The 57671-nt window shown below is 33.4% G+C and carries 49 protein-coding genes and 1 pseudogene (2 of these 50 only partly in view); 32 read left to right on the top strand and 18 right to left on the bottom strand.

Annotation, left to right across the window (positions count from 1 at the left end; genetic code table 11):
• The 14 genes in view from nuoF to EF513_RS05460 are tightly spaced (at most 50 nt apart) and all read left to right on the top strand, a layout consistent with a single transcriptional unit that may run on beyond the window.
• Window positions 1–630, top strand: partial view of an NADH-quinone oxidoreductase subunit NuoF gene (gene nuoF / locus EF513_RS05525; protein ID WP_125216410.1) — the final stretch only. It extends 651 nt beyond the left edge of the window; the window shows 630 of its 1281 coding nt (coding positions 652–1281); its start codon lies beyond the left edge, outside the window; its stop codon occupies window positions 628–630.
• The gene (locus EF513_RS05520) at window positions 631–930 is read left to right on the top strand and encodes a GTP cyclohydrolase (RefSeq protein WP_125216409.1); all 300 of its coding nucleotides are present in this window, start codon (window positions 631–633) and stop codon (window positions 928–930) included. It abuts the gene before it with no gap.
• The gene (nuoG, locus tag EF513_RS05515) at window positions 923–2974 is read left to right on the top strand and encodes an NADH-quinone oxidoreductase subunit NuoG (RefSeq protein WP_125216408.1); all 2052 of its coding nucleotides are present in this window, start codon (window positions 923–925) and stop codon (window positions 2972–2974) included. Before EF513_RS05520 ends, nuoG begins: the two co-directional genes overlap by 8 nt.
• Complete coding sequence (gene nuoH / locus EF513_RS05510; RefSeq protein ID WP_125216407.1) at window positions 2975–3985, top strand: NADH-quinone oxidoreductase subunit NuoH; 1011 nt, start codon at window positions 2975–2977, stop codon at window positions 3983–3985.
• 7 nt (window positions 3986–3992) lie between these two features.
• The gene (gene nuoI / locus EF513_RS05505; RefSeq protein ID WP_125216406.1) at window positions 3993–4472 is read left to right on the top strand and encodes an NADH-quinone oxidoreductase subunit NuoI; all 480 of its coding nucleotides are present in this window, start codon (window positions 3993–3995) and stop codon (window positions 4470–4472) included.
• 50 nt (window positions 4473–4522) lie between these two features.
• Entirely contained in the window at window positions 4523–4816 is a 294-nt protein-coding gene (locus tag EF513_RS05500; protein ID WP_125216405.1) for a hypothetical protein, read from the top strand.
• Window positions 4813–5430, top strand: coding sequence for an NADH-quinone oxidoreductase subunit J (locus EF513_RS05495; RefSeq protein ID WP_125216404.1), 618 nt, complete (start codon window positions 4813–4815; stop codon window positions 5428–5430). Before EF513_RS05500 ends, EF513_RS05495 begins: the two co-directional genes overlap by 4 nt.
• Complete coding sequence (gene nuoK, locus EF513_RS05490) at window positions 5420–5749, top strand: NADH-quinone oxidoreductase subunit NuoK (RefSeq protein WP_125216403.1); 330 nt, start codon at window positions 5420–5422, stop codon at window positions 5747–5749. The genes EF513_RS05495 and nuoK overlap by 11 nt, the downstream gene beginning before the upstream one ends.
• A gap of 2 nt (window positions 5750–5751) precedes the next feature.
• Window positions 5752–7686: an NADH-quinone oxidoreductase subunit L gene (gene nuoL, locus EF513_RS05485; protein ID WP_125216402.1), complete on the top strand. Its 1935-nt coding sequence runs from the start codon at window positions 5752–5754 to the stop codon at window positions 7684–7686.
• Window positions 7687–7707: 21 nt separating this feature from the next.
• Entirely contained in the window at window positions 7708–9192 is a 1485-nt protein-coding gene (locus EF513_RS05480; RefSeq protein WP_125216401.1) for an NADH-quinone oxidoreductase subunit M, read from the top strand.
• The gene (locus EF513_RS05475; RefSeq protein ID WP_125216400.1) at window positions 9192–10622 is read left to right on the top strand and encodes an NADH-quinone oxidoreductase subunit N; all 1431 of its coding nucleotides are present in this window, start codon (window positions 9192–9194) and stop codon (window positions 10620–10622) included. The genes EF513_RS05480 and EF513_RS05475 overlap by 1 nt, the downstream gene beginning before the upstream one ends.
• 10 nt (window positions 10623–10632) lie before the next feature.
• Window positions 10633–11385, top strand: a complete 753-nt coding sequence (locus EF513_RS05470; RefSeq protein WP_125216399.1) for a biotin--[acetyl-CoA-carboxylase] ligase — start codon at window positions 10633–10635, stop codon at window positions 11383–11385.
• A gap of 5 nt (window positions 11386–11390) precedes the next feature.
• Window positions 11391–12176, top strand: a complete 786-nt coding sequence (locus EF513_RS05465) for a type III pantothenate kinase (protein WP_125216398.1) — start codon at window positions 11391–11393, stop codon at window positions 12174–12176.
• A 15-nt stretch (window positions 12177–12191) separates the two neighbouring features.
• Window positions 12192–13871 (top strand): ribonuclease J, encoded by a 1680-nt coding sequence (locus EF513_RS05460; protein WP_125216397.1) that lies wholly within the window; start codon window positions 12192–12194, stop codon window positions 13869–13871.
• A 75-nt stretch (window positions 13872–13946) separates the two neighbouring features.
• On the opposite strand, the gene EF513_RS05455 is transcribed toward EF513_RS05460, so the two are convergent.
• From EF513_RS05455 to dapD, 3 genes are all read right to left on the bottom strand, one after another.
• Window positions 13947–17420 (bottom strand): hypothetical protein, encoded by a 3474-nt coding sequence (locus EF513_RS05455; protein WP_125216396.1) that lies wholly within the window; start codon window positions 17418–17420, stop codon window positions 13947–13949.
• A gap of 612 nt (window positions 17421–18032) precedes the next feature.
• Window positions 18033–19190 (bottom strand): succinyl-diaminopimelate desuccinylase, encoded by a 1158-nt coding sequence (gene dapE / locus EF513_RS05450; RefSeq protein ID WP_125216395.1) that lies wholly within the window; start codon window positions 19188–19190, stop codon window positions 18033–18035.
• Entirely contained in the window at window positions 19141–19950 is an 810-nt protein-coding gene (gene dapD / locus EF513_RS05445) for a 2,3,4,5-tetrahydropyridine-2,6-dicarboxylate N-succinyltransferase (protein ID WP_125216394.1), read from the bottom strand. The genes dapE and dapD overlap by 50 nt, the downstream gene beginning before the upstream one ends.
• A gap of 102 nt (window positions 19951–20052) precedes the next feature.
• Here dapD and EF513_RS05440 point away from each other — a divergent pair, with 102 nt between their 5' ends.
• Window positions 20053–20715, top strand: coding sequence for a DUF3426 domain-containing protein (locus EF513_RS05440; protein ID WP_125216393.1), 663 nt, complete (start codon window positions 20053–20055; stop codon window positions 20713–20715).
• Window positions 20716–20728: 13 nt separating this feature from the next.
• Here EF513_RS05440 and EF513_RS05435 read toward each other — a convergent pair whose 3' ends face one another.
• Window positions 20729–21283, bottom strand: a complete 555-nt coding sequence (locus EF513_RS05435) for a hypothetical protein (protein WP_125216392.1) — start codon at window positions 21281–21283, stop codon at window positions 20729–20731.
• A gap of 146 nt (window positions 21284–21429) precedes the next feature.
• On the opposite strand from EF513_RS05435, the gene EF513_RS05430 reads away from it, so the two are divergent.
• From EF513_RS05430 to EF513_RS05420, 3 genes are all read left to right on the top strand, one after another.
• A complete protein-coding gene (locus tag EF513_RS05430) occupies window positions 21430–21873 on the top strand; it encodes a DUF2267 domain-containing protein (protein ID WP_125216391.1) in 444 nt (147 codons plus the stop codon).
• A gap of 129 nt (window positions 21874–22002) precedes the next feature.
• On the top strand, window positions 22003–22419 hold the full coding sequence (locus tag EF513_RS05425; protein ID WP_125216390.1) for a GNAT family N-acetyltransferase: 417 nt from the start codon (window positions 22003–22005) through the stop codon (window positions 22417–22419).
• A gap of 183 nt (window positions 22420–22602) precedes the next feature.
• The gene (locus tag EF513_RS05420; RefSeq protein WP_125216389.1) at window positions 22603–23196 is read left to right on the top strand and encodes a phospholipase D-like domain-containing protein; all 594 of its coding nucleotides are present in this window, start codon (window positions 22603–22605) and stop codon (window positions 23194–23196) included.
• A 746-nt stretch (window positions 23197–23942) separates the two neighbouring features.
• Here EF513_RS05420 and EF513_RS05415 read toward each other — a convergent pair.
• Complete coding sequence (locus EF513_RS05415) at window positions 23943–26216, bottom strand: NADP-dependent malic enzyme (protein WP_410528586.1); 2274 nt, start codon at window positions 26214–26216, stop codon at window positions 23943–23945.
• Window positions 26217–26300: 84 nt separating this feature from the next.
• Window positions 26301–27500: an aspartate kinase gene (locus tag EF513_RS05410; protein WP_125216387.1), complete on the bottom strand. Its 1200-nt coding sequence runs from the start codon at window positions 27498–27500 to the stop codon at window positions 26301–26303.
• Window positions 27501–27685: 185 nt separating this feature from the next.
• On the opposite strand from EF513_RS05410, the gene ubiG reads away from it, so the two are divergent.
• The 6 genes and pseudogenes from ubiG to EF513_RS05375 all read left to right on the top strand — a co-directional run bounded on the left by ubiG (window position 27686) and on the right by EF513_RS05375 (window position 32824).
• Entirely contained in the window at window positions 27686–28423 is a 738-nt protein-coding gene (ubiG, locus tag EF513_RS05405) for a bifunctional 2-polyprenyl-6-hydroxyphenol methylase/3-demethylubiquinol 3-O-methyltransferase UbiG (protein ID WP_125216386.1), read from the top strand.
• A 191-nt stretch (window positions 28424–28614) separates the two neighbouring features.
• Window positions 28615–29427: a hypothetical protein gene (locus tag EF513_RS05400; protein WP_125216385.1), complete on the top strand. Its 813-nt coding sequence runs from the start codon at window positions 28615–28617 to the stop codon at window positions 29425–29427.
• 257 nt (window positions 29428–29684) lie between these two features.
• Window positions 29685–30394: pseudogene (locus tag EF513_RS08170) on the top strand (IS5 family transposase).
• 137 nt (window positions 30395–30531) lie between these two features.
• Window positions 30532–31554: a protein-tyrosine phosphatase family protein gene (locus EF513_RS05380; RefSeq protein WP_125216382.1), complete on the top strand. Its 1023-nt coding sequence runs from the start codon at window positions 30532–30534 to the stop codon at window positions 31552–31554.
• Between the two features lie 206 nt (window positions 31555–31760).
• Complete coding sequence (locus EF513_RS07925) at window positions 31761–31898, top strand: hypothetical protein (protein WP_164503840.1); 138 nt, start codon at window positions 31761–31763, stop codon at window positions 31896–31898.
• A gap of 221 nt (window positions 31899–32119) precedes the next feature.
• Entirely contained in the window at window positions 32120–32824 is a 705-nt protein-coding gene (locus EF513_RS05375) for an ankyrin repeat domain-containing protein (protein WP_125216381.1), read from the top strand.
• Window positions 32825–33480: 656 nt separating this feature from the next.
• On the opposite strand, the gene EF513_RS07920 is transcribed toward EF513_RS05375, so the two are convergent.
• The 8 genes from EF513_RS07920 to EF513_RS05340 all read right to left on the bottom strand — a co-directional run bounded on the left by EF513_RS07920 (window position 33481) and on the right by EF513_RS05340 (window position 40297).
• Window positions 33481–33624 carry a hypothetical protein gene (locus EF513_RS07920; protein WP_164503839.1) on the bottom strand — a complete coding sequence of 48 codons (144 nt, stop codon included), beginning with the start codon at window positions 33622–33624 and terminating at the stop codon, window positions 33481–33483.
• 556 nt (window positions 33625–34180) lie between these two features.
• A complete protein-coding gene (rpsI, locus tag EF513_RS05370) occupies window positions 34181–34642 on the bottom strand; it encodes a 30S ribosomal protein S9 (protein ID WP_125216380.1) in 462 nt (153 codons plus the stop codon).
• 11 nt (window positions 34643–34653) lie between these two features.
• Window positions 34654–35142 (bottom strand): 50S ribosomal protein L13, encoded by a 489-nt coding sequence (gene rplM, locus EF513_RS05365; RefSeq protein ID WP_125216379.1) that lies wholly within the window; start codon window positions 35140–35142, stop codon window positions 34654–34656.
• Between the two features lie 107 nt (window positions 35143–35249).
• Window positions 35250–35633, bottom strand: coding sequence for a 50S ribosomal protein L19 (gene rplS / locus EF513_RS05360; RefSeq protein WP_125216378.1), 384 nt, complete (start codon window positions 35631–35633; stop codon window positions 35250–35252).
• Window positions 35634–35670: 37 nt separating this feature from the next.
• Window positions 35671–36363: a tRNA (guanosine(37)-N1)-methyltransferase TrmD gene (gene trmD, locus EF513_RS05355; RefSeq protein ID WP_125216377.1), complete on the bottom strand. Its 693-nt coding sequence runs from the start codon at window positions 36361–36363 to the stop codon at window positions 35671–35673.
• Window positions 36364–36369: 6 nt separating this feature from the next.
• Window positions 36370–36870: a ribosome maturation factor RimM gene (gene rimM, locus EF513_RS05350; protein WP_125216376.1), complete on the bottom strand. Its 501-nt coding sequence runs from the start codon at window positions 36868–36870 to the stop codon at window positions 36370–36372.
• 9 nt (window positions 36871–36879) lie between these two features.
• Window positions 36880–37209, bottom strand: coding sequence for a 30S ribosomal protein S16 (gene rpsP / locus EF513_RS05345; protein ID WP_125216375.1), 330 nt, complete (start codon window positions 37207–37209; stop codon window positions 36880–36882).
• A 454-nt stretch (window positions 37210–37663) separates the two neighbouring features.
• The gene (locus tag EF513_RS05340) at window positions 37664–40297 is read right to left on the bottom strand and encodes a PD-(D/E)XK nuclease family protein (protein ID WP_164503838.1); all 2634 of its coding nucleotides are present in this window, start codon (window positions 40295–40297) and stop codon (window positions 37664–37666) included.
• A gap of 81 nt (window positions 40298–40378) precedes the next feature.
• Between EF513_RS05340 and EF513_RS05335 the strand changes: the two genes are divergently transcribed.
• From EF513_RS05335 to coaD, 6 genes are all read left to right on the top strand, one after another.
• Window positions 40379–40990: a YdcF family protein gene (locus tag EF513_RS05335; RefSeq protein WP_125216373.1), complete on the top strand. Its 612-nt coding sequence runs from the start codon at window positions 40379–40381 to the stop codon at window positions 40988–40990.
• Between the two features lie 88 nt (window positions 40991–41078).
• A complete protein-coding gene (locus EF513_RS05330; protein ID WP_164503837.1) occupies window positions 41079–41699 on the top strand; it encodes a lysophospholipid acyltransferase family protein in 621 nt (206 codons plus the stop codon).
• Window positions 41700–42530, top strand: a complete 831-nt coding sequence (locus EF513_RS05325; protein ID WP_125216371.1) for a polyprenyl synthetase family protein — start codon at window positions 41700–41702, stop codon at window positions 42528–42530.
• Between the two features lie 153 nt (window positions 42531–42683).
• Window positions 42684–44579, top strand: a complete 1896-nt coding sequence (locus EF513_RS05320) for an ankyrin repeat domain-containing protein (RefSeq protein ID WP_125216370.1) — start codon at window positions 42684–42686, stop codon at window positions 44577–44579.
• A gap of 72 nt (window positions 44580–44651) precedes the next feature.
• Complete coding sequence (gyrA, locus tag EF513_RS05315) at window positions 44652–47378, top strand: DNA topoisomerase (ATP-hydrolyzing) subunit A (RefSeq protein ID WP_410528585.1); 2727 nt, start codon at window positions 44652–44654, stop codon at window positions 47376–47378.
• Window positions 47371–47871 carry a pantetheine-phosphate adenylyltransferase gene (gene coaD / locus EF513_RS05310; RefSeq protein ID WP_125216368.1) on the top strand — a complete coding sequence of 167 codons (501 nt, stop codon included), beginning with the start codon at window positions 47371–47373 and terminating at the stop codon, window positions 47869–47871. Before gyrA ends, coaD begins: the two co-directional genes overlap by 8 nt.
• An 879-nt stretch (window positions 47872–48750) precedes the next feature.
• Here the strand turns inward: coaD and rbfA are convergent.
• The 4 genes from rbfA to EF513_RS05290 form a co-directional block, all read right to left on the bottom strand.
• Entirely contained in the window at window positions 48751–49140 is a 390-nt protein-coding gene (gene rbfA / locus EF513_RS05305; protein WP_125216367.1) for a 30S ribosome-binding factor RbfA, read from the bottom strand.
• 3 nt (window positions 49141–49143) lie between these two features.
• Window positions 49144–51657 carry a translation initiation factor IF-2 gene (gene infB / locus EF513_RS05300; RefSeq protein WP_125216366.1) on the bottom strand — a complete coding sequence of 838 codons (2514 nt, stop codon included), beginning with the start codon at window positions 51655–51657 and terminating at the stop codon, window positions 49144–49146.
• Between the two features lie 237 nt (window positions 51658–51894).
• A complete protein-coding gene (nusA, locus tag EF513_RS05295) occupies window positions 51895–53388 on the bottom strand; it encodes a transcription termination factor NusA (protein WP_125216365.1) in 1494 nt (497 codons plus the stop codon).
• 30 nt (window positions 53389–53418) lie between these two features.
• Window positions 53419–53898, bottom strand: a complete 480-nt coding sequence (locus tag EF513_RS05290) for a ribosome maturation factor RimP (protein WP_125216364.1) — start codon at window positions 53896–53898, stop codon at window positions 53419–53421.
• Between the two features lie 320 nt (window positions 53899–54218).
• Between EF513_RS05290 and EF513_RS05285 the strand changes: the two genes are divergently transcribed.
• Together EF513_RS05285 and EF513_RS05280 are read left to right on the top strand one after the other, a co-directional pair.
• Complete coding sequence (locus tag EF513_RS05285) at window positions 54219–56276, top strand: leucine-rich repeat domain-containing protein (protein ID WP_125216363.1); 2058 nt, start codon at window positions 54219–54221, stop codon at window positions 56274–56276.
• Window positions 56277–56344: 68 nt separating this feature from the next.
• Window positions 56345–57671 carry the 5' portion of a leucine-rich repeat domain-containing protein gene (locus EF513_RS05280; protein WP_125216362.1) on the top strand. It continues 785 nt past the right edge of the window, so 1327 of the gene's 2112 nt are visible here — the first part of the coding sequence; it begins with the start codon at window positions 56345–56347; the stop codon falls past the right edge of the window.

Raw genomic sequence — 57671 nt, 5'->3', positions numbered from 1 at the left:
GTAGTTCCTACTATTCTTAGGCGTGGAGCTAATTGGTTTGCAGCTCTTGGCAAACCAAATAACGCTGGTACTAAATTATTTTGTATTTCCGGCCATGTAAACAATCCTTGCAATGTTGAAGAAGAAATGGGCATCCCATTGCGCGAACTTATTGAAAAACATGCAGGTGGCGTTAGAGGTGGTTGGGACAATTTATTGGCTATTATTCCAGGCGGTTCATCGGTACCATTACTACCAAAATCAATTTGCGATGATATTACTATGGATTTTGATGCACTACGTAGTGTACAAAGTGGTTTAGGCACTGCAGGAGTCATTGTAATGGATAAATCAACCGATATAGTCTATGCAATAGCAAGGCTTAGTAAATTTTATATGCATGAATCATGCGGTCAATGCACTCCATGTCGTGAAGGAACAGGTTGGATGTGGCGAGTGATGATGCGTTTAGTTGAGGGCAACGCTACTAAGCAAGAAATTGATGATTTATTAGATGTGAGCAAACAAATAGAAGGCCATACTATTTGCGCATTAGGTGATGCTGCAGCTTGGCCTATTCAAGGGTTAATCCGCCATTTTAGGCATGAAATTGAACGCCGTATTGATAATTATGTTCAAAGGATTGCATAGGTGTTTTTAATTGATTTAAATTACCTTATTCCCTTAGAAGAAGCTGCAAAATATAGAAATTTTATAGCTATTGCTCTTCAAAAAAATTTATTATTACTTGCCGGAATAAAAAATCTCCGTCATGGTGGAATTTTAATAACTTTGCATGATAATTTACTGAACGCAGAAGATTTTATTAAACAAGGTCCTTTTATAACTAACAATATTGCTGAGTGTAAAATTACTGAATTTATTCCTACTAAATATTCAACAGATATGCAGCATATTTTAGAAAAAATGCAGGAGAACAACAATGCCTAAACTTAAAATTAACGGTAAAGAAATTGAAGTTCCTCAAGGTACTACAGTTCTTCAGGCCTGTGAGCAATTAGGCATTGAAGTACCTAGATTTTGTTATCATGATCGCTTAAGTATTGCTGGCAATTGCCGCATGTGTTTAGTTGAAATGGAAAAATCTCCCAAGCCGATTGCTTCTTGTGCAATGCCTGCAGGCGAAGGTATGGTAATCCATACTAATACTCCTAATGTTGAAAAAGCGCGTAAAGGCGTCATGGAATTCTTACTTATTAATCATCCGCTTGATTGCCCAATTTGTGATCAGGGTGGTGAATGTGATTTACAAGATCAAGCCTATATGTATGGTGGCGGCTCTAACCGTTTTCATGAGAATAAACGGGCAGTAAAAGATAAATATATGGGACCTCTGATAAAAACCCATATGACCCGTTGTATTCACTGCACTCGTTGTATTCGTTTTGCCACTCAAATTGCAGGCGTTCCAGAACTTGGTGCTACTGGCCGCGGTGAGCATATGGAAGTAGGTACTTACGTAGAAAAGACCATTACCTCTGAACTTTCTGGTAATATGATTGATTTATGCCCAGTTGGCGCCCTTACCTCAAAACCTTATGCTTTTAAGGCTAGAAGCTGGGAATTACGCAAAACCGAATCAATTGATATAATGGATGCAGTAGGCAGTAATATCCGCATAGATTATCGCGGTAAAGAAGTAATGCGTATTTTACCTAAACTGAACGAAGCTATCAATGAAGAATGGATATCAGATAAAGCTAGATTTGCTTATGATGGCCTAAAATATCAAAGACTTGACCAACCTTATATTAAATCTACCGAGGGGAAATTTACTAAAACATCTTGGGAAGATGCTTTAGATGAAATTAAAAAATTGATCTCCTCACACAAACCTTCTGAAATTGGCATTATTACCGGCAATTTAGTTGATGTTGAAACCAACTTTTTAGTTAAAAAGCTAGCTGATCATCTTAAAATCACTACTATCTGTGGAATTAATAATCTTAAAATTGATACTAGCAATCCAGCAAGCTACTTATTTAACACTTCAATTCAGCAATTAGAACAAGCTGATTTCTGCCTACTAATAGGTGCAAATCCAAGGTTTGATGCATCATTAGTAGGGGCTCGTCTTAGAAAAAGATATTTAAAAGGTAATTTTCCGGTATTTTCAATTGGTGAGATTAATGATCAAACTTATCCTGTAACTAACCTTGGTAATGATTTATCTGTTATTTCTCAAATTATTGCAGGTAACCATGAAATTGTAAAAATTCTTAAGGAAGCTAAAAAGCCGGTAATTATTATTGGGGAAAATATTTTAGCTCGCGATGATGCGTTAGCTATTCAACATGAGTTATATGATTTATGCAATAAATACAATTTTATCCAAGAAAATTGGAATGGATATAACGTCCTTCATCAAACTCCAGGGCAAATAGGTGCTGCTTTAGTGGGGTTAAGTGGGAATCTAACTATTACTCAAATATTAGAAAAAGCTAAAATGGGTAATATAAAAGTTCTACTTAATGTGGGTGCTGATGAGTTTGATCTCACAGCTACTAATACTCAGTGTAAAACTATTTATATCGGAACACATGGAGATAATGGTGCCCATCAGGCAGATATTATACTACCGGCAGCTAGTTATACCGAAAAAAATGCCACTTACCTTAATTTAGAAGGTAGAATTCAACGCACCCAAATAGCTATTTCTCCACCAAATATGGCAACCAGTGATTGGGTTATCATAAATAATCTTGCTATGCTTTTTGGTTCAGCATTTACTTTTAATACTTTACATGATTTACATCAAGAAATGAATAAGAATTTTGAGTGGTTTGATCAAGTAGGAAAATGTATTCAAACAACTTTAACGGCTTTTGGCATTAAAGGAGAGATCAAATTTAATGCTAACGTTTCAAATGTTTGCAGTAATTATTATCTAACAAATCCTATTGCCAGAGCTTCTAAGATTATGGCAGAATGTGCTAAGCTAATTAAGCAACATAACACTCATGAGGCAGCATAAATGTTTGAAGAATATTTCTGGCCAACTTTAGTAATTATAGCAAAAATTATTGCGGTAATATTGCCGCTGTTGATTTGCGTGGCTTATTTAACTTATGCAGAAAGAAAAGTAATTGCTGCTATACAATTACGCAAAGGTCCCAATGTTACCGGCCCCTTTGGGTTACTTCAGCCATTATGTGATGGAATAAAATTAATGCTTAAGGAAGTTATAATTCCTACCCAATCAAACAAAATTATCTTTATTCTAGCGCCAATGATTACCTTTACCTTGAGCTTGGTAGGCTGGGCGGTTATTCCAATTACTGAAGAATTTGTAATTGCAGATATTAATATCGGAATACTTTATCTACTTGCCATCTCTTCGCTTGGGGTATATGGCATTATCATGGCCGGTTGGGCAAGCAACTCAAAATATGCGTTTTTAGGAGCTATCCGCTCTTCAGCTCAAATGATCTCATATGAAGTATCTATGGGGTTGGTTATCATTACTGTATTACTTACAACCGGATCATTAAATTTAATTGATATTGTATACGAAACTTCTCAGCAACCATTACTTATTGAGCTGTTACTATTACCAATGGCGGTAGTATTTTTTATTTCAATTCTTGCTGAAACCAACAGATTACCATTTGATCTACCTGAAGCAGAAGCAGAGCTAGTAGCTGGATATAACGTTGAATATTCCTCTATGACTTTTGCTATGTTCTTTTTAGGCGAATATGCCAACATGATTCTTACCAGCTCGATGTTTGTGATATTATTTATGGGCGGATGGCTACCTCCTTTTGGATTAATCGCGCTTAAGTTTATCCCAGGATTTATATGGTTTGCTCTCAAAGTATCTTTTGTTTTATTCTGCTTTTTATGGGTACGAGCCACCCTGCCAAGATATCGTTATGATCAATTAATGCGGCTTGGTTGGAAAGTTTTCTTGCCTCTTACATTATTTTGGGTAGTATTAATTGCAGGAATTCTTTTATATACCAACAACTTACCGGTAGTTTAGGTGATTTATGACTAACAGCTTAGGCTCATTTCTACTTTCAGAAATCTTTTCAGGTATGATGCTAACTTTAAAGTATTTCTTTAAAAAATCTGTAACCATTGATTATCCTTATCAAAAAACCTCCCTAAGCCCAAGGTTTCGTGGAGAACATGCCTTAAGAAGATATCCAAATGGCGAAGAACGCTGCATTGCATGCAAACTATGTGAAGCAATATGTCCTGCTCAAGCAATCACGATTGAAGCCGAAGTAAGAGATGATGGCAGTAGGCGCACTACTAAATATGATATAGATATGACTAAATGTATTTATTGTGGCTTTTGCCAAGAGGCTTGCCCGGTAGATGCAATTGTTGAAGGACCAAATTTTGAATTTTCTACTGAAACACGAGAAGAATTATATTACAACAAAGACCGATTATTAAAGAATGGAGCAATCTGGGAACAGCAATTAGCATTTAACATTGAAAAAGATAAAGAGTATAGATAATGTACTATAACAACAGCTTAATAATTGGACGATAGGAAACACAATTATATATGTGGGTAAATTTTTTTCATTTATTTAGAAATTTTTTTGAAAAATCTAGTAATTATGGGATTATTGTACAGATAATGCAACAATATACACCACATTATTATGATACTTTTCAGGATTGTATAAATACCGTTCAGAATAATAAAAGTGTAGAAAAAATTTTAGAATTTGATAGATTAGATCAATATTTTACTCCCAATATATCCACTTATTACCAATCCTCATTAAGAAGCTATACAGACCAAATTCAATCCTTACAAAATTGTTCACCCATTAACAGAGAAAAATCCGCATGATAATTGCTAGTATCTTTTATTTTTTTGCATTTTTAACAATTTTGTTTGCCGGACTAACTATCAGTTTTAAAAATCCTGTCCATTCCGTACTATCACTAGTCATGGTGTTTTTTAATACTGCAGCTCTATTTATCTTAATAGGAGCTGAATTTATTGCGGCCACCCTTATCATTGTCTATGTAGGTGCAGTAGCTGTATTGTTTTTATTTGTAATAATGATGTTTGACATTAAAGTTGAACAAGTCAGAACAGCTTTTAATAAAAATATCCCTTTTGCTTTAATAATATGTTTTATATTGGTAATAGATTTATTGGTAATTAATTATAACTCTTTTGCTACAGCTCAAGAATCGAATTTATACCACCTTCCTAACTTACCAGAAACCATGTCTAACACTCATTACATTGGCTCAGTTTTATATACTGATTACGTACTAGCCTTTCAAATTGCTGGTATAATTTTATTAGTGGCGATGATTGGATCCATTCTACTTACCTTACGGGCACGAGAAAACGTAAAGAAACAAAATATTACTGCACAAAATAACCGCACCCGGGATACAGGGGTAAAACTAATAAAAATTAAGGTAGGAGACGGGGTAGATGTTAAGTAATATTTTCACTTCTCAGATTGATTTAGTCCATTATTTTTTCTTATCTTCTATCATATTCAGTATAGGGATATGTGGCATATTTCTTAATCGCAGGAATATTATCATGATACTTATGTCGATTGAACTGATGCTTTTATCAGTAAACATCAATTTTGTAGCCGCTTCAATGAAACTATCTCAAATCACTGGACAGATTTTTGCCATTTTTATTTTAACTGTTGCCGCGGCCGAAACTGCAATTGGCCTTGCAATTTTGGTTATCTACTTTAGAAACAAAAATTCTGTTGCTATTGATGAAGCAAATCAAATGAAAGGTTAATTATGCATCCACTTTGGTTATTCACCCCACTTATAGCTTCTATAATTGTTGGTTGCTTTAGCAATCGTCTTACAAAATCATTAGCCCAAATCATTACCATTTTAGGGGTGTCGGTTGCATTTATTGCCTCTTTATATTTTGCCAAAGAAATTTTATTAGATGGAGCGCCAGCTACTCTCTATCGCCTTACCAACTGGTTTAATTTAGTAGATTTCAGTGTAAAATGGACTATTAACGTAGATAGCCTTTCGGTAATTATGCTAGTAGTAGTAACATCGGTATCTTTAATGGTCCATATTTACTCTGTGGGTTATATGCAGGATGATCCTCATGTAGCACGATTCATGGCTTATCTATCATTGTTTACCTTTGCTATGACCGTTCTTGTTACTGCTAGTAATTTAATTCAGCTCTTTTTGGGTTGGGAAGGAGTCGGAGCTTGCTCATACTTGTTAATAGGCTTTTGGTATAAGAAGCGCTCTGCTTATCAGGCTGCTATGAAAGCTTTTATTGTAAATCGCGTAGGCGATTTTTGCTTTATTATTGGTATTGCAGCCATTTATTTAATTTTTGACAGTGTTAAATTTAGCACTATTTTTAATTCACTTAATGATATTCAGTTCAACCCTATAAGCTTCTTTGGATATCAAATAAATGCCATTGACTTTGCCTGTATTGCATTGTTTTTAGGATGCATGGGTAAATCAGCTCAGATAGGATTGCACGTTTGGTTACCTGATGCTATGGAAGGACCAACTCCAGTATCGGCTTTAATTCACGCAGCAACTATGGTTACAGCCGGAGTATTTTTAGTTATACGCTTTTCTCCACTATTTGAATTATCCCAAATTGCCAGAGACTTCATGCTAATCATTGGCTCAATAACTGCTGTTTTTGCTGCATCAATTGCTTTAGTCCAAAATGATATTAAAAAAATTATTGCCTATTCAACATGTAGCCAGCTCGGTTATATGTTTATAGCTTGCGGCCTTTCCGTTTATAATGTCGCCTTATTTCATCTTGCAACTCATGCATTTTTTAAAGCTTTATTATTTTTATCAGCAGGTAATATTATTCACTCAGTTAATAATGAGCAAGATATTAACAAAATGGGTAACTTATGGCGTAAAATACCCGTAACTTACAGCATGTTTTGGATTGGCTCTCTTGCCATTGCTGGCTTCCCGCCATTTGCTGGATTTTACAGCAAAGAGGCTATTTTAGAATCGGCCTATATGAGCCACTCTTCTTATGGGCATTTTGCATACTTACTAGGTATCATTGCTGCGACCTTTACTGCATTCTATTCATGGAGATTGATTTTCAAAGTATTTCATGGTCGAGCAAATTACGATCATAAAATATCTGAGTTAATTCATGAATCACCATTAATTATGTTATTACCGTTAGGTGTATTGGCGATAGGTGCTATTTTTTCCGGCTATTATGGTGCTAATATCTTAAATATGATTGATTACAGTTTAAGCCTTTGGAAGGATGCTATTGTAATTTTACCTGAGCATAACATTCTTGACGAATTGCATCACACTCCAACATTATATAAATATTTGCCTATGGTCTTAAGCATTGGCGGCATATTAGTCGCTTATAAGCTTTATTTAACCAGATCAATTTTAGGTGAGTATCTATTTACAAAGCTTCAAAAAATCCATCATATTTTATATAATAAATATTTTTTTGATGAATTATATCACCGACTTTTCACACATAACTGGTTTAATCTTTCCCATTTTGCTTGGAAACATATTGATATAGCAATTATTGATCAATATGGACCCAGTAGTTTGGTAAAGATTTCAAAATTCCTTTCTGAAAAATTTAGTAAATTTCAAAATGGTTATATATTTCATTACGCTTTAGTTATGCTATTTAGCGCAGTGGCAATTATTAGCTGGTATGTTATTAAATTAGTTTAAGTAAAAATTGAGTAGAATTAAATGAATATAAATTTACTTAGCTTAGTCCTCCTAACTCCTCTTTTCGGAGCATTATTTACAGTACTGTTTGGACGAGATCATAATGAAATTTCTGCCCGCAATTTAAAGACGCTTGGATTTATAATTTGCTTAGGAAATTCTATAGTATCTGGAATACTAGCTTATAATTATAACATTGCTGATACAAGTTATCAGTTTGTTATTACCGGTAACAATGGGGAAAATTTATTTGGTATTGATGGAATATCCTTATCGTTAATTTTGCTCACTACTATTCTAACGCCCATTTGCTTCATAGCTAGCAAATCAATTACTCAGAATGTCAAATTCTATGTTACTTCATTCTTATTATTAGAATTTATTGTAATTGGCGTGTTTTCCAGCCTTAACTTACTGTTGTTTTATATCTTTTTTGAAATGTCACTCATTCCTATGTTTTTTATCATCGGTTTATGGGGTGGAGAAAACAAGATATATGCTTCGTTTAAGTTTTTCTTATATACTTTGGCAGGTTCAGTATTATTTTTAGTAGCTATTATTTATATTTATCAAACTTTTCATACTTTTGATATTCAGGCCCTAACCACTCTTTGTGCTAATTTGGATTTAAATATCCAAAAATATTTATGGCTGGCTATGTTTGCCTCTTTTGCAGTTAAAATTCCAATGCTGCCATTTCATACTTGGCTTCCTGATGCTCACGTACAAGCACCAACTGTAGGTTCAGTAATGCTTGCCGGCATCTTACTTAAGCTGGGAGGTTACGGTTTCATCAGGTTCTCCTTACCTATGTTACCACTTGCCAGTATGTATTTTGCTGATCTAGTTTCAGTTTTAAGTATTATAGCCATCATTTATGGTTCAATAGTAGCTTTTGCTCAAAAAGATATGAAAAAGATGATTGCTTATTCATCAATAGCACATATGGGCTATGTAACAATCGGCCTATTTAGCGGTACTAATATTGGGGTTACCGGTGCCATATTTCAAATGATTAGCCATGGGCTAATTTCAGCAGCTTTATTTTTAGTAGTTGGCTCACTGTATGATAGAACACATACTAAAGAAATTAGTGCTTATGGTGGGGTAGCTGAAAAAATGCCGTCACTGGCCTTTTACTTTATGATTTTCACTCTGGCTTCTGTAGCTCTACCAGGAACTAGTGGATTTGTTGGAGAGCTGCTTATTATCATTGGCAGCTTTAAACAAAATACTATCTTCGGTACTTTAATAGCAAGTGGGGTTATTTTAGGCGCTACTTATATGCTATATCTTTATGCTCGCATAATGTTTGGTGAAGTTACACACAAAAAAGTCATGATTTTACAAGATTTAACCCTTAGAGAACATGTATACTTCTTACCTTTAGCGGTTCTTATCATCTTACTTGGAATTTATCCAAGTTTAATCACGGAATTGTTTGATGTAAGAGATTTAATATCCAGCACAAATATTATTAATATAGTACCAGGAGTGGAAAACTAATGAGTTTAGCATTAATTTTAAATCCTATATTTTTTCCTGAATTTGCATTATTTTTGGCAGGCTTAATCGGAATTATCATTGGTTTATTCAACAATCAATCGCACTTACTAACCAATAAAATATGCTTAATTGGCCTTATTGTATCTGCTTTATGCCTATATAATTTATATCAAAATCAAATTTATATTACTTATCAATTTTTTACTCTTAATAACCCTATTATACTAGCCAAGCTAATTGTAGTAGTTAGCTCTATTTTTGTGCTATTATGTTTTAATAATCTTGAACAAAACTTAGCGTTTGAATTACCTGTAATTGTATTATTTGCAGTATTAGGAATGTATACCCTTATTTCAAGCAATGATTTTATTACTTTTTATGTTGGACTAGAACTGCAAAGTTTAAGCTTATATATTTTAACCGCTTCCAATCGAAACAATCCTAATTCAACTGAAGCTGGACTCAAATATTTTATTTTAGGAGTAATTACTACAGGTCTAATTTTATTTGGAATCAGCTTAATATATGCCTATACTGCTAGTATCAATTTTGTTCATTTCGTCGATTTATATCATAATAATAGTATTAATATTGGCAGCGTACCTATTGCCTTAATTATTGGTTTAGTACTTATACTTATCGGTCTACTCTTTAAGATCTCAGCAGTGCCGTTCCATATGTGGGCTCCTGATGTTTATGAAGGCTCCCCTACTATCTTTACCATGCTAATAGCAACAGCTCCTAAGGTAGCTATTATTGCTATCTTTATTAGAATATTCCTTCATGATTTTAGCTCTCTCTATCATTATTTTAATCCAATTATTTTGTTGGTAGCACTTTTAACCCTTGCAGTTGGTTCTTTTGCAGCCCTTAAGCAAGCTAAATTGAAACGCTTATTGGCTTATAGCGCTATTACTAATATTGGTTTTATTTTATTGGGCTTGCTCAGTCATGATAAAGCTAACATGATTATTGTAACTAATTATATTATCATTTATTTATCTTTAACTATTGCGAGTTTTGCTGTGTTACTGGCGATTGAAAATAAAAATCCTCACTTTACTCAAATTAGTGAATTAGCTTCTTTTAGTAAAAGCAACCCTATTCTGGCCATAAGTTTTACTATTTGCTTATTATCACTAGCAGGTATACCTCCTTTTGCAGGATTTTTTGCTAAATTTTATATTATCCAATCCCTTATTGTTCAAGGTAGTATATGGATAGCAATTGTTTCTGTATTATTTTCGGTAGTCGCTTCCTTCTATTATTTAAACATCATTAAAGTTATGTATTTTGATGACAATAGTGCTCCTATCAGTGCTGATTCCATGGGAACCTTACAGTTTGTGGTAATTTTGATGGCAATCTTTAATAGCATCTATATCTTTTACTATCAAAACATTATGAATTTAATTAATTCCGTTTATTAAAAGTAGCAGTATGAATATTAATATTTGGCATGACATTTACAACGTACTAATCTTTGATCACATTGATAGCACTAACAATGAGGCCAAAAGAATAACAGGGCAAGGCCTGAAAGGTAATTTTCTTATTTGGTCTAAATCCCAAAGTGCTGGACGAGGAAGAAACAATCGCAACTGGGTTTCGGAGCCGGGTAATTTATTTTTCTCAGTATTATTACAGGATAAATTTAGCCTAATACAAGCTTCACAAATAGTATTTGTAGCAGCAGTTGCTATGGGTGAAGCATTACGCAGCCTGACCAAATTAAATATAGAATACAAGTGGCCCAATGATTTAATCATCAATAATTCAAAGGTAGGTGGTATTTTAGTAGAAAGTAAATTTTCTCCAACCCGTAAAAGCACTGATTGGATTGTAGTAGGAATTGGAATAAATATTATGTCTTTTCCAAATGATATTGATGCTAGTTACCCTATTACCAGCCTATTTAATGAAAAAGCAATAATAAAGGAAGATGATTTACTATCTAAGTTTCTTGATTTATTTCATGAATATTTAGAGAGATGGAATATTATCGGAATGGATTTTATCCGTGACAAATGGAGTCGTAATGCTTATCGCATTGGTCAAGAAATATCCATTAAAACTCCCAATGAAGTTATTAAAGGTCAAATGCTTGGTATCAACACTAATGGTGCATTGTTTATTAGCTTGGATGGCTTGCAAACTACTATATCAAGTGGCGAAATAATTTTAGATAAATAGGATTAATGCTCTTAGCGCTTGATATTGGTAACACAAATATTGTTGGTGGTATATTTAACAATTCTTATCCTCTTGTACGGAGCTTTAGAATTGAAACTTATACAGAAACAAACCTGAAAGATGAATTGGCTCATTCTTTGGATAGCGCTAATATTCATAAGAATAAGATTACAGCAATAATAGTCTCTTCAGTAGTACCAAAACTTACTACAGAGCTTATAAAAATATTACATGAATATTTTGGTGTTTACCCCTTACTAGTGGCTTATAACCTATTAAAAATTGATATTGAAATTAATAAATCAATTAACCCACTTGAAGTGGGAACTGATTTATTATGTAATTTAGTTGCAGCAAAGCATAAATATGGTAATAATACTCTAATAATTGATTGTGGAACAGCCACTACTTTTTGTATTTTAAATAAGAACCAAGTATTTGACGGGGCATTTATCCTTCCTGGCGTTAAAGGCTTTAATAATGTTTTATCAGAGCATACTTCGCTGCCTATTATAGAATTTAAAGAAATAGATTTCGAGCTAGGTATAAATACAGAAAGTGCTATTCAAGTTGCAGCCTTTCACGGTTATGTAGGTATGATAACTAACCTTATTAATTTAGTGCAAAGCAAATATAATAATCAACTTAGAATTATTGTAACCGGTGGCAATAGCGTTTATTTTAAAACGCAAAATTTTATCGATTTTTATGAGCCAGATTTAACCTTAAATGGCCTGGTCCAAATATATATAGATAACAACAATCCAAATATTAAATTAAACAACATATAAAGAGTAAAAATATAAATGACTTTAAATTTTAACAAACACAAAAATGACCTAATATTTGTTCCTTTAGGCGGATCAGGAGAAATTGGTCTTAATCTAAATTTATACCAATATCAAGGCAAATGGTTGATGGTTGATTTAGGCTGCGGCTTTGCTGATGATTATCTACCTGGAGTAGATGTGATAGTGCCAGACATTTCCTTTATTACTAAGCATCGTGAAAACTTGCTTGGAATAGTTATTACCCACTCTCATGAAGATCATTTAGGTGCAGTGCAATATTTATGGCATGAGTTAAGAGTACCGGTTTATGCTACTCCTTTTACTTCTTCATTCCTGAAAGCTAAGCTTACTGATAGTTTTGGTGATAATGCAGGGGTATTAATTAAAGAATTTCAACCTGATAGTAGCCTTGAACTAGGGCCATTTAAAATTCAATCAGTTTCTTTAAACCATTCCTCACCTGAGATGCAGGCATTATTTATTAAAACTGAAGCAGGTAATATATTTCATACCGGTGACTGGAAATTTGATCATGATCCTATAGTTGGTTTACCAAATAATGATGAAGTACTGAAATCTATTGGCGATCAAGGCGTACTAGCTATGGTATGTGATTCCACCAACGTATTTAATGAAGAATATTCTGGCTCAGAAGGTGACTTAAGAGAGAGCCTAGTAAAATTAGTTGCAGAGTGTAAGAATTTAGTAACAATTACCACCTTTGCTTCCAATCTTGCTCGGGTAGAAACAGTTCTTTATGCGGCCCAACAAGCCGGGCGTAAAGTAGTTATAGCCGGGAAAAGTCTCTGGAGAATTATTCAAGCCGCCACTGATTCAGGTTATTTTAAAGAAATGCCTGAATTTATCGATGAGCGTAATATTGGACAATATCCAAAAAAAGAGATTTTATTATTATGCACTGGATGCCAGGGAGAGCAATTTGCTGCTGCTACTAAAATAGCTAACAATGCTCACCCTAATATTAAATTTAGCCCAGGGGATACTATAATTTTCTCTTCTAAAATTATTCCAGGTAACGATAAGAAAATTTTTAGATTATTTAATCTTTTTGTTAAAATGGGTGTTGAAGTACTCACTGAACGTGATCATTTTGTGCATGTGTCAGGTCACCCAGGCAGAAAAGAGCTTAAAAAAATGTATGAGTTAATCAGGCCTCAAGTTGCTGTGCCAGTGCATGGTGAACTAACCCATATGCATTATCATGCTAAATTTGCAAGGGAAATCGGCATTAAGCAAGCGTTAGAAGTTGAAAATGGCGATGTTTTACATCTTTCTGCCACAGACAAATCTATGAAGCTAGGAGTAGTTGAAGCAGGCTACCTAGGTGTTGATGGCTTATATTTATTACCACCAAAATCTCCTATTATGCAGGCCAGAAGAAAAATGCGCGCAAGTGGATGTGTTTTTGTTTCCATAATCCTTTCACCTCAAAAAGGCTTACTATGCAATCCAATTCTTAAAACTCCAGGCGTACTGGATCAAATAGAAGATAAAGCATTAGTTAATGAAATGATTGATGAAATAAGAGAAGCAGTAGAGTCAAAATTAGAGTTTAAAGCTGGCAGAATTAACAGAGAAGATTTAAATAATACTACCCGCTCAATTGTTAGAAAGATTATTAAGAGAGAAACTAACAAAGAACCAATGGTAGAATGCCATATTGAGATAATGTAGTATTATTCAAATGATCTGTTCAATAAAAAAGGGAAGCTTATTTAGTTTCCCTTTTTTATTTGCCATCATGCTTGCTTATAATCCCTTAGTAATGCCTTTAGCTTTGCTTGCTAAGGTAGTAAAGAGCTTACTTGGTTCTACAAGCGTTTCATCTCCTATAGTGCCAACCGACTTAATATTATTGCTTATAGAAGACAGTTTATTATTAATACTATCTGCTGTAACTTTACTTTCAGCAGATAATTTCATATTTTTAAGCTGTAGAGCAAATTTTCGTCCTACTAAAAATGTTGCATACCCAAGCATCACCCCTAATATTACAGTACCGATAACTATGCCTACAACTTTAAGAGTGGATTTTAAATTTTTCATTTTATCTTCATTCATACTATTTCTAAATATTGAATAATCAAAAGAATAAATGTGTGAGTTTAGCCACTGCTCGTCCTCAGCTAAATATTTGTAATTATCAACTAATTTATCCTTCACTGTCGCTAAACATTTCTCCCTATACTCAGTTTTAATTTCAATCAAAAACTGATCATCTAATATAATACTATTATACCAATTTGTAGATAAATATTTCTCTCTGTGTGCTTTATTGTCTAGATTTTCTCTGTTAGCAAGCTTGGCTATGATTAACTCTGCAAGTTGATCTTTAATGAGATTATGAGCATTTTGCTTTTCCTGTTCTTTTTCAACCTGATCTTGATTTACTGCTACAAGAAAAGATTGTGTATAATTAAAGTCTCTAATTTGGGCATCTAACCATGCATTGTCACCCACTAAATATTTGTAATTATCGGCTAATTCAGCCTGCACCTTCTCTAAACAGTTCTCTCTATACTCAGTGAAAATTTCAGTAAAAAATTCATTACTATGATTTGCATTGAATTCAATCCTGTTATTCCAATTTTTATATAAATATTTTTCTCTATTTGCTCTATTATCTAGCTTGGCTATGATTAATTCTTCAAGTGGCGCTTTAATAATATTATGAGCATTTTGCTTTTCCTGTTCTTTTTCAACCTGATCTTGATTTACTGCTATAAGAAAAGATTGTGTATAATTAAAGTTTCTAATTTTGGCATCTAACCATGCATTGTCACCAACTAAATATTTGTAATTATCGGCTAATTCAACCTGTACCTTCTCTAAACAGTTTTCTCTATACTCAGTTAAAATTTCAGTAAAAAATTCATTACTATGATTTGCATTGAATTCAATCCTGTTATCCCGATTTTTATATAAATATTTTTCTCTATTTGCTCTATTATCTAGCTTGGCTATGATTAACTTTTCAAGTGGCGCTTTAATAATATTATGAGCATTTTGCTCTTGTTGTTTTGCAACCAACTCTTCTTGCTGCTTTGCCGTACGATCTTGATTTACTGCTACGAGAAAAGATTGTGTATAATTAAAGTCTCTAATTTTGGCATCTAACCATGCATTGTCACCAACTAAATATTTGTAATTATCGGCTAATTCAGCCTGTACCTTCTCTAAACAGTTCTCTCTATACTCAGTTAAAATTTCATGCCTAAAATTTGCATTGAATGCAATCCTGTTATCCCGATTTTTATATAAATATTTTTCTCTATTTGCTCTATTATCTAGCTTGGCTATGATTAACTTTTCAAGTGGCGCTTTAATAATATTATGAGCATTTTGCTCTTGTTGTTTTGCAACCAACTCTTCTTGCTGCTTTGCCGTACGATCTTGATTTACTGCTACGAGAAAAGCTTGTGTATAATTAAAGTTCTTAATTATTGTATTTAACAACTCATCATCATCAGCTAAATATTTGTAATTATAGGCTAATTCAACCTGCACCATATTTAAATATTGCTTTATATATTCAGCTTTAATTACAGTAAAAAATTCATGCTTAAAATTAAAATTTGCATTGAATTCAATCCTCTCATTATACAGATTTTTATATAAATATTTTTCTCTATTTGCTCTATTATCTAGCTTGGCTATGATTAACTTTTCAAGTGGCGCTTGAATGATATTATAAGCATTTTGCTCTTCCAGTTCTTTTTCAACCGGATCTTGGTTTACTGCATTTTTAAAATGTTGCTCATAATCAAAAGTATTGATTTGCTTACTGAATAATATCTCATCCTCAACTAAATATTTGTAATTCTCTGCTAATTTATTCTTCACCGTCTCTAAATGATTCTTTCTATATTCGGTTATAACGGCAGTACAGAACTCATTGCTATGATCTTCATTTAATGTAAGTTTATTATACCAATTTTTATATAAATACTTCTCTCTGTTTGCTCTGTTACCAAGCTTAACTCTGATTAACTCTTCAAGTGATGATTTAATAATATTATGGGCATTCTGCTCTTCCTGTTCTTTTTCATCCTGATCTTGATTTACCGCTGCGAGAAAGGATTGAGTGTAATTAAAGTATTGAATTTGCGTATTTAACAATTCATTATTATTAGCTAAATATTTGTAATTGTCAGCCAATCTGGCTTGCACCACGGCTAAACATTCCGCTATATATTTCTCTTGAATTATAGTCAAAAATTCATCACTATGATTTGCATGTAATTGTAATATATCAACATTATTATAGTACATTCTTTTGAATAAATATTTTTCTCTATTTGCTCTATTATCTAGCTTAGCTTGGATTAACTCCGCAAGTTGAGCTTTAATGATACCACGAGCATTTTGCTCTTCCTGTTTTTTTTCAACTTGATCTTGATTTACTGCGTCTTTAAAATGTTGCTCATAATCAAAATCATTAATTTGCTCATTTAATAACATCTCATCCTCAGCTAAATATTTATAATTATCGTCTAATATAGCCTGCACTGCAGCTAAGCGTTGCTCTCTATACTCAGCTTTAATTACAGTAAAAAATTCATGCCTAAAATTTTCATTGAATACAATTTCATTATACCAATTTTTGGATAAATATTTCTCTCTATTTGCTCTATTATCTAGCTTGGCTATGATTAAACCTTCAAATTGGGCCCTAATATTAATAATATTACCCATTATCTCAGGGGTTACTATTCTCAAACTGCCTACATCAGGATGAATATTTTCTAAGCTTTTAACGATCTGATTAGTTAACCCTTGCACATACACCGGTAAGCTTGGTTGCCCACCATTACGTTCCTGTTCATTAACATTATATTCTCTATTAACCATACGTAAATGCTGGATAAAATTGACTATGGCTGTCTTTTCTGCAACTTGAGGATTATACAATTTTTGTGCCTCATAATCATTACAAGCAAGCCATACCAATACTACTACCTCTGCCAATGCCCAATGAGTAACCATCATATCACTAAAGATGAAAAAAAGGTTTTGTCTAGCATCTTTCAAATCCTGTGCAGTCACACCAGGATTGTTATCAATAGCTAGTTCGTCATCCAGCTCTTCACCCAGATCTTGCAGAAAATCTTTTATTTTATAGTATTCTTTATTGATATCAAGATTGCGACCATAACGCGTTTTTAGCCTTTTAATCGCATTATTTACTTTTAAATTTATGAATTCATCATTAGTTGTAACCATAAAAAACCTCCCTATGTTAATTTATTTTATAATATAAGCAATATAACATCCGATTAATCATTGGCAATAAGTTAATATGTTGTTAATTATAAGTAATAACGGCATATTAAAAAAGGTAGAAGTTTTGACTCCTACTTTTTTCTCTCTTAATTATTTATTCAATCTGAAGATTCACACACCTCTTAGTTGTGTACGCAAGTCTTCCCCCTGCTGCTTCGTACGCATAGTCCAGGAAGATATTTCATTTACCGATAACACCACACTGTCGTTGCGCTCGGTAAAATGAGCTTGATTAAATTTATAAATACCACGCTTTGGTACTATTTTAGCATCGAATTCTCTTTGTAAAACTTCTTGTGCTGCTTGGAGTTCTTCTGGCGCAAAACTATTAACAAATTTATCTTTTAGCTGTTTTACCCTGTTCTTATATTCTGCAAAACAATTATTGATTTCATCAGTATATTCTTGAGGAGTATTGTTATTCCGCGCCTCAAAAATTAAAAGATTATATAAGTATTTTTCTTTTTTTCGTCAATCTCTTCATATAAAATATTTACAAAGTCTTTTATACACTTCATAAGTTGCCCCTAAAAAAGTTTCAACGCAATGTTATTAAAAATCTTGCATAATACGATAATAGCTGTGGGTTAAATTTATTAAATCATCAACCCCTACCCATTCATCCACTTTATGTGCAGTTTGGTTAATTAAGCCATATTCAATTACCGGATAAAACTTTGCAATAAACCTAGCATCAGAAGTGCCGCCGGTAGTACTTGCAATTGGTGCTATGCTGTTTATTTCTTTTAGAATACTTGTAACAAATTCAACCTGTTGCTGATTATTAGTAATAAATGGCTGTGCTGAATTATTATATTCCAAGCTATAATTATCACCCACCACTGAGCTCACTAACTGCCTAACTATGCTGATTAAAGTTTCTTCATCAATATTGTTATTATAACGAATGTTAAATTTTAGGTTTACCTCTCTAGGAATAACATTATAGCTTTGGTTATCAGTATAAAGGCTGGTTATTTCTAAGTTACTAGGATCAAAATGCTCATTACCTTGATCAATTTGCCAAGCATTTAAATTATTTATAATCCCACCCACATATTTAAATGGATTATCAGCTTGATCTGGGTAAGCAACATGCCCTTGCATTCCTTTGATAATTAAATCAAAACTGATGCTCCCTCTTCTGCCAATTTTCAGCATTTCACCCATTTTATTGGGATTAGTGGGTTCCCCTACAATTACTAGCTCTATTTGTTTGTTATGATCTTGTAACCAATGAAGTATAGTTAGAGTACCAGCATTATTAGAAACTTCCTCATCACCGGCAATAATTAATGCAATAGATTTATTTGGATTCTCTTTAATAATTTTAAGCGCAGCAACTATCCAGGCAGCAATTGCACCCTTCATATCTACTGCACCTCTACCATAAATTTTACCATTTATTTCTACTGGCTCAAATGGATCATGACTCCATCCCATTCCTGCAGGAACTACATCAACATGTCCTGCAAAGCCTATGATTTTTTCATCATTACCAAATTGAGCATAAAGATTATAACAATTATTTACTGGAAATATTTTAGTAGCAAAACCATACTCTCTAAGCAGCTGTTCAATGTATTCAATAACAACCTTAGTGTCAGGGTATACACTAGGTATGGCTAGCAGCTTCTGTGCTAAATCAACAACCTGGTCTTTACATTCTAAGCAGCTCATTAATAGAAACCTTGCTTCGTGTTTTCTCATCAACTGTTTTTATAATAATTGCTGCGGCTTTGGAGGTAAAGTTTCCTTCATTAATCACCCCAGGAATTACTACTGAAAATGGTGGTACATATCCGTAAGTTATTTCGCCAGTCATATTGTTAATAATTTTAGTCGAAGCACCAATAAAAACTCCCATGGAAATTACCGAACCTGTACCTATAATTACACCTTCAGCAATTTCAGATCTCGCTCCAATAAAGCAATTATCTTCAATAATCACAGGATTAGCTTGCAATGGTTCTAGCACTCCGCCAATACCTGTTCCTCCTGAAATGTGGCAATTTTTACCAATCTGAGCACAACTACCAACCGTCGCCCAAGTATCAACCATAGTACCGGTATCAATGTAAGCTCCAATATTTATAAAGGATGGCATAATCACAGATTTTTTAGCAATATAAGCACCATGCCTTACAATAGCTCCTGGCACGACTCTAAAGCCCGCTTCTTCAAAATCTTGCTCTTCCCATTCATGAAATTTTAAAGCAATTTTATCATAATAATTGCCCAAAGAGGAATGCATTACCTGATTATCACTTTCTGCAAAATATAATAGAATAGCTTTCTTAACCCATTCGTTAACTGTCCATTTGCCAGCATTATTTTCTGCCACTCTAATTTCGCCAAGGTTTAGCATTTCTATTACTTCATTAATAGTGCTATGCTGTTTTAAGTCATCAGCATCAAGGCTTTTTTGTTGAAATTTATCCCATAATTTATTAATTTTACTGGCAAGCATGCGATTTTAACTCTTTTTTTAAAAATTTTGCAGATAATATCTGGCAATATTTGAAAACCTATTTACTATAATTAACAATATAATATTTTAAATTCAATTAATATGATTATCAGTTGCCCAAGTTGTCATACAGATTTTGAGGTTGATGATGCACTTATACCACCTCAAGGCAGAAAGTTACAATGCTCTAAATGCAAGCATCTATGGTTTTTTAAAATTAAAAGTGATGAAGATTATAAAGAGCTGCTGCAGATGGCCAAAAATACTGCAAAAGAAGCTATAAAATCTAGCATTAAGGCTACACCCAAATCCAACAAGGGCGCTATATTACTACCACTGTTATCTCTTGCTTTAACATTTTTTATTATATTTTTTGCGGGTAAAGAATATTTAATTAAAGCACCTGTATTTAAGCACATTTATCAATTAGCTCATTATGATAACACCAGTAAATTAGTGATCCAAAATGTTAAAGTAGAAAAGCAGCTAGATTCCGGAGCAATTAATCACTTACTAATTCAAGGGGAGATTGCTAATAAAAGTGAGCAGGCAATTAGCGCACCTCATTTACGCATTAGGCTCTTTGATTTAGATAATAAACTTCTTATGCAGGAAGTGTTACCTTATTCCGCAGCAGAGGTGGTTCAAGCTCAGCAAGTGATTCCTATCAACTACCCTATGCGCCTTAGAGTAGCGCCAGATAGTGTTACCAGAGTAGAACTGGATGTAGCAGATAATTTAGATTTCTGGTTTTGGTTACGTTAGGTTAAAAATATTGTCAAACTATAATCTGTGAAAAAGTAATATGAAAATAAGCCTCCTTATTCTTTTGTAAATTATATTGTTCGTTTAGGGATGCCAGCTCAGTCGATTGGATATGTAGCTGCTTGGTTACGATAGTATATTTAGGGGTTTTCCTAATCACCTCATATATCCCTATAATTTCAAATTCGATAATTTTATTTAAACAAATTATGTCTTTATGATGGCTAATTTTTTGCTCTGCTATGCCGTAAATATTAACCCACTCCTCTAAAATTAGCTCTCCTTGCTTCTTTTTCATCCCCTTATTCAGGGTGATATGAGCTTGGAAGTTTACATCATCAATTAATTGATTAATTTTGGCTTGTGGCTTATCTCCTCCAAATAACATATGACCCTTATTAATGAATTCAGTACCCACCATTAGGAAAAACACCCCATCACATATCCTATAAACTAACCTACCTTCAAAATAGTTATGATAATTTCTTAAAAATTTAAATTCATCCAGCAATAACAAGAGAATTTTATGATCAAAGAAAGTCATAGACACATAATTTCCTGCAAACATATCACCCTACAAATACACTGTTAATATAATGTAACACTTATTAATAGTTAATTTTTCCTAAATTTAACTTAACTTTATTATTGTAACTCAGTAGTTTAACTCTTATTCCTAAATAAAGAAGCAATACTAATTTATCTGGAGGAATTATGACAGAGTTACCTATATTAAACAAAAATATTATCAAAACTTATGAATGGCTAAAAGATATAGAAGATAGTGCCGGATTTTATCATGATGATCACAAACGAGCCATAGCAATATTACGGGTAACTTTACATGAACTCAGAGACAATTTACCTCTTCAAAATTTGGCAAAACTCTCCTCTCAACTTCCCTTAATCATTAGAGGATTGCTGTTTGAAGGATGGAACCCACAAATTACCCCACTTAAAGAACGTAAAAAAGATGATTTCTTGATGAGCATTGCAGATAAAATTGATGAAAAATATAATGATACCGATATTGAAGAGGGAGTTAAAGCTGTTTTCCAAGCTATTTACAACCATGTAAGCACTAGCGAAATAGAAAATTTAAAAGCAGTCCTGCCCCGGGGAATTTTAGAATTAATGTCAGAGCTAGAAGAAATATAAGCTTTATGGTTAATTTGGAGTAATTAATAGCTTAAACACAATTAGTAAATATAAATAATACTAGCATAATTTAACAATACATTTATATTAAAAATTAACTTAACTAATTATAACATCTGATTATTATTTATGAGCTCAACATTTAACATTGAAGAACTTGAACATATTGAAACTGAATTTGCTTGTTTTGAAGGGTTAGCGGTGGAGGCGCTTGCTGCTAAAAATCTACCTAAACCAACTAAATTTGCGTTTGGAATCAAACAAGATAATGAGATTATTGCAGGCATTACCGGGCACATAGTTTATGGCAATTTATATATTGCTCTACTTTGGATAGATGCTAAATATAGAAATCAAGGATTAGGCCAAGCTCTCGTTTCAAAAGCATGGGAATATGGCAAAGCCAACAACTGCGACTTTACCACGGTATGCACCCTAGACTGGCAGGCCAAACCTTTTTACGAAAAATTAGGATACGAACTAGAATTTGAAAGAAGCGGTTATTGGAACAATTCAACCTTATATTATTTCAAAAAAGCATTGTAGGTTTTAGCAAAACTTCTGAATAACAGAGAGCTATCAAACAATAGTACAAGTAATAGTTTTATAATAAGCAATTTCACAATGTCCAATAATTCAAACTGGATAACATATCATTGCGTAGAACCTTCATCTTTATAGCTATCTTCGAAATTACACAGCACAACCTTAATTTTTTTAACAATCACCATGAGCAAAAAAAAGTCACAGCAACTGATCAACTTTGCGATTAACTATCCTTACTTAGCTATTACCATTTTAGTATTATTGATAGCTTACCAGCAAGTAAGCAGCCCTAACTGGCTTATCGGTTCATCAGCAGAAATATCTCATGTTAATGTATGCTTCACGCCTTCTACCACCTCGTGCTCCAACTTAATTACTCAGCAAATTAATGCAGCAAATCTTCTTGTTTTTGTCCAAGCTTATTCTTTCACTTCCCAACCCATAGCAAAGGCTTTAATCAACGCTTTTAATAGAAAGGTAGAGGTTGCAATTATTCTGGATAAAACCAGCTTACATAACAAAGAGGAAACCGTCCTGATTCAACAATTACAACAGGCGGGCATCCCTATCTATATTGATAAAATTAAAGGACTTGCCCATAATAAAATTATAATAATTGATGATCGCAAAGTTTTAACTGGCTCCTATAATTTTACCAAAGGCGCGGAACATCGTAACGCCGAAAATATAGTATTAATTAATGATCCGCTTATCAACCGAGCTTATCATAATAATTGGCTAAAGAGAAAAGAGCATTCTATGAAGGTGATAGACTAAATATCATCCCCTTTAGAAATCTTTACTTTACCACATCACTCCCCCATCTTTAATTTCTAATACTCATTGGCGCCCTACTTCTTATTTCAACCTCTAGAGAGCAACATATTTTTTGCTGAACTTCATCAATATAAAATTTTTAATTTAATATTAAAAACTGCTATATACATTTCTTCAATTTTGTTATTCTGTAGGGGCCCACTCTCCTTTCGTAGGTTCTATAAAAATTTTAGCTATACACTCCCCTATTTATGTATATTTCTAAATATGCTTGTATTATTGTTCCTATAGATAATCACCCACTACTTAAGCTACCAGCCTTCCTACAGGATAATTAATATTTTTAATATTAATGTGTTATTGGTTAGTTGCTCATGACTTCCAGGCTAAACAAGTATTTTTCTTCGTATAAATATTTATCCATCTCATCAGAAGTATATTGTATTAGCCTTCTGGCTTTAATAATGATAACTATTTCGGTTACAATCTGTTAATTATTTTAAATATATAATCCATCTTTTGAGTATAACTGGATGATTCCTTTTCACCTTCTCTCATTAGTTAGAACAGAACAGCCTCTAATGAATTATATTTTTTTATATGCTTTTACTTGCAATGGTATGATACGTTGTTTAGGTGCTTCTTCAGTATCTCTTTCAAATTATTCGCCACTCAATTTTTAAATAAAAAAAGTGGCTGCAAGTTACAACCACTTTTAAAAGATATATAAGAATTCAGCTTAAAACTTATCCCTCATTTGCCTGAAGGGCTGCAAAAGCACAAATATTTAAAATTTCTGAAGTAGTAGACCCATATTGAGTAATTTGCACTGGTTTACTTAATCCCAGTAATAATGGTCCAATTACCGTACATCCTCCAATCTCTTGCATCAGTTTTGATGAAATATTAGCAGAATGTAAAGCTGGCATAACTAACACATTAGCCGGCCCTTTTAATTTACAGAACGGATAAAGTTTCAGCAAGTCACTATTTAATGCTACATCAGCTGACATTTCACCATCAAACTCAAAATCAACCTTCTGCTCTTCAAGTAACCTTACAGTTTCCCTAATTCTTTCGGCTTTTTCAGAATTTTGTGGATTACCAAAATTAGTGAAAGAAAGTAGCGCCACTCTTGGCTCTTGACCAAATTTACGCACAAAATTAGCCGTTTGCGTAGTAATACGCGCCAATTCTTCTGCAGTAGGTAATGCATGAACTGTAGTATCAGTTATAAAGATAGCTTTGCCTTTGTTAATTACTACTGATACTCCGGCAAGCAATTGCTCAGGCTTAGTATCAATAATAGTTTTGATTGTATCTAAAGTTTGAGTATAACCACGTGTTATCCCTGAAACTAACGCATCGCCCTGCCCCATAGCAAGCATACAAGCAGCAAAAATATTACGGTCATTTTTAACTAATCTAGCACAGTCTCTATGCAAATAACCTTGGCGTTGCAACTTTGCATACATATAATCAATATATACATCTAGCTTCTCATCACTTTGGATAAAGGCATTGGTAATTTCAATTCCTACTGGTAACTCAACTTGCATTTCTAACAAGCGCTCTTTCACCCTAGCCTCTCTACCAACTAATATTGCCTGACCATAACCGTTATTGACCCAAGTGATCGCTGCTCTTATAATCGGTTCTTCTTCGCCTTCGGCAAAAATAATCTTTTTAGGATTATTAGCAATTACATTAAAGATTAAATTCATGTTAGAAGCCGCAGGATCTAACCTTGCTCTTAAAGATTGCCTATATACTTCAAAGTTTTCTATTGGTTTTTTAGCTACTCCAGTTTCCATTGCAGCTTTCGCAACTGCTACCGGAATTGTAGTAATCAGTCTTGGGTCAAAAGGTACAGGAATGATATATTCCGGACCAAATTGCATCTTTCTACCGGCATACGCTCTTGATACCTCATCAGGAACAGGTTGCCTTGCAAGCTCAGCAAGAGCATTAGCTGCCGCAATTTTCATCTCTTCATTAATAGTGGTAGCTCTTACATCAAGCGCACCTCTAAAAATATAAGGAAAACCCATCACATTGTTTACTTGGTTTTTATAATCTGATCTACCGGTAGCTACAATCGCATCACTTCTTACCGCATATACTTCTTCAGGGGTAATTTCCGGATTAGGATTCGCCATAGCAAAAATAATAGGCTTATCAGCCATAGTTTTAACCATTTCTGCGGTAACCGCTCCTTTAGCTGAAAGGCCTAAAAATACATCAGCCCCTACTAATGCTTCTGCCAGAGTACGCGCTTTAGTATCAGCGGCATGAGCAGATTTCCATTGGTTCATTCCCTCTGTGCGCCCTTTATAAATAACCCCTTTAGTATCGCATAAAATCACCTCATCATGCTTAGCACCCATAGCCTTAATTAGCTCTATACAAGCAATACCTGCAGCGCCCGCCCCATTTACTACAAACTTTAAATCTTCTAATTTACGATTATTAAGCTTACAGGCGTTAATCATACCGGCTAAAGTGATAATTGCCGTACCATGTTGATCATCATGAAAGACAGGTATATTAAGTAATTCCTTTAAACGATCCTCAATAATAAAACATTCAGGAGCTTTAATATCTTCGAGATTAATCCCACCAAAGGTAGGAGCTATACATTGAACTGCATTTACAAATTTATCGATATCTTTAGTATCTACTTCAATATCAAATGAGTTAATATCAGCAAAACGTTTAAATAAAACAGATTTACCTTCCATAACCGGCTTAGAAGCAAGAGCACCAATATCTCCCAAACCTAAAACTGCAGTACCATTAGAAATTACTGCTACCATATTACCTTTAGCGGTATAATCATAGGCTGCTTCAGGATCTTTAGCAATTTCTAAGCAAGGAACAGCCACCCCAGGCGAGTAAGCAAGCGACAAATCTTCTTGAGAAAGCATAGGCTTAGTAGCCTTAACTTCAAGCTTTCCAGGCTGCCCGTGTTTATGGTAATCTAGTGCTTCTTGATCAGTAATTTTACGCTGCATGATAATGACCTATTGTTATTATTGTAATTTCATAATATTTTTACTAAAGTAATTTATATACCAATCAATAATTAAATACATTGTTTTTAATTATTGCCCTTCAACTAATGTATGGTGAAGAGTCCTCAAGGCAAGTTCTGCATAATCCTTATCTACTAATAAGCTAATTTTAGTTTCACTACTCGCAAGGCCTAGCATCATAATAGCTTTCTCAGTTAGTGCTTCATAAATATTACCGATAATACTCGTATCACTTTGAATGCCAATTCCTACTATTGATATCTTAGTAATATTATTTTGCATTTCATAATTTATTTGCTGCTGCATAAGCAAGTTAGTTACAATATCTAAGTCATCATTATGAATGTTAAATTTAAAATTATTTGCATAATGTTCAATCATATCCATTTTAATATCTAACTTAGCCAATTCTTTAACAAAAGATAAAACTTGCTTTACATCAATGTTAGTAATTGCCAGCCGTGACTCTTTATTACAAAGCGCCACTCCTGATACTTTACAATCTTCCATTTTTAATTCCTTAAGTTTATTTGCTGAAGTAATCAAAGTACCGGTTGGATTCTCAATGAAGCTCGAAATTACACGGATATCTATGTTGGCCCTAAGTCCTGCTTCTACCGCTCGGTTATGCATTACCTTAGAACCCATAGAAGCTAGCTCCAGCATTTCTTCATAAGAGATAATTGGTATTTTTTTAGCATCGGTTACGATACGCGGATCAGCAGTAAATACTCCATCCACATCAGTGTAAATTTCACAAATACTTGCTTTAACATATGAAGCAATGGCGACAGCAGTAGTATCAGAGCCGCCTCTTCCTAAAGTAGCAACACGATGATCTGAAGTGATCCCTTGAAAGCCGGTAAGAATCGCTATCTCACCAGATAATACTGAATCTACAAAGCTTTTAGTTTCTATCTCTTTTATCTCAGCTCTACTATGAATTTTATTAGTTACAATAGGTAATTGCCAGCCCTGCCATGATCTCGCTTGCAAGCCCATCTCATGCAGCGCTATTGCAAGCAACCCGCTACTGACCTGTTCCCCTGTGGCGAGCACTGTATCATATTCAGCAAGTGATGGCCCACTAATAAGCGGCTTAACCTGTTTACAAAGAGCAACTAGCTTATCAGTAACTCCTGCCATTGCAGAAACTACTACTATTAGCTTTTCCCCTCTCTTAACATGAGAATTAATAATTTTTGCAGTTTCATGTAATCGTTCAACCGAACCTACTGATGTGCCACCAAACTTTAAAACTTTTAACATTTAATTCAAATTAGCATTTTGGGGAATTTTAGAGCAATAATATAAAAAATCTACATTTTGTTGGCATTATTATCTATAATAATTATAATTACGCTAGGTTGTGTGAATATTTCTGGCTCAAAAGCATTTCACGCCATATTTCCAACCTCATAGTTTAATCAGATTACAAGCATTACTATATATTTATGGCAAACAAACACAATATTACCTCCACAGAAGTAGAAAAATTTGCAAGCCTTAGTGATCAATGGTGGGATGCTAATGGACCCTTTAAGCCCTTACATATTATTAATCCTACCCGCATTAGTTACCTTAAAGAGCATATTTGCAGGCATTATACTCGCGACCTTACCACTAATAAACCTTTAAATAATTTAGATATTATTGATATAGGCTGCGGTGGTGGTTTAGTCAGTGAGCCCCTCTGTAGGCTTGGAGGTAATGTCACTGGTGTTGACGCAAGTGAAAAAAATATTGGTACTGCTAAGTTTCATGCCAGCCAAATGGGGTTAAATATTAACTATACCAACTCTCCTCTTGCGGAACTTATTACTAATAATACGCAATATGATGTAGTGTTAGCCTTAGAAGTCATTGAGCATGTAGATAATCTAGAAGAATTTATTAATGACATATACTCCCTCTGCAAACCTCAGGGCTTAATTATTTTAAGTACTATTAATCGTACTATTAAATCTTACCTTTCAGCCATAATTGGTGCTGAATATATTTTAAGGTGGTTACCTATTGGCACTCATTCATGGGATAAATTTCTAAAACCTTCAGAAATAGTTAATCAATTTAAATCTTATAATGCCCAGCTATTAGACATCTCGGGCCTTAGCTTTAATCCTCTAAATTCAGGTTGGAAAATAACTAACAATTTTGATATAAATTACTTTATTAGCATTAAGAAAAAATAAAAAGTTTTTGTTTTTTAATTTTTCCAAAATGCTTTGTAAATTATTTTTTATCAATAATTTTAATATAGTGATCTTTTTGCAAAGCTTAAAATTTTATTTTTTTCTAAAACTAATAAATTTATTATTATCCTTGTTACCCTCTCACCATTTAAATTAACTTTAAATTATAACCCTAAAAATGAGGTGATTTAATGTTTTACACAATTTCCAATATGCTTTCAAGTAATGACAAATGTTTATTAAGAGCAGCAGAATGGGGAGCTTACCACGATGTCACTTATTACTTAAACAAAGGAGCAAACCCAGAAGCAGAAAATAATGGTAAAAATGCTGTTATTATAGCCTTAGATGCAATAAAAAAAGATCTTTCAGCTGAGCAACGTATGAATTATCAACACACCATGGATATTATCGTTGAGGCTATTAGAAAAAAACATAACTTGCCAACAGTAAAAGAAGCTATAGATACTTACGATTATGAAAGCATTGAAAAACTAATTAATTTAGGATTACACTTTAATAGCAATCCACAAGAACCTCAAAATTTACTGAACTCAATACAAGAAAAATTAAAATCTTCTAATATCTTAACTGAGCAAGCAACAAGCCTTAATAGTATTAAAGAACTACTTTACAGAACTATAAGCACACCTTTTGCTCAAGCTATTAAAAGTTTTAATGATACGAAAGTTGTAGAACTTATTGAAGCAGGGTTTAATCCATCATTAGTACGAATTGAACAAAAGACTATCCAGCAGTATATTAATAATACATTACAAGATCCTAAGCTGACAGAAAAAGAAAGATCTTGCTTAACCAAAATTCAAGATTTAATGCTTAGCTATAAGAAAGAACCACATAATAACTCTCAAGTTGTTAACATTCAAGATCCTATTAAGCCTACTATTACTACTCCAAAAACAACACCTATAAGCTATTCAGCGATTATTAACAAAGAATTTGAAAGAAGGAATAATGTGCAAACCACAGCACAAACCATTTAAATAACTTTCTCTTTAATATAACCATCACCCGGGCAACTAGGTGATGGTTGCTAATGATCATTTTCTCTATTTAATAAAATTAAAAGATTTTAATATTGCACTAAAAATAATTTTTATTCCTCAGATCGCTCTAGGTTGTGTGAAGATTTGTATAGATGTATGGCAGCAAGTAGTTGAATAAATAAGGGGAGATGGTAATTTGAGGTTGCCCAACCAAAACAAATTACCAAGAGGAAATATTACATAGAAATAGAGAAATGGGAACAATATATAACATATTAAGCATAAGAAGCGATATAAGATCCAGGAACAAGAGCAAGCTTAGGAATTTTATAGAAGCTATATGGTATATAGCCAGGAGTGGCTGCCAATGGAGATTATTACCAAATCATTATGGATCATGGCGAGCAATACATGCACGTTTCCAAGGGTGGTCAGAATTATTCAAAGCCCCACAGATGATTCCAGGCTTAGAAGCAATGATGATTGGCTCAACTATAGTTAGGACTCCATGCCTGTAGTTCCCGGTTATTATAAAGGGAGCCAGGAACAAGAAGCATTAGGTCCGGAGTAAAGGAGGGTTTACTACTAAGATTCATGCTCTGGTGGATGCCTTAGGCAATCCTTTGAAATTCATTCTATCTCCAGGTCAAAGAAATGATATTACCCAGGCTGAAAATCTAACTGATAACATAGCTAATACTGTGCTAATTGCAGACAAAGGATATGATGCTAATCATTTAATTGAATCCTTACAAAGTAAGCAATGCCAAACAGTAATACCATCCAAGCAAAACCGTAAAAGCCTGCGTAACATTGATCTACATATTACAAGGAGCGCCACCTAATTGAGTGCTTCTTCAGCAAGATTAAGCATTTTCGTAGAATCTTCTCCAGATTTGATAAATCTGCCTCTATTTTCCTTGATTTCCTTAACTTTGTCGCTGCTCTTATTTGGCTCCGTTAGAAATCTTCACACAACCTAGAGCCTAATTAGTATTATCTGGTATCGAATTACAAGCACACTCTTGACTTTTGTTAGATGTTAGTATTATTAATTTAATTAAAAATAATTAAATTAACTTTTATTTAAAGGATTGATTTATGAGCAATACAATTTCCACTCCAATTTTTGATTATACAGAATATGTAATTCAATACCAAAATTCAAAACTTTATTTGGAAATGCTTGAGCATTGGAAGAAAAATAAGAATTTGAAAGCCTATGCGGTTCATCAGGGTTCAAGAATAAAGAATATTATCGAGCATAATGGTAAAAATAATGAAGGAAGAGGGAGAGTTAATGATGGGTTAGACGATAAAAGGGAGTTATATGGCTTTGAAAGAATGAATCCTGAAACTGTAATTAAACTTGAAGCTGGGACTAATAAGGGCAAAGTTTTAGGTGCTAATTTATGTCAGTTTGAGGCTCAAGACTATGTAGTGTGCGAAGCTCCTTATAGTATTGAAGAATATTACCGTATGGTATTACAAACCAACTCAAAAATTTTAGTAAGTGTAGCTAAACCTCAAACAGATGACATAAGTTATCGTAAGAATTTTCCAGTTGATCTACACTATATTACTAAGGGAGAGCATACTAACTTTGCTGATACAGTAATAACTTGCATTGAAGAACAAATCCTTCCATTAGGTAAGCTCAAGGGCAAAGTAAAAACCTTAGAAGTGAAACAGGGTAACAGCAAGACAGAACAAATAAAGCATATTATTTTTGAGGAATGGATAGATAGAGGTGGTTCGGATGTTCAGTCTTTATATGAATTAGTAAAATTCACTCAAAAATCAATCGAAGAATTAAATATTTTAGATCAGTCCTTAAGAAGAATTTGCGTAAATTGTAAATATGGATTTGGTCGTTCTTCAACTTTGGCTATATTAATGGAAGTTTATAAGGATATACAAGAATTTTATAACCTTTCATCTACTCCAGCTAATAGTTTTGCAGAAAAAATATTACAAGAAAAAAAAGAACTATCCTTAGACTTAACTAAATATATCTATAAACTTTCTGAAGATGTTATGACTGGAGCAGGAGAATTGCACTTTAAGCAGGTACAAGAGTTTTATGAATATGCTAAACAGCAATATCACCAAATTCAAAAGTAGCTATTTGCATTATTACTTATGTATATGGATCAGTGCTATAGCATACAACATATGTAGGAAGTTGACAATTCAGCATTAATTTAAAAGCTTGTTATATAAGTTCTTAGTTAAGAATATAGTATCTTATGCCCTATTGTTAGTAATGTATTAAAGAAATTGATTATAGGTTGATATTTTGTTAGTTAAAAACTTAACAGATGGTTTGTGTGTCAATAATTCTTTATATTACTACTAGTCATGATGGTTATATAGATGGCCACAATGGTATGGTGGATTGGCTTCCTCCTGAGCGTTCAAAGCAAAAAGATTATGGATATAATGATTTCTTGACCCTCTATAGATGATATAATAATGGGTAATATACTATTTATGAGCGAGTATTAGGTTTTGGAAAATTTGCTTTATAGCTTGAACCACCATTCTAAAGGCAAGTGAAATTAAAATTTTATTTCTAGTAAAAGTGCTTTTAAAAGTTATAAATTGAATTTTAAGTTAAAAGGTAATAATTTATAATACAGGTAATCAAACAAGCTTAATTAAAATAAATATTTTACGGAAGAATATTATGTCATCTAATACAAACTATCAAGAGAATATTACTTCTAAAAATGCATATGAAAGCTACGAAGATTTTCTAGAAAGATTAGATAACCTGTTGGAGCAAGCTGCCTGGCAAGATTTTCAAATTTTTAAAAATGAGGTAAATACTCCTGATCCCATACAAGGTAGAACTCTATTTATGATATTTGCCAACAATGGCTGGGATATGCATCTTGAAGATTTAAAAAATTTGGGCGCTGAAGTGAATGTGACAGATGATAGTGGCGAAAATGCTATGCATTTAGCTGCCCGCAAGGGAAATTCTAAGGTAATAAACCAACTTATTAAGCTAAAGGCCAACATAGATAGCAAGGCTGAGGCGGCAAATGGCAATACGCCTTTATTTTTAGCTGTAACCTATGGATATATTGAGATAGCTAAAATACTTAGAGATAATGGTGCAAAGATTAATATTCAAAATAACGATGGCGATACGGCGTTGATGTATTTAATCCGCAATGCTGAACGTAATAAAATTACTGTAGATACTATAAAAAATATCATTACAGAATTAAAACCTGATGTGACTATAACTAATAAAGTTAATAAAACTGCTTTAGATATTGCTAAAGAAAGAGGATGGTCACACAAAGAAGGATACAAATCTTTAATGGTATTACTTAAAGGCGCCAGCCTTGGGTACTCTAAAGTAGGAAGCAACGTAATATAATATAGAATAAAAAGATAGCTCATAGACACGAAACATATTTAGATACAAATAACACATTTAATCTATTCCATAGTTTTTGTTTAGCAAAAATCTATATAGCTTTTTATGAATAATTAACTCAAGTTGAATAAATGCCATTATAGTATTTAACAAAATCTTGATACTCAGGATATGATTGACCAAGAGCTATATAACTTTGTTGATTTGGTTGTGTAAAGATTTGTATAGATGGATGACAGCAAGCAGTTGAATAAATAAGGGGAGATGGTAATTTGAGGTTGCCCAACCAAAATAAATTACCAAGAGGAAATATTACATAGAAATAGAGAAATGAGAACAATATATAACATATTAAGCATAAGAAGCGATATAAGATCCAGATTTGATAAATCCTCCTCTATTTTCCTTGATTTCCTTAACTTTGTTGCTGCTCTTATTTGGCTCCGTTAAAAATCTTCACACAACCTAATACCACTCTAATCACCGTTATTATGATGAGACAAACTATCAAAAATTTTTATCAAAGATTAAGCTATTTTATCAAGGTTAAACAAAAGACAATTGCAGATTATGGCTGCAAAATTTCCGATAGCATATTTACCAAAGTAGATAGAATATATAGTAATATTTAGTATATTCTTATTAGTCATGCTTATTTAGCCAACCGCTGAAAAAGCAAAAGATAACAATACTCCGATTGAGAAGAAAGGAGCATGATATGGATCAATCTTAAACATAGAATAGCAATTGGAAAATAATTTATCATCTATGGCGATTAAAACACTCTCAAATAACTTCATATTACGATAAGTGCCTTCGTAACCCTACGCTCATAGACTTCTTGAAGAATTTCATTATAAAAGTGGGCTTTAAGCAGAATTTCTCTACTTGGTACATTTATACTTATATCAATTCCACTCTACGATTTAAATTTTCCTAATAATGCTAAATTCTTGTGGCAGAACAAAGTTGACAGATATCTTTAGAAGAAACTTTAGACGAGCGCCGTAGTTAACAACCATACAACCAGCAGTCCTTATAACCAGGCCTCCAGGATAGCTTTCCATGAAGCTAACAGCCAGGTTACATAAACGAATCCGAATCAAAAAGTAACCGATTAAATCCATTATATTTTAACAGTGTTTTCTACTCACAGCTGAAATTCAAAACAGCATTATTACTTAAATAAGGAAGGGCCAAGCTAAAATTACTTCTATTCTTATAACTCATAACGTAAGAAATATGATTACCATATTTTAATCTAATTAGATTAAAATTTTTAATGATATTATTAAAAATAAAAAACCTGAGATTTTAATCCCAGGTTTTTTAATAATAATATGATTGCAAACAATCTTAACGTTTGGAGAATTGGAAGCTTTTTCTTGCTTTCTTCTTACCCATCTTCTTACGTTCAACTGCACGTGAATCACGAGTAAGCAATCCTTCTCTTTTAAGCACCGTTCTATTAGCAGGATCAAAATTACATAATGCTCTACTTAATGCGTGTCTAATTGCACCAGCTTGGCCTGAAAGACCTCCACCTACTACTGTACACATTACATCAAATCCACCCATAGTATTAGTAAGAACAAAAGGCTTTAATGCATCAATCTCAAGAACTTGCCTTTTAACATATTCTCTTAAAGGTTTGCCATTAATAGTAAACTCGCCCTTTCCTCTTTTTAACCATAGTCTGCAAATTGAATTTTTACGACGGCCAGTTGCATATGCACGTCCAGCTTTATCAAGCTTTGGAGCATCAGCTTCAAGATTAGCGTTATTTTGTTCGCTTTTATTTTCTGTTTTAGATGACATAATGCCTGTCCTTATTCAGCTTTTTTCTTAGTATTTTTAGAATTAAATTTAGCTACGTCAACCACTTGTGGGGTTTGCGCTTGATGCGGGTGCTCACTTCCTGAATATAGGAACAGGTGAGTTAGCTGCTTTCTAGCAAGAGGGCTATCTTTAGGCAACATTCTTTTAACTGCATTCATTAGCACTCTTGTTGGGAATTTACCTTCAAGAATTTTACCTGCAGTAGTTTTCTTAATACCACCAGGATAACCAGTGTGCCAATAATGAGCAGCACCATCCTTACGATCACCTTTATTACCAGTTAAAGCAACTTTATCTGCATTAACTACTATCACATAATCACCACAATCCATATGAGCGGTATAAGACGCTTTATGCTTACCGCGAAGATATTTAGCAATCAGCGAAGCCAGCCTTCCAACAACCAATCCTTCGGCATCAATTACTAGCCAGTTTTTCTGAACTTCAGACTGCTTCATTGAGTATGTTTTAAAAAACATTGTCTTTTCCAATAAATAATTTAACGATATTTAATAAACTTAAGTTAATTAAACCAATGTTAAAAGTAAGTCAAGTAATAACTTACCCCAAGGTAAGCAACTAAATACTACTTCCCATTCTCATTTTTTTTATAATCAACTTTTTCTGCAATTCTTGCAGCCTTACCGCGTAAGTCTCTAATGTAATATAATTTGCTACGACGAACTCTACCGGTTTTAATAACTTCGATTTTTTCTACTCTTGGTGAATAAAGAAGGAACACTCTTTCTACGCCTTCACCATGTGAAATTTTACGTACTACAAAAGAAGTACTTAACCCCTTACGTCTTACTGCAATGCACAGGCCTTCAAAAACCTGAATTCTTTCATTGTTGCCTTCAACAATTTTAACGTGAACACGCAAAGTTTGTCCTGAATTAACTTCAGGATGTGATTTTCCTTCCATTAATTTGTCTATTTGCGCATTATTATATTCTTCTAGCTTATTCATTTTAGCCTCTTTAACTCAATCTATTTCTTACTATCCGTTAGCTATTTAGCAAGTCCGGACGCTTTGACTTTGTTTCGATTAGCGCTTGATTTATTTTCCAAGCTTTAATTTGCGCGTGGTTACCTGAAAGTAACACCTCAGGCACAGCGTAATCATTCCAAATTTGGGGTCTAGTATAGAGCGGATATTCTAAGAGTCCAGCAAATTCTCCAGCCACACTAAAACTTTCTTCATTTAAAGTTTCATGATTCCCTAAAACTCCTGGAAGTAACCTTACTATTGACTCAATCATACACATAGCAGCAGCTTCCCCACCACAAAGTACATAGTCACCAATACTAAGCTCTTTAATTTGATAATGCTCGATGATTCTTTGGTCTATCCCTTCAAACCTACCACATATAATAGTAATATTTGCATTCTCTATTATTTTATTTGCCACATGTTGAGTAAAAGTTACCCCTTTAGGAGTCAAATAATAAATTTGAGTAGTAGTATGTTCTTTTAATATCGCCTCAATAGCGCTTCCTAGCACATCTGGCCTCATAACCATTCCTGCCCCACCACCAAAAGGAGCATCATCTACTTGCTTATGCTTACCCAAACCATATTCTTTAAGATCATAAATATTTAGTTTAAATTTTTCCTCTTTTAACGCTTTACCAATCAAGGAAAAAGCAAGGCTACCCGGAAACATTTCTGGCAAAATTGTAAGAATATTAAATATCATAAATAATTAAATTTGTTCAGGAAATTTAATGTAAATTTTTTTATTATCCATTTCCAACTTAGGAAAATTTTCATTATTAAATAAAAAGTATTCACTATTTTTAGGAGCTATACTCACCTCAAGCAAATCACCACCACCAAAATTAAACACTCCTAATACTTGACCAACCTCTTGGTCAGTATCCTGATTAATCACTTGCAAGCCAATTAAATCTTCATAGTAAAATTCATTAGAATCAGGTGCTGAGAGTTCGTCTCTAAGGATATTCAGTTTAGTGGCTTTAAAGGTTTCGGCCATATTTCGATCATTACAGCCTTTAATGGAAGCAATAGCTATATCCTCTTTAAAACTTCTAAATTTTAAACTAATTTTTTGATCAAGATCATCAAAAAAATATGGGTAAGTTGCTATATTATTAAAAGGCGAAGTAAAGCTTTTCACCTTAACCTCGCCTTTGATACCATGGGGAGAAATAATTACTCCCATACATAATTTTTTATCACTCATGTACTGCTACTAAGCTTTAGCTTCCTTTTTGGAAAGCTTTTGAGGATTGTTTTTAACTTTTTCAATTTTACTTACAATAGCCTGTGGCAATTGCACCCCTTTAAGTTGCATAATTTTAGCAACAGTTTCAGTTGGCAAAGCGCCTTTACTTAACCAGTTTTGCGCAGCGTCTATATTTACTACAAAACGCTTTTCATGGTCTTTTGCAAGTAAAGGATTATAAGTACCAATTACTTCAATAAATTTACCATCACGTGGTGATCTTGAATTAGCCACTACTATACGATAAAATGGTCTTTTTTTAGATCCACCTCTAGTTAAACGAATTTTTACTGACATTTTTATTTCCCATGAATAGTTTTATTTCGATTTTGTCCTTTTAGACTATTTTAAATCTTTAGTCAAAGAAATATTACATTATTTATTAACTAATACTAGATAGTATAATTAGTATTTAGTCTAAAATTTGCTAAATAATATTTACGCTACTGGAATATAAAAGTAAATATATCAGCATCTACAGTGTTATTAGATGAACATATATACTTCCTTTATACGCCTAGATCGTACTTTTTATAACACATCACCTTCTTTTATCTTTACTAACCAAATGGTTACTTGCATAATTGCGCCAGTGCCTACTTGATCATGTTTTGTATCAAAGAAGGCAACCGATATATCACTCATCAGTCAATGATATGTAAATTACTTTTAAGGCATTATTTTTAATATTATTTATAAACAAGTAAAAAATCACCTCTCAACCAATAACATTTATAACCGAACAAAGAACTCAATTAGCCCATTCTGCAGTTCTGCTTAAATAATCATAATCATTCGTTATATTATAATGGACTTTAGGTATGGCAATAAAAGGGGCTTCTCCCAACAAAAACTGCTCAAAAATTCTGTTGAGGCCAACTTCGGCTAATTCAATTAATCTTTCAATTTCATCACTTTGCAGTATTACCTCTTCAATCAACTTATCACCACCTATTAATTTTAAGTATTTTATGTGAAGCGGAATTTTTGAAAGATCCAAACCATTCGCATTAAAAGCACCACACTGAGCTATTAACGCCGCAATTGTTAATTGGCATTCGTAACCATTTATAATTCCCACCTTGGTAGGTAGCACTCCTGTTTTATAATCAGTTATAATTGCTTCATTAGCGGTGATAGATAAATTATCAATACGCGCATAAAGCTGAATATTATTAATGACTATATTGCCCGTTACTTCACTAGTGATGTGATAATTATTATCTATTAACAGCTTCCATAATATTTTGTTTAAATTGTAAAAACGTTCCTGCCATAAAAGTAAAATATTCTTAGGGAGATACTTATGAAGATAACTATCAACAAACTTGCTTAACATTTCTAATGTTCCAATTTGTTCTTTATGAACAGTAATTTGATCAAGTAATTCATGTAACAAAATACCAAAATCCCTTCCTTCAAATTCCATAACTAAAGAATCCAAAGGTCGCAAATTTAAAATTTTACGCGCATAATATTCATAGGGATTTTTAAGCAATTTTTGTACATCTGTAGCCCATATTTTTTGAGGTCTTAACAATATGCTAGGCACCGGGTTAGGCTTTTCGATTTTTATTAAACTAATATTTTCAAAAAGATCACAATAATCTTGCTTTAATTCCAAGTTTGCAATTGGGTAGGACTCAGCTATTTTATAAAATTGCCTATATATATTATATATAACACCTTGATCACCAGTTGCCCTAGTGATCATAATTTGTGGGTTATTAGCTATCAAACCATCTATAATATAATTTTGCTTTTTTAAAGCATCTTGATAGGTAATAACCTCCATTCTATCCTGCAGGAATGGTGGCAACCAATCGGGATAAGTTAAACCCCATGATTCCTCGTTAAAATCAGCTAATATTACTAGGTCTGCATGTTGTAAGATCGCTTCATTGGCGCTTAAAATTTTAATTCCTTCAAAGTTAGTATACGGATTATTAATATAAAATTCTGAAAACAACTGAGAGATAAGGCGATGGTAGTTCAAAGTAGAGTTGTGAATATTAAACCTTGTTAAAACTTTAGCAAGTTCATTGAAAACTTCTGCATACTCTTCATGTGTGCTAATATCCTCTCCAATAATATAATGATATACCAAGATGTTTAAAGTGAAAAACTTAGCAATATTTTGGCTAGATTGCTTAGTGAAATTTACAATCTCTCTTAAGTTATATTTTTCTAAAATTGCTTCTGATAATTCGCTAATATAAGTAATTTTTTCTTTTCTTAAAAATATTTCAAATTCCCATATTTGTTCAGGCGATAACTTAATCACCCCAGGAGATTTCAAAATTTCTAATAAACAAATTAAATTAGGGCTAGTTAACAACTCCCCTATTTTTAAAAAGGTTTTAATTGCTAAATCACTATTAATAGATTCATTGATTGAGCAATCTATGTTTGCCCCCCAAATTGATGCATAACTTTTGATCTTATTAATTAGCTGCACATTATTACAAATCACTAGAGCAGATCGGTTATTATCATGCTGCTTCTTAATGGTATAAGCAATCATAGCCGCCTGCTTATGCAAACTATCAAATTCTACCACTTGTAGATGCTTAGCCTTATCTCTTACATCCTGTTCATCATTTAACTTATACCAATTTTGTATCAAAGATTGCTCAAAGTTGCATGCTCTAAAGATATTACCAATTGAGCTAATATTATGATTATTAGGAGAGTAATACGGTACAATTACTGAACAGTTTAAATGCTGCTTGAATAAATTACCAATAGCTTCATTAGCAATAAAATTTTCTCCTGCAAACCCAGCACAAATAATTTTACAAGAAGGCTTTTTTAAAATTATCTCAGTAAATTTTGTTAGTTTTGCCCTAACATAATTATTAAAATCATATAAATTATACTCAGCTAAATATTTAGTAAAATCCTCAGTTGCAATTTCAAGAAGATACTGAGTTTTTATAAAATATTGTGAAAATAAATCTGAATGCCACCTATCTAGTGCAGCTTGTAATTTTATCTTAGTATTACTATTAATTATTTGATTTAATTCTTTGGCTATTTTTAATGCGGTATCTAACTTTATTTGCAGCTTATCTTTAATAATATCAGCTAAGATTAAATCTTGTTCTAACTTACTAAGCAACCTAGACTTGTTGGCTACCAACCATTCTATTAACCCTGGTTCAATAGCTTCATCTATATCAAAAATTGAACAAATTTTAGGCAGTTCTTTGACTGCAAAAGGAAATTTTAAGCATGCCTCATATAATAATTTAACGCTTCTTCTTGTTGGAAGCAAAATAACCACTTCCTGCCAACTTCCTTCAAGCTTATAATTTTGCTCTAACCCTTTAAGCAATGCTGAGGCAAAATCTTCGTTTTGAGGTATAAAATAAATATTATTCATCATTATTTACAAATAAATTATTGCACTAAAATTTAAATTCACTTAGCTTGTCAAAGCAAAATAAATTATCTATCGTTACTAATGCCAAACTTTAAAGTTAAATTAGCACTATATTTTGTTAAAAGCCTAATATTTTTTTGGGCAGCAGGGTTTGTCATCTTTATAAAATATATTGAACCTCAACCCAATTTATCCACCCTTAAAACCACTGAGGCAATCATTATTTTAACTGGCGGAACCAACAGAATATATTATGGGCTAAAACTTGCGTGCTTAGATAAATTCAAGCTTAGTAAAATCTTTATTTCAGGGGTAGGAGAAAATTTTGCCCTGGATAGCTATGATGAATTTAACGACCTTAAAAAAGAAGAACCAGCCTGCATAGATAGTATTAAATCGCGCTTAAGTCTTGGAAAGCTAGCTACCAGCACAGAACTTAATGCAGTAGAAAGCTCTTCATGGATAGAATTTAATAAAATTAATAATATCACTTTAGTGACAAGTAATTATCATTTACCCCGCAGCCTGATAGAATTTAAAAAATTTTTAGATCTTAAAATGATACAAAAATTTCCTATAAAACCAAGCACACTTGCAATTAATGAATGGTGGAACTTTCCCAACACTTTCAAAATATTATTTATTGAATATAATAAATTTTTATCTGTCTTATTAACTTACTTGTTTAGGTGAATTTAGTTTTATGTTAGCTCTAAGATCAATCATTTTTAATATATTTTTTATCTGTTCAACATTATTGATAACCATCATATGTTCTCCATTGCTTATCTTTAATAAAACCAAATTTCTTCCTGGTAAAATTTGGAGCCGCACTACCGTCAAAGCCCTTCAATATTTATGTAATATTACCTTTGAAATTAAGGGAAGTATGCACCCTCATAACCAAGCTTGCATATATGCTGTTAGGCATCAATCAGCTTGGGAAACCATGATATTCCATTTAATTAGCGAGCGTCCGGTTTATATTTTCAAAAGAGAATTACTGTACTTGCCTTTTTTTAATTTGCATCTCATCTTTATGGGAATGATTGTAGTAAATCGTTCTGCTGGAATGGCCGCCCTTAAAAACTTACTGGAACAAGTTAAATTAAAAATCAAAGAAAACAGACCAATTATAATTTTCCCTGAAGGGACCAGAACAGAAGTCGGGGTAAATGTTAAAGTATTTCCTGGCATTGTGGCAATGTATGATTTAAAGCTTGCACCAGTTATTCCGGTTGCATTAAATTCAGGGCAATGCTGGGGGAAAAATAGTTTTATCAAACGCCCCGGTAAAATTACCATTGAATTTCTTCCACCTTTAGAGTCTAATTTAAGCAGAAAAGAGTTTACACAAACACTTAGCGATAGATTAACAGAACATTCTAACAAGCTTAACTAAATGCCAATTCAACAACTATTAGCCGAGAATGCAAAAAATATTGAGCATGAACTAACTGAACTTTTATCTAATAAAGCACAGCTTCCCCATAATCAAATTTATGAAGCTATTCGTTATTCAACCCTAAGTGGTGGTAAAAGACTAAGACCTTTTATGGTGATGGCAACAAGTAAAGCTTTTAATGTTCCAACAAAATATGCTCTAAGAGCGGCTGCAAGCATTGAAATGATTCATTGTTACTCGCTTATTCATGATGATCTACCAGGTTTAGATAATGATGACCTAAGGCGTGGGCAACCGACCTGTCACAAACAATTTGATGAAGCAACTGCAATTCTTGCCGGAGATAGCTTACTGACCTTGGCATTTGAAATTTTAAGCGATCCTAAAACCCATCCTTCTGCTCAAATAAGATGCGAGTTAATTGCATCCCTTGCTAAAGCTTGTGGTAAAGACGGCATGATTGGAGGGCAGGTTCTAGACCTTGCTCCCAACTATGCAAAAAATATTGATGATTTAATGCTACTTCATCAAATGAAGACCGGTGAAATGTTTGCTATTTCTTGTGAAGCTGGTGCTATTTTAGGATCGGCCGACCAACACACCAAAGCGGCTCTGAAAGCTTATGCCTATAATTTTGGTAAAGCTTTTCAAATTTGGGATGATTTAGAGGATGGAATGGAAATTGTAGAGGTCAATAATATCCTAAATTTTTTAGATTATAAACAAGCTAAAGAATTACTTGATAGCTATGTTTCTCATGCGCGTGAGGCAATTAAAATACTAAATATAGAACCATTATTTAAACTCTGCGAGCTCTTTAACGATTAAATAATAGCTTTTTGTTCATTTGATGCAAATATACCTATATTTAATATAAACATTAAATATACAACTTTTTGTTAATCTTTTTTATTGCACTCATCATCACTTTATTTAGCTTATTAATGACTATAATAATAATCCCTAAATTCGAGGAGCAGTATGCCTAACACTCCTATTAATCAGAGCTTAAATAAATCAGATAAAATTACATTAGCTGATAATAAAGAAAGTTTAGAATTTCCATTGCTAAACGCACTAAGAGGCAAAAGATATAGCGATGTTATCAATTTGTTAGTTAATCCCCAGATCACCACTATGGATAAAAGCACTTTTGATATTTATAAATATCTTCTATCTAAAGGAATGACTGCATCGCAAATAAACTCTATTAACCGAGTGCGTAGCAAAAAGAAATTAAGCGACCAGGATGATATTTTAATTTATTTTTTATCTCAAACTTTGACATCTTCTCTTTGGATAAATTCTCACCTTCTTAATATTAACGAAAGTCCTACAAAAGAATTTAAGCATTATCAAGGCAAAAAAGCTGAAGTAATGCTCGATGATAATTTTATAACCTTACTTATCAAACAGCTTAAAGGATTCTCAGCAGATCATGCTATTACAAGATATTATTATTTACTTTATGCATTACTTCTAAATAATAAAATTGAGTTAGATTTTTTATATCTTCCTGCTGATAATGATCCTATTGTACGATTACAGAAACCAATTAAAGTCAGAAATTATATATCTGAATTCTTATTCTCTATTTTATCTCCGCAAACTCAACATTTTATTATTAAATTATTGGAGCTAACTCTATCTGATGAACAGCTTAAATCATATATTAACAACCTACTATTAGAGTGTGAGATTGAAGAAAATAAATTAAATATTTCTTCCCAACAAAATATGAAATTAAACATATTGTATCAGGTATGTAAATTAAAGGGTAAAGAACTAACCGAGCTTATTATCCCTCAATATCAAAATGGACTGGTTGAATTAGATGAAGAACATAAGTTGTATATACAAAAAAAATTGCAGACCATTACAACGCTATTAAACAAAGCAAACCAGCAATTAGCAAAATTAGATTTTGAAAAGGATGAAAACCATTTACTCATAGAACTGGCAAATTTAATCAAGCATGGTGCTTTTATCGATTTTAACTTAGAAGGTAATGTACCTTTAATCATAAAAGCATGCGAAAAAAATTATACTATGATTTTCATCTTACTTTGTGAACATGGCGCCAGCCTATTTGTTAGAAATTCCGAGCAAAAATCACCTTTAATTATAGCCGCCGAGAAAAACAATAAGGACATTGTAGATATAAGCTTACAGCGTTATATTGATAATTTAGACTATGAAGGAGATATATGGGAAGCTTTTAAACAAGCTTGTGAAAATCAAAATAGCGATGTAGTAAACTTAGTATTATCCAAGAATTATTTTGATAATCGCTATATTTTATCATATTTTACCGAATGTATTAAAAATAATAATCTAGCTATTGTACATATTATTAAGCAATTAAAACATTTTGATTTTTATACTCGCTACAGTAGTATAGTACCTGCAACTAATAATGATACCTACTTTGATTCAGCACATAGTGACGAACCCAACTCTCATAATGGCAATACTTTAATTATGATTATTGCTCAAGAGCTCGGCAGGATAAGAAACGAATCATTACCAATGTTTGTTCAACTGATCGAATTAATTCCTACACTAGCCGACAATACTAATTTATTAATTCGTAATGAAGCAGATAAAAATATAATAGAGCTTATTGATACTAATCACATTAGCAATTCACATCCTATATCTCTTATTCTTAAAGGTAAATTTGATGAACAACAAACAGATCTTAAAGCATTAGAACAGGAACAATTTAGCAAACCACCTTTCCAGGAGGCTATACAAAAAGTAACCTCAGTTACTTCAACTTTAACTGAGAAGTTTATAGTAGATGTTCAAAGCTATGTCGGAGGTTTGTTATCTAGCTATGCACCTTCCTCATCTTATTCTAAGACTCCTCAATAGAGTAATTTACATTGTGCCATTACTGATGTAATTTAATAACAAAATTATGTTAGGGAGAAAGCTTTGTCCGATTTGTTAAACTTTTCAAGTTTAGTTCCTATTAATATTGAAGAAGAAATGCAGCGCTCATACCTTGATTATGCTATGAGCGTAATTGTATCACGCGCCTTACCCGACGTACGTGATGGGCTTAAGCCGGTGCATAGACGTATTTTATATGCAATGCATGAATCAGGCTGCGATTACAACAAGCCTTATCGTAAATCAGCAAGGATTGTTGGTGAAGTTATGGGTAAATATCATCCTCACGGTGATGCAGCAATTTACGATTCTCTTGTACGTATGGCTCAGGACTTTTCATTAAGACTTCCACTGATTGATGGTCAGGGTAACTTTGGTTCAATGGACGGCGACTCAGCAGCGGCAATGCGTTATACCGAATCAAGACTTGATGAAGCTGCTCATTCTTTACTTGAAAATATTGATGAAAATACGGTTAACTTTCAGCCTAACTATGACGGTTCTGAAAAAGAACCTACTGTACTTCCTGCCCGCTACCCTAACATCCTAGTAAATGGTGCCGGTGGTATTGCAGTTGGTATGGCCACTAATATTCCGCCACATAATTTAGGGGAAGTTATCGATGGCTGCTGCCTCTACATTGAAAATAATGAGGTAACCTTTGAAGAATTATGTGAAGTAATTAAAGGGCCAGATTTTCCTACCGGTGGTACCATTATGGGCTTAAACGGTATTAAATCAGCTTTTGCCACCGGCAGAGGTTCTGTACTTATTCGTGGTAAAACTGATATTGAAGAAACCAAAGAAGGCAAACAAGCTATCATTATTAATGAAATTCCTTATCAGGTTAACAAAGCTCGACTCGTTGAAAGAATTGCTGAATTAATCAAAGAAAAGAAAATAGAAGGTATTTCTGATCTTAGGGATGAATCAAATAAAAACGGCGTTAGAGTAGTAATTGAGCTTAAAAGAGATGTAGTAGCTGATGTACTTTTAAATCAATTATATTCACTTACTTCTCTTCAAACCAGCTTTGGCGTCAATATGCTTGCACTTGATCAAGGTCGCCCGGAGCTGATGAACCTAAAACATATCATTCGTGCTTTTGTAGAATTTAGAGAAGAAGTTATTACTAAAAGAACCAAGTTTAGACTTGGTAAAGCTCGAGATCGCGCACACTTACTTTTAGGGCTTGCAGTAGCAGTATCTAACATTGATGAAGTTATTACTTTAATTAAGGCTGCCCCTGATGCACAAGCAGCAAAAGAGCAATTAATGGAGCGCTCATGGAACGCTGATATTGTTTTACCTTTGCTAAATATTGTTGAAGCAAAGTCAATCCATATTACCGGTAATAAATTACATTTAAGCGAATTACAGGCCAAGGCTATTTTAGAAATGCGCCTGCAACGTTTAACTGGCCTTGAGCATCAAAAAATTCATGATGAACTGGAGCAAATTGCAACCGATATTAAATATTATTTACATATCTTAGACTCAAGAGAAGAACTGCTCACTCTTTTAAAACAAGAACTACATGAGATTAAAGAAAAATTTGCAACCCCTAGAAGGACTAATATTGAAGCTTCAGAATTTGAGCAAGATATTGAAGATTTAATTCCTAGAGAAGAAATGGTGGTAACTATTACTATGGGGGGTTATATTAAACGTGTTCCACTTTCCACTTATCGTGCACAACGCCGGGGCGGTAAAGGTAGAGCCGGTGTAAATATGCATGAAGAAGATTTAACTAAAGAGTTAATTGTGTCTTCTACCCACTCCCATATGTTATTCTTTACATCAAAAGGACAGGTTTATCGTACTAAAGTTTACAAATTACCAATTGGCACTCCACAATCTAAAGGTAGGGCTTTAGTCAATATTTTCCCACTTGCTCAAGATGAATATATTAGTAGTGCATTAGTACTTCCTGAAGATAAAAATGAAGTAACCGGTAAAAGCATTATTTTTGCTACCAAAAGCGGTAATATTAGGCGTAATGACATAGCCGATTTTGAAAGCATCCATGCCGGCGGAAAAATTGCTATTCGCTTAGATGACGGGGATGAATTAATTGGTGTAAAGCTTGCTGACGAAGATAATCATGTATTACTTTCTACTAAAGCAGGTAAAGCTATTCGTTTCCCAATTGAAGCTTTAAGAATATTTAAAAGCCGTACTTCTGATGGAGTTAGAGCAATTAGGCTGGCAAGCAATGATGGAGTAATTTCCTTGTCTATTTTACGTGGAGTGGAAGTTCAAGATATTACCGCAAGAGATAATTATTTAAGCATTAACCTCAATTTACGTAAACAAATTGCTGATAGCGAAAATCCTCAAGAACTAATCCAACAAATTGATGCAGAGATTGTAAACTCGCTAACAGCTGAAAAAATCAAATATTTAGCGGATAATGAAGAATTTATTCTCACTGTTACTGAAAATGGATTTGGTAAGCGTACTTCTGCTTACGAATATCGGATTACCAACAGAGGCGGACAAGGTGTAACCAACATTATCACTTCAGAAAGAAATGGCTTAGTGGTTGCCAGCTTTGCCGTACTTGATGGCGATCATATTATGATGGTAACTGATAAAGGTAAAATTATTAGATGTCCGGTACATGATATTCGGATCTCCGGTAGAAACACTCAAGGGGTAAAATTATTTACCACTAAGCAACATGAAATAGTAGTTTCTGTCACTAAAATTTCTGATGAAGGTGATAAAGAAGAAGAAAACGAAGGCGAAGAAGGATTAGAAACAAGCAATGAGTAAAATTGGTGTTTATCCAGGCTCTTTTGATCCCATCACCGTAGGGCATGCTGATCTTATTCAGCGTGCCCTTAAAGTGGTTGATAAATTGGTAATTGCTATTGCAGTAGATAATAACAAAAATTCAATATTCTCAATAGAAACTAAAATTGAGATGGTTAAAGCCTATCTTCCTGAAATATTAACTGATCAACAACAAGGATCAGTAGAGGTATTAGCCTTTGAAGGATTATTGGTTAAATTTGCTAAGTCGCTGGGTAGCAATATTATCTTTAGGGGGATTAGAGCAGTCAATGATTTCGAATATGAATTTCAGTTGGCTTGCGTAAATTCAAGACTGATGAATGATGTGCAAACAATTTTCTTACCTGCTGCTGAACAAAATCAATATATTTCCTCTCGATTTGTTAAAGAAGTAGCACGCCTTGGCGGAGATTTATCAAGCTTTTCTTGTGAGTTTGTAATTCAAAAACTTAAAGAGCATTATCAGAAATAATTGCTAGTTTAAGTAATTTAATTTATAAAAATGGCAATTCTAAATAATATAGAGTTGTCATTTTTTATAGTACTAAAATACGCTTCTTATTCCTAATATTGAGATTGATTAACTCGTGTACTGATCCTAATCTACGATCTTTTGCCCCCTGTACTGGGAAGCATAGTTTTAATTTTCTAGAGGCATTCTATAAGCGCGAATGTAGGATAATGAATGGATTACAGGAATAAAAAAAGCTGATCAATAGGGAGCGGGCCAACATCAAAGAAAATTCAGCCATGATAATAGATATCACAAATGTAATTTTATCTGGATGAATTTTTAAAATTTATGAGGAATATTTAAAGGTAGAGCAAAGATAACTTACTAGCAAGATCATCATTTATATTGCTCCCGTCTAAAACTATCTCTTCTAAATTAGAACAGAAAGTACATTCCGCTGCTAACAAATTTATGGCATCCTTGGGTGCTTATTCTGCTTTGATCTATTTCTACCTTTTTATTAACAAAGTCGGGCTTCAGGGTAGTAAACCAGCCTATATATTATCTATACCTTCAGAACTATTCTCAGCATGAATATCTATGCTATAACTTTTACATATAGTAAGCAAGGTTACTTCTTGGATAGGAGTTAACTTAAATGCTGCTAGCTGTTTAATAAAGAATTATTAACTATATTTTTATTATTGATCATTATCCTCTTGTGAGCTCATCTTGTTATTATCAAATACATAGTAAATCTATATTAGACTTCTTGTTCTAAAAGAACAAGAAGTCTAATATATTAAAATATTATTGATATTTGTATTGGCAGGTGAATAACCAATTTAACGGCTAAAGTAAAGAATAGTTTTGAGATTATATCGAAAGTTTTTAGTATTACTCTATTTCATCTATAAGGATATTAACTTTATCTGCGATATCATAGCTCTGATCAATTTTAAAAGAAAGGTTAGGTATTTTTCTTAAATTTACTTTTTTACCAAGCTGATGCCTAATATAATGAGTTTGTGACTTCAGTTCGTCAATAATTTCTTTTTGCTCTTTATCGGTAATTGTTCCTCCAGTAAAAGGATAAACAAAAACAGTAGCAGCAGTTAAATCAGCACTAATTTTAACATTAGAAACTGTAATAGGTTTTTCAAAACACACTTTAGATTCGGGCAGACCAGCAATTAAAATTTCAGAAAGTGCCCGTTTAACACTTTGTGCAACTCTCAATTGCCTTTGACTTTTACCCTGTTTACTAAATTCATCAAAATTGAACATAATTTATAATTTTTGTTTTTCTTCAATTAACTCAAACGCTTCAAGCATGTCTTTCTCTCTGATATCTTCGTAGTTTTCAAAAGCCACACCGCATTCAAAACCTTCTTTTACTTCTTTAACGTCATCTTTAAAACGTCTTAAGGTTTTAAGCTTGCCTTCATGGATTACAATATTATCCCTCAGTAATCTTACCCCTGCTCCGCGTTTAATCATACCATTGGTAATGTAACATCCCGCAATTTTACCAAATTTAGTAATGTTAAATACCTGCCTGATCTCTGCGTTTCCTATATATTCTTCACGAATAATTGGCGCAAGCATTCCGCTTAAAGCAAGTTTAATATCATCAATTAAATTATAGATGATTGAGTAGTATCTAATATCGATCTTATCGCGATCAGCCATTTGTTTAGCAACATTACTTGCACGAACATTGAATCCTAAAATTATAGCATTAGAAGCTTGAGCCAGTGAAACATCTGATTCAGTGATCGCACCTACTGCACTATGTAAAATTCTTACTCTTACTTCCTGGTTAATAATTTTATTAAGTGATGCTGCAATGGCTTCAATAGAACCATGCACGTCACCTTTAATAATGATCGGTAATTCTTTAACTTTACCTTGGGCTGCTGATCTTGCAAAAATCGCTTCAAGATTATTCATACGGTTTAACTGGCTACTTTTAGTTTCACGCATTTTACGTTCACGATAAGAACCAATATCACGAGCTTGCTTATCGGTTTGTACTACCGCAAAACTATCGCCTGCAACCGGTGCACTTTCAAGGCCAATAACTTCTACTGGCATTGAAGGAGATGCTATAGTAACATTTTTACCTTTATCATTATGCATCGCTCTCACTTTACCAGAGGTAGAACCTGCCACAATAATATCCCCAATTTTGAGGCTGCCTTTTTGTACCAAGAGTGTTGCAACTACTCCTTTACCTTTATCAATTTTACTTTCAATAATCGCTCCGTTTGCACTACGGTCTGGATTAGATGTTAAATTTAACATTTCAGCTTGTAGTAAAATCGCATCAATTAATTTATCTAAATTTAATCTTTGTTTAGCTGATACTGGTACGCTAACGATATCACCACCAAATTCCTCTGGCACCAAATCATGATTTAACAACTCGCTTTTAATACGCTCAATATTAGCTTCAGGTTTATCTATTTTGTTAATTGCCACGATAATTGGCACATCTGCAGCTTTAGCATGGTTAATAGCTTCTACTGTTTGGGCCATAATCCCATCATCTGCTGCTACTACTAACACTACAATATCTGTAACTTGTGCACCTCTTGAACGCATTGCAGTAAATGCTTCGTGTCCTGGGGTATCTAAAAAGGTAATAAAGTGATCTTCATTGACCTTCACTTGATATGCACCAATATGCTGAGTGATCCCACCGGCTTCCTTAGAAGCTACATCAGTAGCCTTTAAAGCATCAAGTAAAGAGGTTTTACCATGATCTACGTGACCCATAATAGTAACTACCGGAGGACGCGGCTTTAATGCTTCAGGATTATCTGCTACATCAAGTAAAATATTTTCCACATCCGCTTCAGTCACACGTTTTATTTTATGACCAAAAGTTTCAATTATCAGCTCTGCTGTATCCGCATCAATAGGTTGATTGATAGTAACCAACATTCCTAATTTCATTAACTCTTTTAACACATCAGAAGATTTTTCCGCCATACGTGATGCAAGCTCTTGCACCGTAATAATCTCTGGTACAATAACCTCACGTACAATTTTCTCCTGGGGCTTCATACCAATCTCTTGCCTCTTAGCTTTTTCGCGGGCACGTTTGATTGATGATAGGCTTCTGGTTTTTACTTTTTGTTCATCATCTTCGGTAATAGTTCTTACATCAATACGATTACTATTCCGACGCTCTTCATATTTGTTCTTACTTGGAACTACAGGTTCTTCTTTAACAATCTTTTTAGTTTTATCTGCAAGCAATTTTTTCTTATTATTTTCTTCTTCATCGTTAAACTCTTCAGCTGTTTTAGCTGCAGGAGTTTTAGAAAGAGTCTTATCATGCTTAACTTCTAAAGATTTTGCTACCTGATGAGATGCTACACTTTCAGCGGCTGAGCGAATTTCAATTGGCTCTTGTGCACTTTCCTCATTGGCTATCTTTTCCAGTTTTATTACTTCTTGCTCTATATCTTCTTGGGTATTCTCAAATACAGAAAGTTTACTTTTCTTAGACAGTAAATTATCTTCATTTACGTTAGCAGCATTTTTTAAAGCTGTCATCCTAGCCGCAAGTTCTGATTGAGTTAAATCCTTACTACCGCCCTGTTTTCCATAAATATCTTTCTTATCTTCTAAGGATCTCGTTCTATTTTTACGAACTTCAACGGTTACATTTTTTGAAGTGGTTGCACCAGGAATATTTCGCTTAATTACCCCTTCTAGCTTAGGGCTAATTTTATTGGGATCAAGCTTTAAGGTCAACTTGGGTTTATTTGTAGCATCTGTATTGTTAGTCATATTTCTTCCTGATAACCAATCCGTGAATCAAAAAATCTTACAAGTTGAAGATTTTACAACTCAGATTTATTAAATTTTACTGAGCAAAAAATTTATTAGTTTTTGATTTGTTAATATATATCAAAACATAATAATGTCAATTTATACATACCCGAACATACCGAGCGAATACTTAAGCAAGCCAAACTCTATAAAGGCAACAAAAGCGAACTACATGCCCGCTTTTGTTATAATGAATTACTCACCAACCTGAGCACGTGCATCCATAATAATTTGATCAATTTGCTCATCACTTAAAGAAGCATTTGGGCAAATTTCTAAAAATTCATCCCTAGATAAATCCGCCAAATCCTGCATGGTTTTAATGTTATTTTCACCCATATTAACTAAAATCTGTGGATTAAATCCTTCTATTTTAGCCAAGGCTGGCGCCACTCCAAGTTTTTTCCACTTATTAATCATCACCGCTTGCTGCTCATCAAGATAAACCTTAGCACGCTCTTGTAGCGCTTGTGCTAGCTGTTCATCAAATCCTTCGATCGCCACAAGCTCGCTTAGGTCTACTAGAGCCACTTCCTCAATGGTGGTAAATCCTTCTACACTTAGCAACTGAGCAATTAACTCATCAACATCTAACGCTTCTGTAAATAACTTGGTAAGGCTATTAAATTCCTCAAAACGACGTTTTGAATCTTCTTCATCAGTAACAACATCAATATTCCAGCCGGTAAGCTGTGCTGCAAGCCTTACATTTTGACCTTTTCTACCAATAGCTAAGCTTAGCTGCTCAGTTGGTAAAATCACATCTATCTTATGTTTTTCTTCATCAATTACCACTTTACTTACTGCAGCAGGAGAAAGAGCGGAGATAACAAATTTAGCAGGATCTTCACTAAACGGTATGATATCTATCTTTTCACCTTGAAGTTCATTAATAACGGCTTGCACGCGTGAACCACGAATACCAACACATGAACCTACCGGATCAATTCCATCGTCCTTACTAAATACCGAGATTTTAGCCCTTGAACCTGGCTCCCTAGCAACTGACTTAATTTGAATTACGCCATCGTAAATTTCTGGCACTTCCTGGGCAAAAAGCTTCACTAAAAATTGTGGATGAGTACGAGAAAGGAAAATTTGGGGTCCTTTATTGTTTTTAAGTATATCTTCAATATAAGCTTTAATACGATCACCATTCTTATAAACTTCGTTAGGAATCAATTTATCTTGAGTAATGATAGCTTCCGCTCTGCCTATATCAATAATAAGGCTACGATTTTCAACTCTTTTAACCACACCAAATATAATCTCACCCTTACGGCCTACATATTCCTCATATTGCTTAGTACGAATAGCATCACGGATAGTATTTACCAAATCATTTTTTGCTGATTGAGCGGCCACCCTACCTAAATCAATCGGAGGTAATTGCTCTATAATTTGATCACCAATTTTGGCATCAGGCTTTTTATGAAGCGCATCTTCAAGAGAGATCTCTACAATTGGATTAGTAACGGTTTCAACCACGGTTTGAACCCGATAAATAGTGCCTTCACCAGTTTTACGACTAATATCAACTTTAATATCCAGTTCTTTACCGTATTTCTTACGACTGGCAACCATCATAGCATGCGCAACAGCATCTAAAATCTGATCAAGCGTTAACTGCGTATCCGCAGCAACCGCTTTAAACATTTGCATCTTTTCAAAATAATCACCCTTCATCATGGTCGACTTCTCCTACACTTTAATTTAACTTTACTGTTGCATTAATTTGATTAACCTATCAGTAAGCACTAAATTACCTGATGCGATATTAGAATATTCAATATCCAATGTTTCTTTACCGCATTTAATGGTAATAATATTCTCTTTAACTTCAATGATATCACCAACAAATTTACGCGAATTATTTACTGGTACAACAGTTTGCAATTTTACTCTTTGGCCTATAAATTTTTTATAATGCTCTGGTTTAAGTAGGGGTCTATCTATACCAGGTGAGCTAACTTCCAGATGATATTCCGCTTCAATTGGGTCTTCCACATCAAGCAATACCGACACTAAGTTGCTTGCCTTTTCACAATCATCAATTGTTACTGCTTGCCCATCTTTACGTTCAAGCATAATTTGCAAAGTATTACGATTTTTATATTCAAAAAACTTAATACGATAGATTTCATAACCTTCAAGCTCAAGCGGAGTTGCTATTATGCCTATTATTTTATCTTCAATCATTTAATTAATCTGTTTTTAGGTTAACAAAAAAGGCGGGAAAAACCCACCTCTAATTACAGTCTATGCTTTATTTATTATGTTTAAAATATAGCTAAAATAAATTTTGTAAACATATTATTAGCAATTAATAATATTTAATATCCCTATTATATGCTACGCACGTAATAAAAATTGTAACCAAGCTATATATAACCAATGCTAAATAAGCTTGGGATAAGGATGAGCTTAATATCATAGTTAGCAAATCATAAGCAACTTGACTGTTTTTTAATCTTTTGTTAACTTGTGTATAATTTTAATCATTATAGCAGCAAGACTTTATGAGCAATATAAATATCACAAAATTACCTGTAGATGTAACAGCAAACAAGATATTTACGCATTTTAATTATACAGAGTTACATGATCAAATTAATTTAGCAAGCTCTTCATTCCAGCAACCAACAGGATGTAACTACACCCTCTTTGTTAGGCCAAATAAATTGAGTGAAGGTGAAGCATTTAACCTCTCAGATATAAAAAATGATATTATCCAAGCTAATAATGCATCAGAAGCAACTATATCCCACAAAAAAGCAAACATAATGTCTATAATAGAAATCTGGCGAAATTTATTAATAAACACTAATCAAGATGAAGCTTTAGAAAAAATTGAGCCAATTTGCAATGATCAAATTATCTTTGGAATTAATGATCGTAACTATACTGCTTTTTCTAAGCTAAGTAAGTTGCTAAAAAAGCTGTATCCCAATTTTATAGGAAGTATAACAGTTAGTTCAGATTATATAGTGGAATTAACTGAGGAAATTAGCAACAATACTGAATTCGCTGAAAGCATTGCTGATATTAGAGTTAGTAACACAATTAAACCTACACCTTATTCTAAATTAATATCCATTTTGCCTAAATGTGTTAACTTACAAAGCCTTGTTTTAAACAATAATTCCCTAGGAGAGGCTGGCGCAAAAGAGTTAGCTGAAGCTATAAAAGAATGTAAAAACTTACAAAGCCTTGACTTAGGCGGTAACAACATAGGAGCTGTTGGCGCAAAAGACTTAGCTAAAGCTCTAAAAGAATGTAAAAACTTACAACATCTTGCTTTAGACTGGAACAACATAGGAGATGCTGGCACAGAAGACTTATTTGTAGCTATAAAAGAATGTAAAAACTTACAAAGCCTTGACTTAGGCGGGAATAACATAGGAGAGGCTGGCGCAAAAGATTTAGCTGTAGCTATAAAAGAATATAAAAACTTACAAAGCCTTGCTTTAGGCTATAACTCCATAGGAGAGGCTGGCACAGAAGACTTAGCTGTAGCTATAAAAGAATGTAAAAACTTACAAAGCCTTGATTTAAGCAGTAACAACATAGGAGAGGCTGGCGCAAAAGATTTAGCTGTAGCTATAAAAGAATATAAAAACTTACAAAGCCTTGCTTTAGGCTATAACTCCATAGGAGAGGCTGGCACAGAAGACTTAGCTGTAGCTATAAAAGAATGTAAAAACTTACAAAGCCTTGATTTAAGCAGTAACAACATAGGAGAGGCTGGCGCAAAAGAGTTAGCTGTAGCTATAAAAGAATATAAAAACTTACAAAGCCTTGACTTAGGCGGGAACAACATAGGAGAGGCCGGCGTAAAAGACTTAGCTGAAGTTCTAAAGCAATGTAAAAACTTACAACACCTTGCTTTAGGCAATAACCTCATAGGAGCTGCCGGCGCAAAAGAGTTAGCTGTAGCTCTAAAAGAATGTAACAACTTACAAAGCCTTGCTTTAGGCAATAACGACATAGGAGAGGCTGGCGTAAAAGATTTAGCTGTAGCTATAAAAGAATGTAACAACTTACAAAGCCTTGACTTAGGCGGGAACAACATAGGAGAAGCTGGCGTAAAAGACTTAGCCAAAGCTCTAAAAAAATGTAAAAACTTACAACACCTTGCTTTAGGCAATAACTTCATAGGAGATGCCGGCACAAAAGAGTTAGCTAAAGCTCTAAAAGAATCTGAAAACTTACAAAGCCTTGCTTTAGAAGATAACAACATAGGAGCTGTTGGCGCAAAAGACTTAGCTGAAACTCTAAAGCAATGTAAAAACTTACAAAGCCTTAATTTAAGAAATAACGACATAGGAGATAATGGCGCAAGATCTTTAGGTAAAGCTATTGGCAAAATACCGAATTGTAAAATCAACATTATCCTTGATAATGAGTTATTAAACTATGGGATATTAAACGATAGCGATTTATTAAACAATGCTTTTGAACAAGCCAAAGCAGAACAACAACAGATTTTAGCTACGCAAGAAAACGAACAAGCTCAGAATTTTACCTCAAAATTATTGAATCAAGCTAAAACCTTTACCAACTATAGCAAACTATAAAAACTTGACTGCTTTTTAATCTTTTGTTAACTTGTGTATAATTTTAATCATTATAGCAGCAAGACTTTATGAGCAATATAAATATCACAAAATTACCTGTAGATGTAACAGCAAACAAAATATTTACGCATTTTAATTATACAGAGTTACATGATCAAATTAATTTAGCAAGCTCTTCATTCCAGCAACCAACAGGATGTAACTACACCCTCTTTGTTAGGCCAAATAAATTGAGTGAAGGTAAAGCATTTAACCTCTCAGATATAAAAAATGATATTATCCAAGCTAATAACGCATCAGAGGCAACTATATCCCACAAAAAAACAAACATAATGTCTATAATAGAAATCTGGCGAAATTTATTAATAAACACTAATCAAGATGAAGCTTTAGAAAAAATTGAGCCAATTTGCAATGATCAAATTATCTTTGGAATTAATGATCGTAACTATACTGCTTTTTCTAAGCTAAGTAAGTTGCTAAAAAAGCTGTATCCCAATTTTATAGGAAGTATAACAGTTAGTTCAGATTATATAGTGGAATTAACTGAGGAAATTAGCAACAATACTGAATTCGCTGAAAGCATTGCTGATATTAGAGTTGATAATACAACTAAACCTGCACCTTATTCTAAATTAATATCCATTTTGCCTAAATGTGTTAACTTACAAAGCCTTAACTTAAGCAATAACGACATAGGAGAGGCTGGCGCAAAAGACTTAGCTGTAGCTCTAAAGGAATGTAAAAACTTACAATACCTTGCTTTAGGCTCTAACCACATAGGAAATGCTGGCGCAAAAGAGTTAGCTGAAGCTCTAAAGCAATGTACAAACTTACAAGGCCTTGCTTTAGGCTCTAACCACATAGGAAATGCTGGCGCAAAAGAGTTAGCTGAAGCTCTAAAGCAATGTACAAACTTACAACACCTTGCTTTAGGCTCTAACCACATAGGAAATGCTGGCGCAAAAGAGTTAGCTGAAGCTCTAAAGCAATGTACAAACTTACAAAGCCTTGCTTTAGGCTATAACTCCATAGGAAATGCTGGCGCAAAAGAGTTAGCTAAAGCTCTAAAGCAATGTACAAACTTACAACACCTTGATTTAAGCATTAACTCCATAGGAGATGCTGGCGCAGAAGAGTTAGCTGAAGCTCTAAAAGAATGTGAAAACTTACAACATCTTGATTTAAGCAATAACCACATAGGAAATGCTGGCGCAAAAGAGTTAGCTGAAGCTCTAAAGGAATGTAAAAACTTACAAAGCCTTAACTTAACGCTTAATTCCATAGGAGCTGCTGGTGCACAAGAGTTAGCTGAAGCTCTAAAGGAATGTAAAAACTTACAAGGCCTTAACTTAACGTTTAATTCCATAGGAGCTGCTGGTGCACAAGAGTTAG

This window comes from Rickettsiales endosymbiont of Stachyamoeba lipophora (assembly GCF_003932735.1).
In the GTDB taxonomy this organism is placed as follows: Bacteria; Pseudomonadota; Alphaproteobacteria; order Rickettsiales; family 33-17; genus RICK01.
The sequence above is the reverse complement of the archived record's forward strand: the minus strand, read 5'-3'. Positions and strand labels throughout refer to the sequence as shown.

Coding starts and splice junctions, on each gene's coding strand:
- EF513_RS05475 (WP_125216400.1), top strand. CDS start 9,192: ATGAGTTTAGCATTAATTTTAAATCCTATATTTTTTCCTGAATTTGCA.
- EF513_RS05340 (WP_164503838.1), bottom strand. CDS start 40,297: ATGAATAATATTTATTTTATACCTCAAAACGAAGATTTTGCCTCAGCA.
- EF513_RS05410 (WP_125216387.1), bottom strand. CDS start 27,500: ATGTTAAAAGTTTTAAAGTTTGGTGGCACATCAGTAGGTTCGGTTGAA.
- nuoI (WP_125216406.1), top strand. CDS start 3,993: ATGACTAACAGCTTAGGCTCATTTCTACTTTCAGAAATCTTTTCAGGT.
- rimM (WP_125216376.1), bottom strand. CDS start 36,870: ATGAGTGATAAAAAATTATGTATGGGAGTAATTATTTCTCCCCATGGT.
- dapE (WP_125216395.1), bottom strand. CDS start 19,190: ATGAGAAAACACGAAGCAAGGTTTCTATTAATGAGCTGCTTAGAATGT.
- rpsI (WP_125216380.1), bottom strand. CDS start 34,642: ATGTCATCTAAAACAGAAAATAAAAGCGAACAAAATAACGCTAATCTT.
- rbfA (WP_125216367.1), bottom strand. CDS start 49,140: ATGTTCAATTTTGATGAATTTAGTAAACAGGGTAAAAGTCAAAGGCAA.
- EF513_RS05290 (WP_125216364.1), bottom strand. CDS start 53,898: ATGATTGAAGATAAAATAATAGGCATAATAGCAACTCCGCTTGAGCTT.
- EF513_RS05500 (WP_125216405.1), top strand. CDS start 4,523: ATGTGGGTAAATTTTTTTCATTTATTTAGAAATTTTTTTGAAAAATCT.
- EF513_RS05285 (WP_125216363.1), top strand. CDS start 54,219: ATGAGCAATATAAATATCACAAAATTACCTGTAGATGTAACAGCAAAC.
- rplS (WP_125216378.1), bottom strand. CDS start 35,633: ATGAATAAGCTAGAAGAATATAATAATGCGCAAATAGACAAATTAATG.
- infB (WP_125216366.1), bottom strand. CDS start 51,657: ATGACTAACAATACAGATGCTACAAATAAACCCAAGTTGACCTTAAAG.
- rpsP (WP_125216375.1), bottom strand. CDS start 37,209: ATGTCAGTAAAAATTCGTTTAACTAGAGGTGGATCTAAAAAAAGACCA.
- EF513_RS05460 (WP_125216397.1), top strand. CDS start 12,192: ATGACTTTAAATTTTAACAAACACAAAAATGACCTAATATTTGTTCCT.
- EF513_RS05470 (WP_125216399.1), top strand. CDS start 10,633: ATGAATATTAATATTTGGCATGACATTTACAACGTACTAATCTTTGAT.
- EF513_RS05440 (WP_125216393.1), top strand. CDS start 20,053: ATGATTATCAGTTGCCCAAGTTGTCATACAGATTTTGAGGTTGATGAT.
- ubiG (WP_125216386.1), top strand. CDS start 27,686: ATGGCAAACAAACACAATATTACCTCCACAGAAGTAGAAAAATTTGCA.
- EF513_RS05325 (WP_125216371.1), top strand. CDS start 41,700: ATGCCAATTCAACAACTATTAGCCGAGAATGCAAAAAATATTGAGCAT.
- nuoK (WP_125216403.1), top strand. CDS start 5,420: ATGTTAAGTAATATTTTCACTTCTCAGATTGATTTAGTCCATTATTTT.
- rplM (WP_125216379.1), bottom strand. CDS start 35,142: ATGTTTTTTAAAACATACTCAATGAAGCAGTCTGAAGTTCAGAAAAAC.
- nuoH (WP_125216407.1), top strand. CDS start 2,975: ATGTTTGAAGAATATTTCTGGCCAACTTTAGTAATTATAGCAAAAATT.
- EF513_RS05400 (WP_125216385.1), top strand. CDS start 28,615: ATGTTTTACACAATTTCCAATATGCTTTCAAGTAATGACAAATGTTTA.
- nuoG (WP_125216408.1), top strand. CDS start 923: ATGCCTAAACTTAAAATTAACGGTAAAGAAATTGAAGTTCCTCAAGGT.
- EF513_RS05430 (WP_125216391.1), top strand. CDS start 21,430: ATGACAGAGTTACCTATATTAAACAAAAATATTATCAAAACTTATGAA.
- EF513_RS05455 (WP_125216396.1), bottom strand. CDS start 17,420: ATGGTTACAACTAATGATGAATTCATAAATTTAAAAGTAAATAATGCG.
- EF513_RS05435 (WP_125216392.1), bottom strand. CDS start 21,283: ATGTTTGCAGGAAATTATGTGTCTATGACTTTCTTTGATCATAAAATT.
- nuoL (WP_125216402.1), top strand. CDS start 5,752: ATGCATCCACTTTGGTTATTCACCCCACTTATAGCTTCTATAATTGTT.
- coaD (WP_125216368.1), top strand. CDS start 47,371: ATGAGTAAAATTGGTGTTTATCCAGGCTCTTTTGATCCCATCACCGTA.
- EF513_RS05375 (WP_125216381.1), top strand. CDS start 32,120: ATGTCATCTAATACAAACTATCAAGAGAATATTACTTCTAAAAATGCA.
- EF513_RS05425 (WP_125216390.1), top strand. CDS start 22,003: ATGAGCTCAACATTTAACATTGAAGAACTTGAACATATTGAAACTGAA.
- EF513_RS05380 (WP_125216382.1), top strand. CDS start 30,532: ATGAGCAATACAATTTCCACTCCAATTTTTGATTATACAGAATATGTA.
- EF513_RS05465 (WP_125216398.1), top strand. CDS start 11,391: ATGCTCTTAGCGCTTGATATTGGTAACACAAATATTGTTGGTGGTATA.
- dapD (WP_125216394.1), bottom strand. CDS start 19,950: ATGCTTGCCAGTAAAATTAATAAATTATGGGATAAATTTCAACAAAAA.
- nusA (WP_125216365.1), bottom strand. CDS start 53,388: ATGATGAAGGGTGATTATTTTGAAAAGATGCAAATGTTTAAAGCGGTT.
- EF513_RS05420 (WP_125216389.1), top strand. CDS start 22,603: ATGAGCAAAAAAAAGTCACAGCAACTGATCAACTTTGCGATTAACTAT.
- trmD (WP_125216377.1), bottom strand. CDS start 36,363: ATGATATTTAATATTCTTACAATTTTGCCAGAAATGTTTCCGGGTAGC.
- EF513_RS05480 (WP_125216401.1), top strand. CDS start 7,708: ATGAATATAAATTTACTTAGCTTAGTCCTCCTAACTCCTCTTTTCGGA.
- EF513_RS05320 (WP_125216370.1), top strand. CDS start 42,684: ATGCCTAACACTCCTATTAATCAGAGCTTAAATAAATCAGATAAAATT.
- EF513_RS05335 (WP_125216373.1), top strand. CDS start 40,379: ATGCCAAACTTTAAAGTTAAATTAGCACTATATTTTGTTAAAAGCCTA.
- EF513_RS05495 (WP_125216404.1), top strand. CDS start 4,813: ATGATAATTGCTAGTATCTTTTATTTTTTTGCATTTTTAACAATTTTG.
- EF513_RS07920 (WP_164503839.1), bottom strand. CDS start 33,624: ATGAAGTTATTTGAGAGTGTTTTAATCGCCATAGATGATAAATTATTT.